Source organism: Thalassospira sp. MBR-102 (assembly GCF_040549275.1).
Classification (GTDB): domain Bacteria; phylum Pseudomonadota; class Alphaproteobacteria; order Rhodospirillales; family Thalassospiraceae; genus Thalassospira; species Thalassospira xiamenensis.
In genome coordinates this window covers 115,344-172,042 of the sequence record NZ_JBEPTC010000013.1, presented here as the reverse complement: position 1 = coordinate 172,042, position 56,699 = coordinate 115,344, and the positions used below count along the sequence as shown (strand labels likewise).

Genomic DNA, 56,699 nt, shown 5'->3' with positions numbered 1-56,699 from the left:
ATCCTGGCCGGAGCAGCTTCGCCATGAGGCCAACATTCTTGTTGCCCGGAATGATGAAGCAGCAGAATTGCTGAAATCCTTGAAATCTGTTGAAGATTTGCTGGCCGATGATCCCTTGCCGTTGGGCAAACATCGCGCGATTGACGATATTTTTGCGGTGATTGAGGCAGAAGAAAATGCGGCAGAGCCGCGACGTCATGACGCGAAAAGCGATGCCTTTTCCTTTAACGACGCGCGCCGCGGACGTGGTGCAGAGCTGCGGGCGGCCGAACATCAGGGTGATTCTGTTCCACAGCGTCAGACTTATCCGTCCGAAAGGATCGCCAATCCGGTTGGTAGCGTGACAGGACCAACTGACCCGGCTCTTGCAATATCAGGTATCCGAGTGAAGTCATCGCGGGCATTGTTGCGGTATTCAGCGACCTTTGCTTCTGCCTTCGGGATGGTGCTTTGTGTGATGTTCGGTTTTGTGGTCGGCGTTGTGTTTACGTCCGAACAGGAAATCCAAACCAACGCCCAAGCAATCGAAATGCCGATGATGCAGGCTCTGGAAAATCATGTTTTTGATGAGGCCTCGCAAGGCATGGGAATCGGTTCGAATGGTGCAAACACGCAAACAGGGCGGGAATGATGATTTTAGATGATCGTCGCAAGCCTGATGCCACCCGAAGGTTCTTGTGGGCATCGCTTGCTTTGAATCTGTTCCTGATTGGGACAATTGCGGGAAGTATTGCCGCGGGTAGTACGATCCTCCACAGCTTTCTGGGGGGCTCGCCGCCGATGATTGGTCCGGACAATGGCCCGCCGCCGCCGGTTCGCATGCTTTCAGAAGTACGCGAGAAGCTGAGCCCGGAAGGAAAGGCCATTTTTGACGCCGAGTTTGCGCCGGTGATGGAAGATTTGATGAAACGTCGTGATGACCTGAAAAAGTTCAGAGAACTGCGCGAGGTTTTGCTGCGCGACGATGCAACGGATGCCGAAATCCGTGGCGTCTTTGAAAAAATGAAGAACGGTATCGGGGATGATTTTGGTCGTATACTTACGCACATGGCCAATGTCGCGGTCCAGCTGTCACCCGAAGATCGCGCAGAACTGGCATTGCATCGTCCTGGGCCGCCACCGCCGCCGCAGTAACTTTTGCCGGAAACGAGCCTAAGACGGAAAGGAGTGCAAATGCGCTCCTTTTTTGTTTTTGGATTTATTTTCTAAAAAAGTGAATTTGTTGCGCCAGTTTTTCCGTCCGCCAGCGTGAAACGAACATAAGACCCGTTCAATGTTCGCTTCATGGAGGCGGTGATGAGTTACCTCAGCGGCCTGACATACGATAGCCTGACGGCTTCGACGACCTCGTCGTCAAGCACATCAACGTCGTCGAGTACGAGCGAGAGCTCGACCTACGAAACCTATATGACGCTGATGCTGACGACGCTTCAGAATCAGGACCCGACCGATCCCGAAGATGTGTCAGAGATGACCACGCAACTGGCGACCTTCGAGCAGCTTGAACTGGCTGAAAATAACAATGCATTGCTGTCCGATCTTTCGGAATCGCTTCTGACCCTACAGGGGGTGATCGATAACAGCGCCGCGCAGTCCTATCTTGGTACCGATGTTGTCGCAGTCGGGGATACCGCCCCGCTCGAAGATGGCGAGGCCGAATGGTATTTTGTCCTTGATGATGATGCCTCGAATGTCAGCATCGAAATCACCGATGAAGATGGAAACGTTGTCTACGAGACGACGGTGACCGGTGCCGAGGGTGCGAATAATTTCACATGGGACGGGGTGACGGACGGCGGAAGCACGCTGAGTTCGGGGACCTATACCCTTTCGGTCGAAGCGACCGATTCTGACGAAAATTCTGTTGATTCTGAAATTCTCATGACCGGTGTGGTGTCGGCAATCGACCTGACCGGCGACGAAGCCGTGCTGTATGTCAATGGGGTCGATATCGCGATCTCGGACGTTCAGGGCACGCAAACAGTTTCCTGAAGCGAAGGACCAAAGCCATGAGCTTAAGCAGTGCACTGAATTCCGCCGTTTTGGGGCTGAATGCGCAATCGACGTCGCTTGGTGTGATTTCGGGCAATATCAGTAACAGCGAGACTGTCGGTTACAAGGATAGTTCGACATCCTTCTCGTCGCTGGTGACCACGCCCGGCTCGACGACGACTGGCTATTCCAATGGTGTGACGACATCGACCCAAACCAATATCAGCTCGCAAGGCCTGATTCAGGCAGATGATACTGCGACCAGTCTGGCGATATCGGGTGATGGTTTCTTTGTCGTGACCGATGGCAATGGTGACGTTTATTACACGCGTGCCGGTGACTTTGACACTGATGCCGAAGGCAATCTGGTTAACAGTTCTGGCTATTATCTTATGGGATACGCGCTTGACGATGACGGTAACCCGGCAAGCGGCACCGTTCCGACCAGTACATCGGCCCTGACGACGATCAATCTTGAAGATCTGACCGGAACGGCAGAAGCTTCGACCGAAGTTTCGATGGTAGCAAACCTTCCGGCAGATGCGGCAGTTGGCGATACATTTTCCGTTGATGTCGAAGTGTTTGACAGTCTCGGTACCAGTCATACGGTAACCTATAACTACGAGAAAACGGCCGAGAATGAGTGGGAGCTGACTTATTCTGATCCGGTTCTGACCTCGGACGGAACGACGGTTACGGGTACGTCTTCGGGTGGTCCATTGACGATTACCTTTGACGGGGATGGCAATCTTTCGGCGATTACGGATACCAGCGGCACTGATGTGACCGACAACGCAACTCTGACCATCACCGGCTGGACCACCGGGGCTAATGATAGCTCTATCGTTTCCGATCTTGGAACGGCCGGCGATGACGACGGCTTGCAGCAATTTGCGTCCGACGAAGAAGACGGCGACATGACGCTGTATTCGGTTGACCAGAACGGTTCGAATTACAGCGAGATCGCCGAGATATCGATCTCGGACGATGGGGTTGTTTCGGTTACCTATGAGAACGGCGAGAGCGAACCGGTCTATCAGATCGTACTGGCCGATTTTGCCAACGCGGATGGCCTGACCGCCTATAGCGATACTGTCTACAAGGAAAGCAACACATCGGGCAGCTATGTGCTGAAAACCCCGGGTGATGGCGGAACCGGGACGCTGGCGGATTATTCGCTGGAAAGTTCCACCGTCGATACTACCAGCCAGTTTTCCAAAATGATCATCGCACAGCAGGCCTATTCGGCCGCTGCCCAGGTCGTTTCAACGACCAGCGATATGTATGACACGCTCATTTCGGCAGTGAACTAAGTCGTGAAGCAAGGGGATTTCGGGTTATGACAGCAATGGCTTTGGCACTTCCAAACGATAGCGACGCCGTCACGCAGATCATTGCGCGTCTCGAAGAACTTCTCGATGTCGAATGGCGGATCCTTGAACAGGGTCAGTATGACCTTTTGCCCGATATCACGGCGGAAAAGACTCTGCTGGAAGATGCGCTGAAGTCCGAACTGCGTGCCCAGAAACAGGCCGATCCGGAAAATCCGCTTGCTGGCCAGATCATCAATTTTGATTTGGTCCGCAGTCTTCGCAATAAGCTTGATCGCAATAATATCCGCCTTATGGCCAAGCGCGATGCCTGCCTGAAACGTATTCGTGCCGGTTGGGCCGCAACGGCAGGTGATCAGGCAACGTCATATGACCGCGATGGTGATTTGCATGGCAAATCAACGCGCGCCATTCTGAATTTGAAGATGTAACTGCACTTTTGACAACTGACAGGTCAGAAAAATGTCGATCCGTGCTGCCCAATCTGCTGCGTTCAGCGCATTGCAATCAAGCCAGACCGGGATTGCTGTATCTTCGAACAACATCGCGAATGCGTCGGTCGAGGGATACACAACCAAGTCGACCAGTCTGGCCAGCAATGTCAGCGGTGGTTCTGCTGTGGGCGTTTCGGTCACTTCGGTGGGATCAAGCGTTGACAGTTATCTGATCAAAGCGATCAACGAAGCCGCGTCGGAAAGTGGGTATGAATCCGTGTTTGCCGACCCGCTTGAGATTGTTTCAAGCAATTTCGGATCGGTTGGAGATGATGACGCAATTTCTACCCTGATCACCGACCTTGAAACATCAATCGCATCCCTTGCTGCCAGTGCAGACAGCCAGTCGGCCAAGTCGCTTGTTCTGACCGATGCAGAGCAGATTGCAAGCGAGCTTAACAGCCTTTCGGCAAGTGTTCAGGATCAGCGTGCGTCTGCCGATCAGTCGATCGAAGATACCGTTGATCAGATCAATTCTTTGTTGAATGAGATTCAGTCCTACAACGAGCAGCTCACCGGAACGGATGGTACAACGCTGGCTTCCAGCGAGATTGAAGATGCGCGTGCGGTCGCCATCCAGGAACTGTCTGAACTGGTTGATGTGTCCTATTACACCAATTCATCCAACCAGACGCAGATCTATATCGGCGGGACGCTTGTGGTTGGTAGTCAGGTGCAGGAACTTGAATATAACGCGGTTGGTACGGTAAATGCCGACACGGTGTTTGGCGAAATCACCGTGAATGGTAATTCGATCACGGATGATGTCAGCGGTGGCGCGCTGGGAGGACTGATTGAACTTCGTGATGAAACCCTACCTGCCATTCAGGATGAACTTGATGCCCTTGCCGTGGCTCTGATGGACAGCGTCAATGCCGTGACCAATCTTGGCACGTCCTATCCCGGCCCGAACGAGCTAACATCAAGCGAGACAACGGCGCTGACAGATTCCTTTTCCGGAACCGGCACCGTTCGGTTGGTGGCGACGGATGAGGATGGCAATGCGGTTGAAATTCTTGATATCGATCTGACTACGGTGACGACGGTTCAAGATCTGGTTGATCAGATCAATGGATCAACAAACATGAGTGCTACGGTAAATGCGGATGGCACTTTAACCATCGCCAGCACGGATGATGATTACGGTGTATCGATCATCAATATGGATGCCGAGATTGGTGCGGATGCGCAGGGATTGTCGGATTATTTCGGTCTGAACGACATGTTCACTGGAACCGGTGCCGATGATATTTCGGTTAATAGCGCGTGGCTGGCCGATTCCAGTCTGGTGCCAACCGGATCGGGATCGGACGACGCGACTCTTGCCGTTGGCGATAGCGTGATTTCGTCGGGAAGCTCGGATGTGGCCGAGGCATTGGCCAATGTTTTTGATACCAATGTCAGTTTCGATGCGGCCGGGAACCTTGGCAGTACCAAAACGACGCTTTCGGATTATGCATCAGAAATACTGTCTGATGTTGCCCAGCAGGCTTCGACCGCCGAAACCAAGGCCAGTGTTGCCAGTGCCGCGTTTAGCGATCTGGTTGAGAGTTTTTCCAATCAATACGGGGTCAATACTGACGAAGAGGCTCTGACATTGGCCAATCTTGAAAGTGCCTACGAAGCGGCCGCGGCGGTCCTGGAGATCACGCAGTCTCTGATGGACACGTTGCTTGAAGCTGTCCGGTAAAGGGTAAAGAACATGAGAGTTTCGACAGCCGCCATGCAGCAAAATCTGCTGAATCAGATGCGAAGTGTTCAATCACAACTTGCAGATGCAACCAACCAGTCAAGTTCGGGAATGAGAGCGGACTCCTATTCCGGCGTTTCGGATAATTCCTATGTCATCAGCACGCTAAGCGCGGAAATATCGGAATCGTCTGCCTATGCCGATTTAGCAGAGCAAATTCAAAGCCGGGTCGAAATGTATTATTCGACGCTGAATGATATGGTCGATCTGATGAGCGATATGCTGGCCGATATTTCGGGCGCACTTAGCACTGGAAGCACCGATGTTGCTGGGATTAATGAGTCCGCGACGGCAGCACTTTCCACCATGGCATCTTTGCTTAATACCCAATATGAAGACCGGTATCTGTTTGCCGGGTCGGCCACAAATACGGCGCCGGTTTCTGTCGATGTGGCGGATTATCCGGCCATGACAACGCCCAGTGCAGCCGATACCAGCTATTATTCCGGCAATAGTGATATTGCATCGGCCAAGGTCGCGGATGGTACCACCATCGAATATGGCATTACCGCCGATCAGGAACCGTTCGAGCAGGCATTGCGGGCGCTGAACCTGACAGCTTATGCATCATCCGATCCGATTGACGAAGCTGCCCTGACCGAGGCCATGACCCTGATCGAGGATGCAGTTGCGGGCATTGCAGATCTGCAAACGCAGATATCCCTGACGCAGGATGAACTCGAGGCCGTTGTCGACATGCATACCGACTTCCAACTGACCGCCGAGGGTATCGTGACCGACCTTTCCGAAGTCGACTTGGCCGAGGCCATGGTGAATCTTGAAACCCTGTCAGTACAGCTTGAGGCATCCTATTCGGTCGCCGGTCAAATCGTTGATATGTCGCTGTTTGAATATTTGCGCTGAATTTACCACATCGGATCTTAGTTTGGTTGCTGGTTGTGACGGTCGATAAAGGCCTCATACCTGCATGACGCTGCCAAACGCTTGCAGTTGTAGCCGAGCGCCATGAGCTGTCACTCAGCCTTGACATTTCTGATGCCGCGCACGTGGAAACGGGTGAAGCCGAGGGGGCGGATCTGATAATGTCGAATACGGGTTCGGTGGTCTATTTTCGTTTCCTGTATTCGGTTTTTGTTGGGGGCGGCTCGATCTTGCGCGTTTCAAGGAGACGATCTGATCCAGTGTCATCCTTGCAATGCTGTGCCGCCCGGCTTGCGCCAAGCAGGATCGCGGTTGCGCATAGTCCTGTACCCAAAAGGATCAGGACATGACCGATATGGTGCGAAAGGTTTTGAAAACGCATCATCATGTTTTCGTGTGTGACAGTTGCTGTCAGGCGGCTGTGGTGTCCGGTGCCGGGCTGGTTTGGGCATTGGCAGGTGTCGCATCGCCGCCCAATGCCTGATAGAGCGTGATCAGGTTGGTAATGCGATCAAGCTGATTTGAAAGAACGGCTTCCTCGGCAGTTCGTCTGGTTTCCTGCGCGTCCAGCCAATCCTGCATGGCGACCGCACCGGACCTGAACCGGGTTTCATAAATCCGTTCGGCATTGCGCGCGGCATCAAGGGCAGCTTCAAGCCTTGCTGCACGGCGATCATATTGTGTGCGGGCCGAAAGCGCGTTTTCAACGTCGCTCATGGCTTCGTAAGCTGTTTGGCGGAATTCGGCGATGGCCTGTTCATATTCGGCTTCGGATACCTTGATATTAAGCTGTCCCTCGTTCCAGTTCAGGAAAGGTAGGGCAAGGCTGGCACCCAATGTGCCAATCGGGTTTTGCAACAGATTGCGCAACTGGTCGCTGCTGGTGCCCAATTCCCCCGTCAGGGTCAGGGTCGGTAGCAAACTGGTTTTGACCGAATTCAAATCCGAAACGCTTTCCTTAAGGCGCAATTCAGCCGCCCGTACGTCCGGGCGACGCGACAGCAATTCCGATGGCAGGCCCGCCGCCACATCGGGCAGGGCACCGGACGGCAATGTCATGCGCGGAATTTCAATATCACCCGGTGCGCGGTCAAAAAGGATCGATAGCGCGTTTTTGGTTTCCGTTAGACTTTGTTCGATCTGGGTATAATCGGCCAACTGGCTTTCAAGGTTCTGGCGGGCTTCGAACAGTTCCAGCGATGATGTCGAACCGGACGCATATTGAACATCCACCAGATCAAGGGTTTGCTGCGCATAGTCGATGCTGGCCTGGGCGATATCCAGGCGTTGCTGATAATAGACAGCCTGCCAATAAAGGGTGGCGGTGGTGCCGATCAGCGATAATGCCGTGCTTTCACGATCTTCAAGGGTCGCCAGTGCTTCCCAGCGGGCGGCATCGTAATCATGGCCAAGCTTGCCCCAAAGGTCGAGCTCGTAACTGATTCCGGCATTGGTGCCAAAGCTTCGCGTACTGCCATTATCCTCGTCCAGATCGCGCGAAACCGACGCATCCGCACCACCGGAAAAATCTGGATACAGGTCATCTTCGGCAAGGCCCGCGGTCAATTGTGCCTTGCGGACTTTGATGGTGGCCGCCGCTAGGTCGTTATTGCGTTCAAGCGCACGGGCGACAAGTTCATCAAGCTGGTCATCGCCGAAATTCTGCCACCAGTTTTGCGAGGCGGTGATGGTTGCTGCGTTGCTGTTGTCCGATGCGGTGGCGGCTCCGTTCCAGCCGTTTTCCGACGTAATATCCGGACGGGAATAGCGGGTTTCGTTCAGGCTGCTGCACCCTGCAAGTGCCATCATCGAAAGGATGGTTCCGGTCTTTAAAATTCGTGTGATCATTTTTGTATTCTCCGTCAGTCGCGCGACAGGGCGTCGACCGGATCAAGCCGGGCGGCATTGCGGGCAGGCAGGAAGCCGAATGCAATCCCGATCAATGTGGCGCAGGCAAAGGCTGCGACAATCGAGGTCGTCGAATAGACCATCGAAAACGAGCTTCCCATCGCGTCAAACAGAACGCCGATGCCAAGGGCAGTCAGAACGCCAAGTGCCCCGCCAAGGATGCAGACCAGAACCGCCTCGATCAGGAATTGGCGCAGAATGTCGCTTTGACGTGCGCCGACCGCCATCCGAACCCCGATTTCACCGGTGCGTTCTGTAACCGACACCAGCATGATATTCATAACGCCAATACCGCCAACGATCAGGGAAATCACCGCAATTGATGAAATCAGAAGTGTCATGGTGCTGGTGGTTTTTTCGATGGTTTCACGGATGGTGTCGGTATTGATCGTGAAAAAGTCCTTTACCCCGTGCCGCTGGGTCAGAAGGGTTTCGATGTTCTGTTGGGCCAACGCGGTTTGGACTGCGTCATCAATACGGACGGTGATGCTGCTTAGGTAATTCTGGCCGAGAATTCGGGTCAGTGCGGTGGTGTAGGGAACCCAGATATTCAGGCTGTCATTATTGCCAAAAGTGCTGTCCTTTGGCGCGGTTACACCAATGATGCGCACCGGCACGGTGCCAAGGAAAATCACCTGCCCCAGCGGGTCTTCGCCGTTCGGGAACAGTTTTTCACGTGTATTGTCGTCAATGACCGCGTCCTGACTGCGTTTATCGACGGCTAGGCTGTTAAACCAGATGCCGTCGGCCATTTCATAGCCGCGTACCCGGTAATAATCGGTGCCGACACCGGCAACCGCGGCATCGACTTCGATATTGCCATATCGCAGGGTGACGGTGCTTGAAACCTTTGGTGTGACGCTGTCGACATAATACTGGGTCGCCAGAATATCGGCATCGGCGGCGGTTAATGTCCTGATCTGGCTGGCATCGCGATCACCGAAATCCTTGCCGCGATTGACATCAATCGTGTTGGTCGCAATCGAACTGATATCGGCAAGGATGCGATCCTGCGACCCTTGCCCAAGGGCAACGACCGAAACCACCGATGCGATCCCGATAATAATGCCGAGCATGGTTAAAAAGGTCCGCAACCGATGCGCATTCATGGCCACCAGTGCCATTTTGAATGCTTCGGTAAAGCGATCTATTTCGGCCCGGATACGCGATGCGCGGTGGGTATAGTTTTCAGCTTTTTTGCTGGCGGCGCGTTCGACAAAGGCTTGCGTCTGGCGTTCATCGCGGATGATTTCGCCGTCGCGGATTTCAATGATGCGTTGGGCATGGGCGGCAACATCATGATCATGGGTGACCAGAATGACGGTATGGCCATCGCGATGCAGGTTCCGCAACAGTTCAAGCGTTTGTGCGCCGCTTTGGCTATCAAGTGCGCCGGTCGGCTCATCGGCCAAAATGACATCGCCGCCATTCATCAACGCGCGTGCGATACTGACGCGTTGCTGCTGCCCGCCTGAAAGCTGGCTGGGGCGATGATGAATGCGATCCCCAAGTCCGACACGGGTCAGGATATCCATTGCACGGTCGCGCCGGGTTTCGGCGTCAAAACCGGCATAAATTGACGGCACTTCGACATTGCCAAGTGCGCTTAGATCCGACAGCAGATGATAGCGTTGAAAGATAAATCCGAAATATTCGCGCCGAAGGGCGGCCAGTTCATCTGGTTCCAGATCGCCGGTCAGGCGGCCATTAACCCGGTATTCCCCGCCAGTTGGTCGGTCAAGACAGCCCAGAATATTCATCAGCGTCGATTTGCCCGACCCGGACGCGCCAATGATCGCAACCATTTCGCCGCGTTCAATCGTCAGGTTGACACCCTTTAACACGGCAATGCGATCCTCGCCCGCCGGGTAGTGCCGCCACAGATCGCGGATTTCGATCAGCGGGGTGTTAACCGTGTTTCTCGCTATCTGGTTCATGATCAGAACATCCCCCCCGGGCCGCGACGTATGGACTGGCTGGTTGCGACTGCGCCACTGGTCGCGCCAATGACAATGTCGTCATTTTCGGAAATGCCACTGATGATCTGGGCGTTGATATTGGTGTTCATGCCAACTGTGACCGGCTTTTCAACCGGGTCGCCTTCGTTATCAAGAACCCGAACGGTATATTGCCCGTCCTTTTTCGGGCCACTCAGCGCGGCGGACGGTATGATCAGGGCATTTTCCACTTCGTTTAACGTGATGGTGACTTCGGCCGTCATCCAGACACGCAGGCGGTGGTCCGGATTGGCGATGTCAAACAGGCCATTATAATAAACCGCCTCGTCGTCGGTATTGTCGTCATCATCCTCGATCCCGGTCGGGGCCGGTTCGATGGCGCGAAGCGTGCTTTCATAATGCGTGGCGGGATCGCCCAGAATGGTAAAGCTGACCGGTTGGCCTTCACGAACGCGGATGACATCTGCCTCGGATATTTCGGCCTCGACCGTCATGGTATCAAGCTGTGCGAGTTTTATGATGGTCGGGGTGGATTGGGCGGCGTTGACGGTCTGGCCTTCCTTGACTGGCAGGGCAACGACCGTACCGTCCATGGGGGCCAGGATTTTGGTATATCCAAGATCGATTTCGGCGGTATCAACGGCGATTTTTGCCTGATCAATTTGCGCATTGAGCGCTGCGATTTCAGACTTGGTCACATTTAGGGTTGCCTCGGCACTTTCGAAATCTTCCTGTGGCGAGGCATCAAGGGCGCGCATCTTTTTCTGCCGTGCATAATCAAGTTCCGCTTGTTTCAGTTCGGCCTGCTTGGCGGCAAGCTGTGCCTTGATGTTGGCAAGGGCGGCTTCGGCATCGCGTAAATCGTTCTGCTGGGTCGATGGATCGATTTCTGCAATCAGATCTCCTTCCTTGATTTCATCACCGAGATCGACATGCAGTGCCTTGATCTGCCCTGATACCTGTGCGCCAACACTGACCAGTTTGGAGGCTGTGATGGTGCCACTTGCCAGTACCGTATCGGCAAGATTGCCGATACGGGGTTTGGCGGTCACATAACTGGTTTTGGCTTCGGACGGGAACAGATAGGCCTGTGCCATCCATCCTGCCGCCAATATGACGATCAGGGCGATGACAAGGTTGCGTGCGGTCCTGGATGATTTCTTCATCGTGCTTTCATGTCCTTGGATGAGACGCGCCCGACGTTGAAAGGCAATTGAGCCGTCGGGCATACCAGACATAGCAACCCCTTTGTCAGAACGGGGTGAGGGGGATGAAAATGATCTGTAAGGAATGTGTAAAGTCTGGCATCCACGCCTTTCGTTAGGCGGTTTAAGCGCTAGAATGTCATCATGAACAGGAATTAACCCGCATTTGAAAGACCCGTTGCCCGTGACCAGAATTCTGCTTGTTGATGATGATGTCGAACTCGGCGCGATGCTGGGCGAATATCTTGAAGGCGAGGGGTTCGAAATAGCCAACGCCTATAACGGCGAGGATGGCCTGCGCATGGCGCTGGCTGGCGGGTTTTCCGTTGTGTTGCTTGATATCATGATGCCGGGCATAGGCGGAATTGAAGTGCTGCGCGAATTGCGCACCAAAAGCCGGGTGCCGGTGATCATGCTGACCGCCAAGGGTGACGATGTCGACCGGGTTGTCGGGTTGGAACTTGGTGCCGATGATTACATCCCCAAGCCATACTATCCGCGCGAACTGGTGGCTCGCATTCGTGCCGTCCTGCGCCGCGTCGAACCGATTGCCGAGGTGCGCCGCGATACGAGTGACTCTAATATGGACGATGAAGTCGTTCTGGGAAAATTGCGACTGAATACTGCGCGCCGGGTGGCACAGTTTGATGGTCGCGACTTGGACCTGACGGTATCGGAATTCAATCTTCTGGAAGTTCTGATGCGTGCGCGGGAACGTGCCTTATCGAAGAACGAGCTTTCAATGAAGGTATTGGGACGCACACGCGAGGTTTATGATCGTTCGATTGATGTGCATATGAGCAACCTTCGACAGAAATTGCAATCCGTCAGCAATGATGCCGGTTTGATTGAAACCGTGCGCGGCTTCGGCTATCGCTTGAGGCAGGACATATGAGAGGCCGGTTATTCTGGAAAATCCTGATCGGTTTTGCGTTGACCTTTATGGCAATCTGGCAGGGGGTGTGGCTTTTATTCACACTGTATGGCGATCCGCCGAAGCCCTATCATGTAGGATATCTTCAGGAGACCGCGCGCGGTTATGTCGAGACCGCGGCCCGCATCGTCGAGGCCGAAGGTATTGGCGCGCTTGAAAAAGCGATTGCCCATTGGCCCGAAGATGAACGCATACGTCTTAGCATCGAGCCTGATGCAAATCGCACCGCAAGGCCGGTGCCTGATTTTATTCCCGAAGAGCGGTTCGAGGAAATCCGCGAAAACGGATTTCTGTCGCGTGATGCGGTCAGCCCGGTCGGATTGCTGGTACATCTGAAATTTGATGTGTCCGATATCGTTGCCTCTATCCCGGAACGGAGGCGGTTCAATGTTCCGACACCGTTGGTGATTGCGGGTGTTCTGGGAGGGCTGGTGTTTAGCGGTGTTTTGGCCTGGTACCTGACACGCCCGATCCGGCAGCTTCAGGAGGGGTTCGAACGACTTTCGAATGGTGATCTGACATGGCGGCTGGGCGAAAAGATTGGACGCAGGCGTGACGAGATTGCCGATCTGGCGCGTGACTTCGATGTGATGGCCGTGCGGTTGCAGCAGTTGATCGAGGCACGTGACCGCCTACTGAACGACGTATCGCACGAATTGCGATCCCCGCTGGCGCGGATGCAATTGGCCGTTGGGCTGGCGCGTCAGAAACCGGAACGGATCGAAGGATCACTTGACCGGATTGAAAAGGAAACCATTCGGCTGGATGAATTGGTAGGTGAACTTCTGACCCTGTCACGGGCCGAAAGCGGTGCCAGCCAGAACCAGACATGGCTTGATATTGATCATCTGCTGGGCCGGGTTGTTAGCGATGCCCGGTTTGAGGCCGAGGCAACCGGGATCAAGGTCCAGACCAATCTTGCCATCAAACGCAACTGGCATGGTGAAGTGCCGGTGGTGGCGGGCAATGCTGAACTTTTGCGGCGGGCCTTTGAAAATATAGTGCGCAATGCCTTGCGCCATTCACGCGAAGGCCAGCTGGTGCGGATTTCTGCCGAAGCAGACGCCGACCGCAATGTGTTCTGCATCACCATATCCGATCAGGGGCCGGGCATTCCTGCTGACCAGCTTGAAAATATGTTTGAACCATTCATTCGCGGGGAGCCGGGAATAAATGGAGCCGGTTTCGGACTGGGTTTGTCGATTGCACGGCGGGCGATCAAGGCACATGGTGGAGAAATTTCCATTCGCAACCGGGATGGCGGTGGGCTGGATGTTTTGATTACCCTGCCATTTTCAATTTTGTAGACCCTAACGTGTTTGGCTCTGCAATTTGAAGGCTGTCTTATGTTGGTTGCGCATTATCCTAAGGAGGAAAGGGCTTGGGAGTAAATAAGATAGGCTCCAATGGTGATTGGCGCAGATGAGCATACTTCGGTGCGCGCGCCCGCAACCAAACGATCAAACCCCGCCATCTGGTGGGGTTTGATCGTTTTGGCTTTGGGGATGGCGGATGTTGAACCTGTAACAGGCCAATGCCTGTTTGCAGGTTCTTTGCGGAGCCCGTCGGGCGGAGCTGAGCGAACAAAGTGAGCGCTAATCCTCTCTCCGCAACCACTCTTTCCGAACCGTCGAGTTTTGAGATATCGACTCGACGGATTTGTGAAACAAGAGAAAAAGTTCGGGGGTACCCCTCAAAAAGAGGAGACAGCACTTCCGAGTTTTATTTTTTCGGACTTTTCAAATAGATAAAAACCGTCGGCTGCAACCACGGGCTTCTGAAAAGGCTTAGACTGCGTCAGCTCCAAAAACTGTGGTCAAGTTTAAAGCATTTTGTCTTTAAGCCGTCCAGTTTTACGAAGTCAGTTCATAATGCGAGGACTTTGCCAGAAGTCTGAAAGGCTCGCCATTCTGCTGGCCGTTTGTTTGTTTTTGTCGGATTGATCAGTTGTTCCGAGGCAAGTCAGCGACGCTTTTCGGGATTTCGGTTGCCCCAAGTTCTTCGCTGGTCATATTACCAAATCCGTTTGATGCGAAGGGCACTATCATGCCATTGAGTTCATCGAGCTGGCCGGATTGTTTCAGTTCGGTCAGATTGATCGGGCGGACCTGCTGGGATTGGTAAAAACGTACCGAATATATTTCGCGTGCTGCATCGCGCACAGCAACCCACTGGGTATAATCTATGTCAGGCAGGATGGATTTGTTGGCTTGGTTGCAGGCAACAAGACCTTTGGGAATATCGACAGTGTTCACAATATGAAAGGCAAGATGCGTGCCCGCGTCGAGTGTTGTGACCGGTGCGGCGAAACTTGTCATAACCGTCGCCCGAACAAACCTGCTGGGTGGGGGCGGATCGCCCGGAAGGCCCGAAAGGCCAGAGCCATGCCCCGTTTGAGTGACGGCATATCCGTTGAAGGTTGCTTCGTTGGCTTCATAGGGCGAGAGCGATGTGTAGTTGCGCAGATTCTCGAGATGCCAGGGAAATTCGGGCTGATTGGTTAGCACACTGACCGGATTATTGTAAACCATCGCTTTGCCGTCGGTGAATTCAATAACAATACAGTTTCCGTCACTGTCATGGATGGGGAAATGAAGGGGCAGTAATCCCGCTAAAAGTGTCGATGCACCGACTTGGACCGTTTCGTCCTTCAATGCCTGTTTGACTTCATCGCAGATTGGAAAGGAACTCAGTATTCAGGCTGCAAAATTATCAATGCAAAGGCCTTTTGCGGATCGGTGATGGTTTGGTACTTGCTACCGGGTAGCCAGAGGTTGCTTGTTGAAAGGCCCGCTGTGTTCATGCCATCCGTGACGATATCCGGATCAAAGCAGTTCATGGCAACGAAGCCGTATTTTCCAGTCCAGCTATAATCGAAATTCTTGCCCCACAGGTTTTGAGTATATTTGTGTCCGACGCTGCGGAAGAAGAATTTGGAATTCAGGTTCAGGGCAAACTCCATGGAGCGACCGGAAACGTAGCCTTGCTGGTCAACGTGGATTTGAAAGTCCGTGCACATTGGGAAACCTCGGCTCAATGATGAATGATAACGTGAAGGCGACACAATCAATCTTTGCGTGAGTGGGGCCTGTGTTAATTTACCCTTAAGGGTGGTTGAGGCGAGTTCAGGACTCTATGCTGGGAATCGTCAATGGGGAGGGGCAGGAGCGCGTTATTTTATGGCGGATGCTTACGTAATCTTAACCCGCCGTAATCCACATTCAGGGTGGAACAATTTATATCCTGCGGGGGATTACGGTTTGAAAAAGATACTTGTGGTGGTGGCACCGTTGGCTTTGGCGGCGTGCGGTGGTCCGGTCGAACTGACCGTTGCCAAGCTGGCTGGTGATCTGATCAGCTATGTGACCACGGGCAAAAGCACCACCGATCATGCGGTTTCAGCGGTTGCCGAGCGCGATTGCGCCCTGCATCGCCCGTTATTCGAAGAAGACGTCTGCCGCGATAATGTCGTGCTTGATGATGCGGTTGCGCTGGCCGAACCGGGCGCACCATCGGTGAAACAGAAAATCCGCGATGCCGAACCTGCAATTTATGCCGTTAACGCACCCGGCGAAGACTGGTCGCAACCTAATGCCGGTGCCCGCACATCGGCCGTGATTGTCCAAACCGATCTGCCGCCGCGTCCGGTGTCGCATGACGAAGTGGCTGCTGTTCCTGCATCAGCCCCGGTCGAAATCGCCAGCGCACAGGCGCAGTTCACCCCCGATCATGACCGTACCCCGCTTCGCAACGAAGGCCCCCTTGATCCGCAGGGCGAAGCCGATGCCGCGGTTGCCGGATATGTCGCCCCGCCAAAGCCGGTCGCACCTGTTGCCAAAACCCAAACCGCCGCCCTGACCGATACCGGCATCATGACCGACGAGGTCAGCGTCATCGCGCCGGAAACAGGGCAGGATAACCTTGTTGCAGTGCCGCTGCCGGGAGACTATGTAATACTGGCAAGCTTTGCAGATCAGCTGCGCGCACAAAATGCCCTGTCGCTTTACCGTGAATATCAGCCGCGCCTGATCAGTGCGACGGTTGCGGGCCGCGAATATCTTCGTGTCGCTGTTGGTCCGCTTTCGCATGAGCATGCAAAAGATTTACGCCATCTTGCTGCCAAAAAGGGTGTCAAAGATCCCTGGATTGTCGGGATCGACGCTGCCGGAGAATAGAGTTGCCAGTTATTACGGTTTGTCCTGAAAATCGACAGCGTTCCGTCTTCGGGGCGCTGATCTTTTGTGTCGCCCTGGCGGGATGTTCCGCGCAGGCAGGGCAATCCTTTGCCGCCGGTCCGGGCGGTTTTGACCCGGCCCATGTGCGCAAGGCGGCTGATATACAGGCCGAACTGGTGCCGCATGTGGCGGAATACCGGTTTTCGATGGTGTCATCGGATGTCGGCAGCTCCGTTGTCGGTGTGCGCGGTGCGCTGGGTTACCGGTTTGAAAAGGTCTGTGATGGCTGGATCACCGAGATGCAGCATCTGATGGTTCTGCAAGGGGCCGAGGGCGGTTCGATCAATTCCGCCTATTCGATGACCCAGTGGGAAAACTTTGACGGATCGAAATACCGCTTCCGCATGCGTGATTATCTTGATGGTGTGCAGGTCGACGAGGTTGTTGGCGATGCGGTGCGTGACAAGGACAAGGTTCTTGTGACCTACGAAGTTCCGGTCGAAGTGACCGAGGAACTGCCGGCCGATACCATGTTCCCGACCCAGCATTCCCTAACCCTGCTGAAGCGCGCGCTTCAGGGGGATAAATTTGCCAATGATCTGGTGTTTGATGGCAGTGGCGATACACCGACCAACCGGATTGCCGCGGTGATTTCGGCAGCCAGACCATCGCAGAACACGGCCGAAGATGCCGATGGTATTGCAAATCGGCCCTATCACAGCCTTAACCTGGCCTATTACCCGCTTGGTGATGCCGAAAACGGCCCGTCGACCGAGATTGCGGTTGATTTCGGTGAAAACGGTGTCGCCCAGGAACTGCGGATGAATTACGGCAGTTTCCGCGTGCGCGGCGACCTTCAGAAAGTCACGCGGCTTGCTGCCCCCGAATGCGGTTAAACACAAACCGGATTATTGCCGTAATAACGGCCCGATAACGCAAAAAAGCCTGCCGAATGTCCGACAGGCTTTTTTGTGGGGGAAGTTCCATAAAGTCTTAGGCGGCGACGGCGCTGCTGTCGTCGCGGCAATACAGACCATAAAGTGTCTTGATGACGGTGACGGCTTCATCGCCTTGCAGCGAATAAAAGATCGTCTGTGCCTCGCGCCGGGTTTTAACCAGCTTGTCCCGCCGCAATCTTGCAAGATGCTGTGACAGGGCGGACTGGCTCAGTCCGACAATGCGTTCAAGTTCACCGACCGATTTTTCGCCATCGTTAAGCTGGCAAAGAATCATAAGTCTGCTCTGATTGCTCATGGCCTTCAGAAGCGCGCTGGCTTGCTCGGCCTTTTTTTCGAGATGGGTAAGTTCCATTTGGCTCCCTTTAGCCTGGCCATATTCGGCTTTTGTCCCAACTGGGGCATCGGGTGTATCACATTCGTGGTGATAATCTCCGATGGGATGTCCCCGATTTTTTCCAACCAACGAGGTCTTTGTGCCTCAAACCCATTAATGAAATTCAAGAATGGGAAGCTTCCTATTCTCAAGTATAACATCAAACTGTCAAGACACTCTTTGTCTTGTGGACAGAGATTATGGCGATATTTCGTTCTGAGTCACCGTGTATACAATAGACAGTTCATACAGGGTCTTAATCTGTCATTCAGTTTGAAAACTTGCAGTATTTGTCTGATTCATGATGATCTAGAACAAAGCAGCAGATAACGTCGGCTGGCACGATGAAACAATAATAATCAGGGTCGCCGCCCGTAAGGCAAGGTGACCGGCAAAAATCAAACTTGTCTGACTGGCATCTATTCAGGAAGGTATCCGCAAAACATGGCGACATTATTTGTCACGCATCAAAGCTGTATCGACCACGATACGGGGCCGGGCCACCCGGAACAGCCTGATCGTCTTCGCGTGATCCAGCGGGTGCTTGAAGCCGAAGAATTCATGTTCCTGCACCGGGAAGAAGCCCCAAAGGCCGATCTTGATCTGATCAAAAAGGTGCATGACCCTGCCTATGTCGACCGGGTCATGGCCGCGATCCCGCAAAGCGGATATGAATCCCTTGATGGCGATACCTATGTTTCACCGGCCTCGGGCGAGGCGGCATTGCGCGCGGTTGGCGGTGTCTGCGTCGCGGTCGATGCGGTCTTGGCCGGCCATGAACGCAATGCCTTTGTCGGCGTGCGCCCGCCGGGACATCATGCGGAATATGACCGGGCGATGGGGTTCTGCCTGTTTAACAATGTGGCGGTCGGTGCGCGTCATGCCCGCGATGCCCATGGCATCAAACGTGTGGCGGTGATGGATTTTGACGTTCATCACGGCAATGGCACACAGGATCTTTTCTATAACGATCCCGACCTGTTTTACTGTTCAACCCATCAATGGCCGCTTTATCCCGGCACCGGTGCCCCCGATGAACGCGGATGTGCCAACAATATCCTCAATGTCGGCCTGACCGCCGGGGCGGGAACGGCTGAAATGAAACACGCCTTCGAACAATCGGTTTTACCCGGCATTGCCGCCTTCAAACCGGAATTGCTGATCATTTCGGCGGGTTTCGATGCGCATCGCAATGACCCGCTGGCGGGACTTTCATTCATTGAAAGCGACTTTGCCTGGATGACACAACAGCTTCTCGCACTTGCGGGCGAGGTTTGCGATAACCGGGTCGTCTCGGTGCTTGAAGGCGGCTATGACCTGCCATCGCTGGCAAGTTCGGTCATGTTCCATGTGCGAACCCTGATGACGGCATAAGGCATCCTTTTCCGCAGTAATTTCCCCAGTAATTTTCAAAGTAATTTCCAAAGTAATTTCCGCTGCGATTTCCGTTCTGGCCGGTTGCCCTGCCGGGACGGTCGGCGTAAACTCCGCGCCAATCAAATCAATGGAGCAGATATGTCCACGCCAACCCCGTCCACCGCAATCCCCGATGATATCGCCCAACTCAGCTTTGAAGAGGCGCTCGGTCAGCTTGAAAGCCTCGTGCGGCAGCTCGAACAGGGGCAGGTGGGGCTTGATGATGCCATTGCATCCTATGAACGCGGTGCGGCGCTGAAACGTCATTGTGCCGATAAACTGCGCGCCGCCGAAGAACGCATCGAGAAAATTACCCTCGGTGCCGATGGCCGTCCGAACGCAACCCCGACCGAAATCGAATAATTCTCGCGGAGAATATGGTGAGTTACGACCTGCTTGCTGAGCTGAGTACTGCTTCTGCTGACCTTGGCGAAACGCTTGATGGCATTCTGCCGCGTCCCAATGGCCAGATCGAGCAACGCCTGTTTCAGGCGATGCGTTATTCAACCCTGGGCGAAGGCAAACGCCTGCGTCCGTTTCTGGTGCTAAGCTCCGCCGGATTGTTCCGGGTATCGCGCCAATGCGCCTTGCGAGTCGCCGCTGCGGTTGAAATGGTGCACAGCTATTCGCTGATCCATGATGATCTTCCGGCCATGGATGACGATGACCTTCGGCGTGGCAAGCCAAGCTGCCACAAGCAGTTTGACGAGGCGACCGCCATTCTGGCCGGTGACGCGCTGTTGACGCAGGCCTTCGAAGTGCTGGCCGATGAAAGCACCCATCCTGATCCGCGTGTCTGCACCGATCTTGTCCGCGCCCTTGCCCGTGCGGCCGGGCCGTATGGCATGGTTGGCGGCCAGATGATCGATCTGGCGGGCGAGGGGCAAAGCCTTGATCAGGCACAGGTCACCCATTTGCATCTGCTGAAAACCGGCCGGATGTTTGCCTTTGCCTGCGAAGCCGGGGCGATTTTGGGCAAGGCACCCAAAAGCATGCGCATGGCCTTGCGGTCCTACGCCCATGACATGGGTCTGGCCTTCCAGATCAAGGACGATCTTCTCGATGTGGAATCCAGCAGTGCGGAACTGGGCAAGACGGCAGGCAAGGATATCGATCAGGATAAATCGACCTATGTGAAGCTTCTGGGCCTTGAACAGGCGCGAGAGCAGGCAACCATGCTGTGCAATCAGGCGATCAATCACCTGAACTGCTTTGACGGCGAAGCTGAACCGCTGCGCGAGGTCGCCCGTTTCGTGATTGAGCGTCAGAGATAGGCTTATTTATTGGTCATCTAGGGACAGGAAAAAACTCGCAGGAAATTTGTGGGCAAATCCTTGCGCTTTGTGATGTTTATATATCTTAGAAGTGGTCACACCAATTGCAGCGGTCGCGCCAGCAATTAGTTCAGCGTGCCCAGAGGAAATGGCTGTAGCTGCCACTAATCCGCTGCTTAGCATTAAGTCGCTTAAATTGAATTTAGCAAGTGAGGCGCGAATATCCTCCCATTCTCCTCTCGCCTCATCAATTGCCGTTACTAGATTCTGTTTTAGCTTGATGGCGCCAGTGTCGTCGTAGGGATCGTTCCCAAGCTCTGCTTTCCATGATTGTCGTAGCACGCCACGCACGCCATTGAGTTTTCCTTCATCTCGCAATCGCAGAGCAATTTCTAAATCGACGTTGTTTAAAAAATTTAATTCGACTTCGCTCAGCGCTTTGGCAAATGGCGACCACTCCTTTGACGCCGGAGATAACTTTTCTCGCTCGTATTTTAATATTTCCCAGCGAGCATTTATATCCGTGAACATGTACGCTCCAGCCATTTCTGCGGCAATTTTCGCCGACGGAATACTTGCGCCAGACGTTGTAATACGGAGTTGGCTACCTGTTGAATCGATGGTTTCAAGCATCTCTGGGCTGTTTGCTCTTACTCGCTTGACGTACTCAAGCACTTGCTCCTCTGTGATTTTGGTTGGCGACTCTGCCGACATCTCCTGAAAAATCTGACGAAGATAGGTGTCAGGCATAGTGAAGAAGAGTTCTTGTTGAAGATTGTCTCGATGTCGCGCCATCAATTCAGCGACAGATTCATCGATTGCTGCGCTCAATTCAGGGACTTTTTTATATTTTTCAGCTTCTTGCATCGCGGCTAAGCGAAAAGCCGGATCTAAATCCTCCAATGTCCTTATAAACTCAACGATCCCCGCATCAATCCAAGGCAAAAATCGAGTAAAACGCATTACGTTTTTGAATGTTTGAGTTCGATATTGGTCGGGGTTTTCAACAGGGTTGTATTTTGGGGTAATCCCGTGCGGATGTATGAATGGGTCTACAAGCAATATTTTGTCGGCGTATAGGCAGCTTCTAACTACCGCTCTTTCCAAGTATCCTGTTTCGTAATCACCGACATATAGACCGGCTACAGTTCCACGGCTTTTAGCAAGAACATCAGCTAGGTTCGTTTCCGGGGGCCAGAGGGAGTAAATTGCCTCGTGAATTTTTCGCACAGCGGTTGGTGTGAAAGCCTTTTTGTATGCGGAGATGTTCGCCAACTGATCCTCGTTGTCGAGTTGCAGCGCTTCTGCTATTTCCAGAGCGAAAAGAAAATTTCGCCCTCTAGCGGACATATGCTGAACATGATCAATGTCACGACCTAGGATATCGGGCCAGTCGACTTTTCCTCGGCAGCAATGCTTGTATTTTTTAGCGGAAAAACAAGGGCATGAATCATTTGCCCCGACTTTAAGTCGTTTTGCTGTAGCCAATTCATCCTCTCTCTTGTTTTAAAAAAGAGCCCGAGAAAAAAGTGATAGAGGCACCTCTAAATGTTCACTTATGACGCCAGAACTAGCTTGATCAAATGATGCAACCAAATAGCAGTTCTAAGTTAACTTACACTGCGGGCTTTCGCGACAGATTGTTTGACAAGGACCCGTTCCCGCTGGCGATCTGGTATCCGTCGCATGCCGCCGAAGGCTCCGTGCGTCATATGGGTGTCACGTCAACCGGCGCGCGCGATGCGGATTTCGCCGATGACGGACCCTATCCGCTGGTGATGTTTTCGCACGGCTCCGAAGGGCACCGGTTCAATCAGTTCTGGCTGGCGGAATATCTTGCACGGCGCGGTTATATCGTCGCCGCCCCGCAGCATGTTGGCGACAATTACCTTGATCCGTCCGATGCGCGGCAATTGACGATCATCGAACGTCGCCCGCGCGAAATGCGCTTGGCTCTTGATCTGTTGCTGGATCATGACGGCATTGCTGCTCACATTGATACGGATCGTATTTACGCGCTCGGCCATTCGGCGGGCGGGGCGACGGTGCTGAAAATGGCGGGCTGGCAGTTTGATGCCTCTGCCTGGCAAAGCTATTGCGCGCTCAATGCCGATCAGGACCGCGTGATTTGCCAGCATGTACCGGGGGATGACATTGTCGATGAGTTGCATGATCGTTATGGCGGCCCGGTTGTTTCCGCGCGCGATGACCGGATTGCCGGCGTGATTGCCGTAACCCCGGCTTTTGGCGTTGCCGCGACCGATGCGGGCTTTGCCGATGTCACGGTGCCGATGCTGTTTATCGAGGCCGATACCGATGAAATCCTGCCCGAAACCGCCAATGCCGCGCATTTTCGCACCCTTTTGCGCGGGCGGGCGAAGTTTGTTAAGGTCAAGGGGGCCGGGCATTATTCATTTCTGCCACCCTGCACGCCCTATATCGCGGAAAATTTCGGCTATTTATGCCGGGATTTCGGGCGCGAACGTGTTGATATTCACCGCACTGTTGAACAGGTGGTGCTGAAGTTCCTAAGTGACATCAAATCAGGTGATTTTCAGGGTCGCTAATTACAGCGAAGCTGTTTATTTTACGCTGCTTGCAATAGGGCTTAGGAAACGTCACCCTGTTGGTTTGACAACTATATAAAAAACGCCACACAAAACTGAAAATCGAGATCGGTATGAGCACGACCTCCAAGACCCCGCTTCTGGACACGATTAAAATCCCGGCTGACTTGCGTAGCCTTCAGCCCGCGCAGATGAAGCAGGTCGCAGATGAATTGCGCGCAGAGGTGATTGATGCCGTGTCCGTCACCGGCGGGCATCTGGGGGCCGGGCTTGGCGTGGTCGAGTTGACCGTGGCGATCCATTACCTGTTTGATACCCCTGATGACCGGCTGATCTGGGATGTCGGGCATCAATGCTATCCGCATAAAATTCTGACCGGGCGGCGTGATCGTATCCGCACGCTTCGTCAGGGCGGCGGGCTTTCGGGCTTTACCAAACGGTCGGAGTCCGAATATGACCCGTTCGGTGCCGGGCACAGCTCGACCTCGATCTCGGCCGGGCTTGGCATGGCGGTTGCCAACCAGCTTTCCGATGATAAACGCAAAAACGTCATTGCCGTGATCGGCGATGGCTCCATGAGTGCCGGCATGGCCTACGAGGCGATGAACAATGCCGCCGCCGCCGATCAGCGCATGATCGTGATCTTGAATGATAACGACATGTCGATTGCCCCGCCGGTGGGCTCCATGTCGGGCTATCTGTCACGCCTGATTTCGGGCAAGGGCTATCAGGGCCTTCGCAATGCGGCCAAGGGCCTGACCAAACACCTGCCGCGCCAGATCGAAGAAGCCGCCCGCAAGATCGAAGAATATACCCGCGGCATGGTGACCGGCGGGACCCTGTTTGAAGAAATGGGTTTCTTTTATGTCGGGCCGATTGACGGTCATAATCTGGATCACCTTCTGCCGGTGCTTAAAAACGTCCGCGATGCGGATGTCGATGGCCCGATCCTTGTTCATGTCGTGACCCAGAAGGGCAAGGGCTATGGCCCGGCCGAAAATGCCGCCGACAAATATCATGGCGTCGCCAAATTCGATGTCGTCACCGGCAAGCAGGCCAAGGCCACACCCAATGCACCATCCTACACCAAGGTTTACGGCGAAACGCTGACCAAGCTTGCCGAAACCGATGACAAGATCACTGCGATCACGGCCGCCATGCCATCGGGCACCGGGGTTAATATCTTTGCCAAACGGTTCCCCGATCGTGCCTTTGACGTCGGCATCGCCGAACAGCATGCCGTGACCTTTGCCGCCGGGATGGCGTGCGAGGGATACAAACCTTTTTGCACGCTCTATTCGACCTTCCTGCAACGCGCCTATGATCAGGTGGTGCATGATGTCGTGATCCAGAACCTGCCGGTCCGTTTCGCGATGGACCGTGCCGGGCTTGTCGGGGCGGATGGCGCGACCCATGCCGGGGCCTATGACATTGCCTATCTTGGCTGTTTGCCCAATATCGTTCTGATGGCGGCGGCGGACGAGGCCGAACTGGTCCATATGACCACAACCGCATGGGCGATTGATGACCGGCCCAGTGCCTTCCGCTATCCGAGGGGCGAGGGTGTCGGCGTTGAAATGCCGGCCGAGGGCAAGGTTCTTGAAATCGGCAAGGGCCGCATCCTGCGCGAAGGCGGCAAGATCGCCATCCTGTCCTATGGCACCCGTCTGGCAGAGGCGATGCTGGCCGCCGAAGACCTTGCCGCACGCGGCCTTCCGGCAACGGTTGCCGATGCCCGCTTTGCCAAGCCGCTTGATCATGCCCTGATCGCCGATCTGGCCCGCAACCACGAAGTCCTGATCACGATTGAAGAAGGCTCCATCGGCGGCTTTGGCGCAATGGTGTTGCAGCATATGGCAGGGCAGGGATTGCTCGATCACGGGCTCAAAGTCCGCACCATGGCCTTGCCCGACGCCCTGATCGATCACGACAAGCCTGATATTCAATATGCCAAGGCGGGATTGGATGCGCAAAGCATCGTCAAAACCGCCCTTGGCGCGCTGGGTCTTTCCGAGGCCAAAGTGCGCGCCTGATCGGTCAGGCAAGACCGGTTAACGTAAAAACGCCGCCCTGAAAAAGGCGGCGTTTTCTTTGGTCCATCATCTGCCGGGATCAGAAATCCGCCGTCAGAGACAGCTTTGCCGTCAACGGTGCCCCCATCGTCAGGTAACCGCCATTGGCCGACGCCCAGTAATCGCTATCCGTGACGTTTTCGATATTGGCACGGATGGTGACGGGATATTCGTGTACCTCGGTCGTGTACCGCGCGCCAAGGTCAAGGCGTGTCCATGACGGGATCGAAAGGGTATTGGTCGCATTGACATATTGCGATGCCGTGTGAACCGCACGCGCATTGACCGTCGCACCTTTAAGGAACGGCAGGTCATATTCGATGCCAAGCTTGGCAACATAATCGGGAATGCCAATCGGCGTGTTGCCGTCATTGGTGCCGTTCTGGGTATCGGTTAGTTCCGCATCATAAACCGTGATACCGCCCAGAATGCGGGTGCCGGTCACAGGCTCGCCAAAGACCTGGAATTCAACGCCGCGGTTCTGCTGCTCGCCGTCTGCGGCAAAGGTGTTGCTGGCATTTTTATAAGAAAACGGCTTGGAAATCTGAAACAGGGCGACACTACCGCCAAAGCTGCCGAAATCCGCCTTTGCCCCGATTTCATATTGCTCGGACGTGTAAGGGGCCAACTGCTCGCTCGGGTTGGTAAGGGTGGCGTCACTTGCCGCACTGGCGGCTGTTTCGCCGGGCGACAGGGATTCCATATAGTTGGCATAAACCGACACCTGATCGGTCACATTGCCGACGATACCGACCATCGGCGTATATTCGTCCGCGTCATAGTTGCTTGATTGTGCACCGCTGGTCAGATCGAACTGCTTGGTATTGACCGACTGACGGCGAATGCCACCCGTGACGCTGACGCGGTCATCAAGGAAGCTGACGGTATCGGCCAGAAAATAGCTGGTCAGTTCGTTGATATTACGAAGCCCCGGATCACTCAGATTGCCTGATGGCGCTGCCAGCGCCGGATAGCCTGTGGGTGTCGGCCCGTAAATATTGCCGGTAAACGCCGACGCACCGGGCGAAAACGCCCATGCCTGATGGCTTTTGTTCTGAAGATAGGAAACCCCGGCATTCAGTTCATGCTTTACCACGCCGGTTTCAAATTTAACGCGCGCACCGGTCAGCGCACTATTGGTCGTATCTTCGCGAATGATGGTCGAACCGCCATAGGTCATGGTGCCATCGGTACCGGTAATGCGCGGGGTCGAATAAATCCCGGATTCTTCCATGTGGCGGGTGCCTGCGGCGGCATAGGCCATAAGATAGTCGTTCACATCATGCTCGATCCGTCCCTGGACAAAGCTGTCCTCAAGGTCGGCCCATGTCCCATCCGCATTATAGTTATGGCTTGCATCCGGCGCATCGGGGATGTTCGTAAGCGTGCCGAGCAGATTTACCGATGTCCGCCCATGATCAATATTCTTTTCATTATGCCCGGCATCGACCGTGATGCGGGTATCATCGCCGCGATAATCGAATGACAGGGACCCGATCTGGCTGTTGCGGTCTTCGTCATCGATGGCGGTTTCACCGTCGCCATATTTCAGATTGGCACGAATGCCGAACTGGTTATCTTTGCCAAAACGCCGTCCGAAATCGACATGACCGCCGGTCTGGCTGTTCATTTCATAGAATGTCGTGACACTGGTGATTGGATCATCTGTCGCGCGTTTGGGGATAAGGTTAATCCCGCCGCCAATGCCGCTGCCGCCCGGTGACATGCCGTTGATGAATGCCGATGCGCCTTTGACAACTTCGACCCGCTCATACATCGACATGTCGATCAACTGGCGCGGTGCCGTGCCATAAAGGCCATCCAGCATCACATCATCACCGTCAAGAACGAAGCCGCGGATCATGAAGCGGTCACCCGATCCGCCATAGCTATAGGATGTCAGAACGCCCGGATCGTTATCAACCACATCGGCAAGTGTATCGGCCTGCTGGTTTTTGATCACTTCGCTGGTATAGCTGGTGATGCTGACCGGGATATCCAGATTGTCCTTGTTGCCCAATATGCCGGCCCGGCCACCCGTCGCGACCTGACCACCGGCATAGACCGGCGGGGTGGGATCGCCTGCCGGTGATGTGGCGTTGTCCTCTACCCGGATCGGAGCCAGCTTGATGGCATCGTCGGTTTCGATCTGTGTGCTGTTTGTGCTGCTCTCCGTCGCGTCCTGCGCATGGGCGGGAAGGGCAGCAACAGCAGACATGCTGACAGACGCCAGCAATAGGGTACTGAATGTATGACGTTTGAAAATCGGTGTGATCGGCATGAAAAAACCCCAAGGTCGAATTTCCCCGCCCCCGGCGGGATCGATATGGGGTGCTGAGTATCACTATTGATAATCAATCTCAATATAAATGATTATTATTATCAATATCGATGTAATTGTTCAGTTATTCAATCGCGGGGTGGATTGGCGCTGTTTGGCAAGCCGGGCATGGCCCGCTTAATCGGCATAAATCATTTTATGCGTCATGCCGCCATCAATGCGGATGGTTTCGCCGGTCATGAAGCCTGATTGTTCATGATCAAGCAGGAAGGCGACCATTTTGGCGATATCATCCGGCGTACCGATGCGCCCCGCCGGGTGTTGCTGCCGGTCGATATCCCGATGTTGCGGTTCTTCGTGGGCGGATGATTTCTGCCAGTCGCCAACCTCGATCCAGCCCGGCGCAATGCCATTGACCCGCACCGCCCCCGAAAGGCTGACCGCCATGGCATGGGTCAAGGCAACCATGCCGCCCTTTGATGCGGCATAGGCTTCGGTATTGGCTTCGGACTGAAACGCACGGGTCGATGCGATATTGACAATCGCCCCACGGGTTTTGCGCAAATGCTGTGTCGCATGTTTAGCCGCCAGAAACGCCCCACCCAGATTGACATTGATCACCCGTTGCCAGCTTTCCCAATCCAGATGTTCGAACGATCCCGAATGCGGGTCGGCAATCCCGGCATTGTTAACCAGTCCGTCAATACGCCCGAACCGGTCGACGGTCTGCTGAACCGCAATGGCAACATCGCGTTCATCGGAAACATCGCCTTTGAAAAACAGGGCACGTTCGCGCTGTTCTTCGGAAAGGGCGGTGATGGCTTCATCCCCGGCATCCGCATCCAGATCAAACAGCATGACCTTCCATCCCGTCGACAGAAAATGCTGCGTAATCCCCAGCCCCAAACCCTGCGCAGCACCAGTGACGAAGGCGACCTTGGGATCAGGGAAGTTGTTCATGTGCTGCTTTGCCCGTATCAAGATGGAAGGAATTGGTGAATTTTATCAACGCATTGAAAATGGACCTGTTCCGGCCCGATGCAACGCATCAGCCAAAATTTAATCGTTTGCATGATCCGTTGGTGTTGAGTGTCGATCACGGAGCCTCTTCACACGACCCTTTTGCCGCGGTCAAAACCATCTGCCGGGATGCGCCGCCATCCTTCGATTTTGCTGAACACGTTTTCTGCCGTGTGGTGCCGCGCCCAAACCTCCCTAGACCTGCCCAAGCCAGTCTCGACCCGTCGTCGTCATGCCCTAGCTCACCGGGCAGGGGGAAGGGGGGCGTTTGGGCGGACATCGATCATCCCGCACTGCGATCCTGCTGTCGCTCATCCGGTCGTCGCGCATCTGGCTTTCCCTCAGCAGGATGGCAAACTGTCCGCCTTGACGATCCTCCCATGCGGTACCTGACCCGGACTTCTGCACGCCCTTGCTGCGTTCGATACATCGGGGAATATCCCTCGTTTTGTGAACACGGAAAACCAGACCGCAGAATGACCTCTGGCAGTTGTACCAACCGACCCATCACCCGCTGCCATTTGCCAGACATTCCCAAACGCTGCCAAATGCCACCAGACGCAGCCCGAACGCTGCCAGATCGCAATCTCGCCGCCGCCTTGTCAACAAGGCGCACCTCTCCCGTCATGACTCATCATCAGCCACCGCTTGCCAGATGCTACCCGGCGCAGCCCAGCCGCTGCCGATCACAATTTTACCGGTTGCCTTGCCAACAAGGCGCACTTCTCCCGTCTTGACCTTTGGGTGACCTTGGGGTGGGTTAGGACACGGGCGCAAAACCCTTTTCCACCCGCCGGTCATCATCGGGCGATGTTGCCACCGGATCGGTCTGTCTTTGTGCTGCTGCATCATCATCACTTTCATCTGGCCCCAAACGCAAAAACCCGCAAAGCGAATCACGCTTTGCGGGTTTTGGTCCGGGCGCTTTTGTCCCGTTGACTTTTCTTTTCTACCACAACAAAAAGAACAAATCAAGAACTTTATTTAGGTAGCTCAAAAAAAACACCGGCCAGAATTTCCGACCGGTGAGAGAGTTTGGCTGTCTGCAAGACAGCAGGGAGACACGGGAAAACGAAACAGAGTACGCAGTTACCCGTTGGCGGATTTGCCGGACGGGGTTGCAAAGGTATCGGCATAATCCTTGCGCAACTGGGCCTTCTGGATTTTGCCCATCGTGTTGCGCGGCAATTCGTCAAGCATCCAGATGCGTTTGGGCACCTTGAATTTTGCAAGCTTGTCCTGGGTGCGTTTGATGATCGCGTCTGCATCGGGCTTGGTGCCCCTGGCCGGGACGATCACCCCGGCAACCGCCTCGCCAAAATCGGGATGCGGCAGGCCAAAGATCGCGACTTCCTCGACCTCGTCATATTCGGCAATGATTTCCTCGACTTCCTTGGGATAGACGTTGAAGCCGCCCGAAATGATCAAATCCTTGTCGCGCCCGACAATGGTGACATAACCGTCTTCGCCGATGGTCGCCAGATCGCCGGTGATAAAGAATCCGTCCTTGCGAAACTCGGATGCGGTTTTTTCCGGCATCTGCCAGTAACCCTTGAAAACGTTGGGCCCGCGAACTTCAAGCACGCCGATTTCACCGACCGGCAAAACATTGCCATCCTTGTCACAAACCCGCGCCTCGATCCCCGGAAGGGTCGGGCCGACCGCCCCCGGACGACGTTCCCCGTCAAGCGGGTTTGACGTGTTCATGCAGGTTTCGGTCATGCCATAACGTTCAAGGATCTTGTGCCCGGTCCGTTCAAAGAACGCATCATGGGTTTCCGCCAGAAGCGGCGCGGACCCCGACACAAACAGGCGCATATTCGCGACCAGATCCTTGTCAAACTTCGGATGCGCCAGAAGCCTTGTATAGAAGGTCGGAACCCCCATCAGAACAGTGGCATTGGGCAGGCGTTCCACCACGTCATCGGCATCGAATTTCGGAAGCAGGATCACCTTGCCGCCATTGACCAGCATGATATTGATCGCAACAAACAGGCCATGCGTATGGAACAGCGGCAGGGCATGCAAAAGCGTATCACCCGGCTTGAAGCCCCATGCCTTATGTAGGGTCAGCGCGTTGGAGCCGAGGTTTCCATGCGTCAGCATCGCCCCCTTGGACCGGCCCGTTGTGCCCGACGTATACAGAATGGCGGCAATGTCATCCTTGGTCACATCGGCGACGTCGCCATGCGGTTTGGCCTTGGCGGCAAGGTCATTGAGGCTGCCATCGCCCTTGTCGCCAAGCGACAGGACCGCACCGACATTGTTCTGCGCGCCAAGGGTTTTTGCGGCATCAATATGGGCCGGGCGGCAGACAAAAACGCGCGGTGCGGCATCGCCAAGGAAATAGGCGATTTCATCACCGGTATAGGCCGTGTTCAGCGGCAGGTGAATGGCGCCAAGCTGCAGGCAGGCCAGATAAAGCGCGATCACATCGGATGATTTGTCGATCTGGGCGGCAACACGGTCACCCTTGACCACGCCATGATCGGCAAGAACCGTGGCATAACGCGCGGTGCGATCCAGCAACCAGGCAAAGCTGCGCTCGGTGCCATCACGTTCGATCAGGAAGGTACGCGCGCGATCCGCCGGGAAACGTTTGGTAAATTCGTTGAAAAGATTATCCGACATGGTTCTGTCCTAGTTTCCCGTAAGCTGCATGACCGATTTCGAAACGGCGATTTTGCCGTCATTCATCAGCGCTTCGTGGTTTCGTTCAATATCATCAAGGTGATAGGCGTAATTGACCATCATCCCGCCAGCCTGACGCAAGCCTTTGGACGACGTATCGCCCAGCCAGTTGAGGCGTTCAAGCTGTGCCCCATTGCCAAGATGGAAGCGCGCGGTGGGATCAAGCGGCGATTTGCCGCGCTTGCAGGTCGCAAGATAGCGCGCACACAGCATCATCGCCGGTTTTTTCAGTTCGGCGGTTTTTTCCGCATCCTCGATCCAGCTGTCGTCTTCCATCGCCGCAAGGACGGTGGCGGCGATATCGGCGTCGTCAGACTTGCTTTTCTGGCGGGTGCGCAGCCATCCCATGAAGCCCGGAATAGGCGACAGGGTGGCGAATTGTCTGAGTTTCGGGAACTCGCGTTTAAGCTCCTCGACCACCTGTTTGATCAGGAAATTGCCAAACGAAATGCCCTTAAGGCCCGATTGGCAGTTGCTGATTGAATAGAAAATCGCGGTATTGGCCTTTTGCGGGGCCGTTTCATCGATTTCCGGTGCCAGAAGCGCCTGAACACTGTCAGCAAGGCCATGCACAAGGGCAACTTCGACGAAAATCAGCGGATCATCGGGGATCGCTGGATGGAAAAAGGCAAAGCACTTGCGATCCGTTGCCAGACGACGGCGCAGATCATCCCAGCCCTGGATTTCATGAACCGCTTCGTAGCGGATCAGTTTTTCAAGGATGGAGGCCGACGTATCCCAATCGATATGACGCAGTTCAAGGAAGCCCCGGTTAAACCAGCTTGTCAGCAGATGCCCCATATCGGCATCAAGCGGTTCAAGATGGCGGTTTTCCTTGATCAGGCCCAGAAGCGTTTCACGCATGTCGACAATCGCACGCGTACCGCCCGGTGCCATGTTGATCCGGCGCAGAAGCTCCTGCCGGGCGGGTTCCGACGCATGGGTCAGAACCGCCAGATTGGCTTCGGACGGATCCTTGGCAAAGGCTTCGGCGGCCTTTCTGACTTCGGTGCGGTTGGCGCTGAAATCGTTCTGCATCATTTCAAAAAAGCGCAGATGATCTTCTTCGGGCAGGGTTTCCCAAAGGCGCACCACTTCGCGCGCAACGGCGGTGCCGCGGGCTTCGCCCTTTTGCGACACAAGGTCCTTGCACATTGCCTTTAGCTGGGCGAACGGATCCTGCGGTGTCGAAAGCGGCAGGTCGAGAAGCTCCCGGCCGCGATCGGCAATACTGGAAATCCAGCTTCTGACGGAAATTCCGGACATTTTAACTTCCTCCTATGACCGTTTCGGGAAGCCATGTGGCAATTTGCGGGAAGAAGCACAGGATCACGATGGCAACCACCATGCACAGGACATAGGGCATCGCACCTTTCAGGATGGTTTGCAGGCGGATGTCAGGTGCAATCCCGTTGATGACATAAAGGTTCAGGCCAACCGGTGGCGTGATCAGGCCGATTTCCATGTTGATCGTCAGGATTACCGCAAACCAGTAGGGATCAAAACCGGCATTGACGATCACCGGCAAAATGATCGGGGCCGACATCAGGATCACGGCAACCGGCGGCAGGAAGAAACCGCTGATCAACAGGAACACGTTGATGAATCCCATCAGAACCCAGCGGTTGACGTCAAGGGCGGAAATCCACTGTGCGATGGATTGGGTGATGAACAGCGACGACAGCATGTAACTGAACAGACCGGCAGCCCCGATGATCAGAAGGATCATCACCGATTCACGGGTCGTGTCGCGCATGATGTTCCAAAGCTTGCCCGGCTGCCACATGCGATAGATGATCATCGCGACAATCAGGCAGAACAGCGCGCCAACACCCGCCGTTTCGGATGGCGTTGCCACCCCGCCATACAGCGCGAACAGAACCGCACAGATAATGACGATGAACGGCAGAACACGTGGAAGGATTTCAAACTTTTCCTTCCAGCTATAGGTCACCGATGCCAGTGCAACCGATGCATTGCCCTGACGCCAGGTCGAATAAAGCGACCAGGCCATGAATAGCGCGGTCAGCATCAGACCCGGCAGAAGACCGGCAAGGAACAGACGCCCGATCGATGTGTCGGTCGAAATGCCGTAAACAATCATGGTGACGCTGGGCGGGATCAGAATGCCAAGTGTACCACCGGCCGCGATTGACCCGGCGGCAACCGAACTCGGGAAACCGCGTTCACGCATGGCGGGAATGCCCATCTTGCCAATCGCGGCACAGGTCGCCGGTGACGATCCCGACAGGGCGGAAAAGATCGCGCATGCCCCTAGGTTGGAAATGACCAATCCCCCCGGCACACGCGTTAACCAGCGATCCAGCACGGAATACAGATCACCACCCGCACGGGATGATGCGACAACCGCCCCCATCAGGATGAACATCGGGATGGCGAGAACTTCGAAACTTTCGAGTTTGGAAAACAGGATTTCAGGCAGCAGCGGCAGCGCGCTTGCGCCATCGAAAATCCAGATAAACCCGACACCGACCATCAAAAGACCGATACCGACTGGAATACCGGAAAACAGGATCAGGGTGGTGACAATGCCAACGAGCGCGGCAAGAGAAAGCGGATCCATTGCACCGGCTCCTTAAAACGGGTTGTCTTCGATATGGAAGGCTTTCGACCGGTTGGTCAGAAGGCACATCAGATCGGCGAGGAATTGCAGGAACAGCAGGCCAAAACCGACCGGCAGCATCAGATAGGGCTTCCACAATGCAGGGGCCCAGATCGACGGTGATTTCCACCCACCCTGATAGGCTTCGATCACCAGTTCGATGCCGTAAAAGGCAAACATCGCACTGATGGCAAGGCCGCACAGCAGGGTCGCAACCGCAAGCAGTTTGCGCGCCCCGCGTTTCAGATACATCGGCAGAAGATCGACATTCACATGCCCGCGCAGCAGCTGCACATAAGGCAGACCGATCAGGGTGCCGCCGATCATCAGGTAAATCACGGCTTCTGTCTGCCAGACGGTCGAGGAATTCAGGATATAGCGGATGAAGACCAACTGGCAGATCAGCAGCATGGCAATGAAGAACATCGATGCCGCGACAACACCACAGGTCTTTGACAGGAAGTGAACGACATTGACTGCGTGATCAAGCGGGCCACGCGGTTTCATCGGATCAGGGCGCGTCCCTGTGCCGGTGCTGCCGGTTTTTTCAGGCAGCGGTTCGACATCGGGTGGCGGCGGGAAACTGTTATGGTTCGACCGCGCGCGCGGTGCGCCATCGCCTTCGTCAGGCAGGTCGACCGGAAGGGAATTGGGAAAAACTGCGTTCGCCACGCTGGGACTCCTGAAGATCAAGCTCGTCGCAAAAAAGCGGAAAAGAAGTGGCGCCGGCATGCATCCGGCGCCACGAGACCATTATTCTACGGCAAGAGCCATATCGAGCAGTTCCTGACCGCCCGGGGTTTCTTCAACAAACTTCGCATAGGACGTCTGTTTGGCAAGTTCCTGCCATGCCTTGAAGTCGGCGTCGGTCAGATCGGCGATTTCAACACCGGCATCCTTGAAAACCTTGACGCTGTTGGCATCTTCGTTACGGGCTTCTTCGGAATAGAACGCCTCGGCCTTTTTGGCCGCTGCGGCAAGGGCATCTTTCTGGGCGTCGTTCAGACCGTCATAGGTTTTCTTCGACATCAGAACCGGCTGATACATGAACCACAGCGCGTTGGCACCCGCCGGGGTGTAGCATTTGACCTGTTCATAAATGCGGTATGAAACGAAGCTGGCGGAACTGGTGTTGGTGGCATCCAGAACGCCGGTCTGCATGGCCGGATAGATTTCCGAGCTCGGCATTGCGGCGATGGATGCACCGGCACCCTGAAGCATCTGTTCGAACGATTTGCCAGCGGCACGGATCTGCAGGCCTTTGACGTCATCCGGAACCCGGATGCAGCCCTTGGTCGAGGCAAAGCCACCGGCCAGCCAGCCCTTGGCAATGGTAACAACCCCGTTTTCATTCAGGAGTTCTTCCATTTTTGCCATGAAAGGCGAGTTGTTCAGGCGTTCGGCGTGGTCATGGTTTTTAACCAGTGCCGGCATCAGCGTCAGGTTGGTTGCCGGAATACGGCCACCGGCATAGGCCAGCGGATAGACGATCATGTCAAGCTGACCGCGTTCCATCGGCGTCCACTGTTCGTTCGCCTTGAACAGCGAGCCGGACGGGAAAATCTGGATTTCGAGATCGACATTGGCCGCTTTGACTTCGTCGGCAATGATCTGGGCGACCTTGTGGCGGACATCGCCGGTCGACCACTGGTGCGACAGCTTGAGCGTTTCCGCATCAGCGTTCGAGGACATGCCAAAAGCAGCGATGGACAGGGTAATAGCGGCGACGGACGCCGTAAGAGTACGTTTGAAAATCTTCATCTTTTCCTCCCGGATGAAGCATGCGTTTCTGGATGCATTTGTGACGTGTTGACACGTCTTTTTATTGGTGCGGATTTCGCAATATCAAAAAGCGTTACAGATTTCTGGCATCCTGTCTATGGATTTTTGTATACCAGAAATGTGTATTGCAGTGCCACAGATGTGCGTTCAAGGATTGCGGCCATTTTAGCCGTTTTTTGCCAGATAACTTTTGCGATGCAGCAGAGTTTCGATGCAAAGCAGCACGTAAAAGGCTTTGCGCGGTACCATTTTCTATGTTCTGGTATACCACGATTGCAGCGCAAGGATGAGGCTTCTCATGTCACGGAACGGCAAGCTCGCCACCGATCTGGTTCAGAAACTTGAACGCGATATTGTCACCGGTGTTCTTAAACCCGGCGACAAGCTGGACGAGCGCAGCCTGTCGGAACGGTTTGGTGTTTCACGCACCCCGGTCCGCGAAGCGTTACAAACGCTGGCGGGATCGGGGCTGGTGGCGACCATGCCTCGGCGCGGCACCATCGTTGCCTCGATCACCGTGGCCGATCTGATTGAAATGTTCGAAGTCATGGCGGAGCTTGAGGCAATGTGTGCCCGGCTTGCCGCGCGCCGGATGGCGCGCACCGACATTGAAAAGCTGATCGCACTTGGCAATGAATGCGGCACGCTTCAGGAACATGCAGACGCCGATGCCTATTACGAGGCCAACGTCAATTTCCACGAAGTGATTTACGCCGGATGCCGCAACAGTTTCCTTGAACGTCAGACCAAGAATGTGCGCAACCGCCTCGCACCCTATCGCCGTTTGCAGTTGCACCGGCCGGGGCGGGTGAAAAAATCCAATGCCGAACATTCCGAAATCCTTGATGCGATTTCGAACGGCGATGCCGAACGGGCGGGCCGACTGATGCATCAGCATGTCGCGGTTCAGGGCGAGGCGTTAAACGATCTTCTGGCCATTGTGCCGCGTGGTTACCTTGAGCCGCTGGCAAGCTAGATTTCTTCGGAACTTTGCGCTAAAACCCGCGCATGGCAAAGAAACGTTTGGATCAGTTGCTTGTTGAACGCGGATTGGTGGAAACCCGGTCCAAGGCACAGGCTTTCATCATGGCAGGCAATGTCTTTAGCGGCGAGCAACGGCTCGATAAGCCGGGGCTGCAATGCAAGGAAGACATTTCGCTGACCCTGCGCGGGCAACCCCATCCGTGGGTATCGCGCGGCGGGCTCAAGCTTGAAAAGGGTCTGGCCGAGTTTGGCGTCGATGTCACCGGTTTTACCGGCATTGATGTCGGATCCTCGACCGGCGGTTTTACCGATGTGCTTTTGCAAAACGGTGCGGCCAAGGTCTTTGCGGTTGATGTCGGGCAGGGGCAGCTTGACTGGAAACTGCGCAATGACGACCGGGTTGTCGTGATGGAAAAGACCAATGCGCGTCACATCACGTCCGAACAAATTCCCGACCCCATTGATATCGTCGTCTGCGATGCCAGCTTTATCGGCCTTCGTACCGTGCTTCCGGCAAGCCTTGATCTGGTCAAACCGGGCGGTTGGCTGATTGCATTGATCAAGCCGCAATTTGAAGTCGGCAAGGAACGCGTCGGGAAAAAAGGTGTGGTCCGTGAACCGGAACTGCATCAGGAAGTCTGCGACACCATTTCCGACTGGCTGGCAAATCTGCCGGGCTGGCAGGTGCTTGGCATCGCGACAAGCCCGATCACCGGGCCCGAAGGCAATGTCGAATTTCTGATCGGCGGGCGGAAATCGGCGTAATCATTACCGATTCCCGCCAATAGTGATGGGCTTATTTACCGATCACTTTCATGAAATGATCAATCCCGGCCTGGGCGCAGTCCTGATCCTGCGGCGGAGTGCCTGAACTGACGCCGATTCCGCCGACAACATCGCCATCAACCGATACCGGCAATCCACCGGCGACAATCGAAAGACGACCGCCGACTTCGGAATCGATACCGAATGCTGGCATGCCCGGCTGGGCTGCAGCGGCATATTCATGGGTCGCCTTGCGCGCACCCGCGGCGGTGAATGCCTTATCCTGGGCAATCGTGGTGCTGGTGACCTTGCCGCCATCCATGCGTTCAAAGGCAATCAAAACACCGGATTCATCGGTGATGGCAATGCACATCGGAACGCCGATTTCAGTTGCACGGTTGCGTGCACCTTCGATCAGGATTTTGGCATCATCGATCGACAGGCGTTTGATGGTCAGCATCGGGCTTCTCCGGCAGGTTTATCGTTAAAATCACGCATTATGCCGGGGCATCTTATTGTTTGCCGTCTTCTTCGATCAACCCGATAAAACGTCTTTTCACATGGTGGAAGCATGCGCAATCACGGGGTCGGTTTAGACCCGCTCGCTGGTGGTGCTTCGGGCTGGCGCAAGGGCGGCAATTGCGCCAAGTGCCAGTTCCCGAACCGCCGGATTGGCCTGTTCGCGGACCAGAAGGGCGATATCGACCCTGGGCAAGTCGGGCAATGATGGATCATCGATAATCTGCATTCCGGCATATTCCGCGGTGCATCTGGGCATTGCGCCGATGGCGTGGCCGCCGTCAACTGCGGTGATGATCATTGAATTGGAGTCGCTGCTGTGGCTGATCCGAAACGCGATATCCTGGCGCGACAGGGCATCGGTCACGTAATGGCGAATGACGCAGCCATCGTGGAACAGCGACAGCCGTAACGGCCGTGCCTGATGATCAAAACCGGCATCGGCCACCCAGACCAAGGGTTCGGATGTGACATGCAGGCTGGGCGTGTCGGGATCGGCGGTCAGGATGGCCAGATCCAGATCGCCATTGGCAACCCGTTTACCAAGATTTCGGCTGATATCGGCGTGGCAGCTGATTTCCGTGTCCGGCAGGCGGATCGCCGCAATCCGCAAGATTTCCGGCAGGTAAATCGCGGCATAATCATCCGGAAGGCCGATGCGCAAAATCGAGGGGGCAGCATCCAGAAGATCGGCCAGCATCTTGTCATTCAGGCCGATGATCCCTTCGGCATAGGATTTGACGACAAGGCCGGTCGTGGTCGGGGTAATGGCATTGCGATCACGCGTGATCAGCGGCGCACCAACGGTATCTTCAAGCTTTTTGATCTGCTGGCTGATGGCAGGTTGCGTGCGCAAAAGGCGCTCAGCCGTGCGTGTGAAACTTTGGGTATCCAGCACGGTCAGAAACGTTCTGAGCAGATCAATATCGACATTGAGAAGAGCCATAAGCGCAATTTATCCCGACGATAAGGCGAAGCAATTTCACATCGATATAGCACCGCTGCAAGATAAGCGCTATCAGCCAAGGCGCATTTTGCACAACCTGCACATCGCCCCCGTTCCGAAAGACCAGACCATGCCCCATGTCTTGCCCGACATCCTGCGCAATACCGGAAACGCATCTGCTATTCCCTCCGCCACCACGGAAATTGCACCGGGAACCGAGAGGGTCACGCCGATGGTCCAGTCATCACTCTGGGCCATTTTAACCCTCGTAGTTGCGGCAATCCTTATGGGGCTGGGGCCGATTTTTGTGCGGTTCAGCGGTGTGTCACCCGATGCCTCGGCTTTCTGGCGTGTTGCGCTTGCTGCTCCTTTGCTGGGCGCGACCGTCTTCTTTATGCCGGCAGGATCATCAAAACCAGCGGTCGGAAATGGTGTTTCCGTGCGCAAGCGTGATACGGGTTTGATGATCCTTGCCGGTCTTTTATTTGCCGCCGATCTGGTCGCCTGTCATATGGCGATCGAAATGACGACGGTCGGTAATGCGATTTTGCTTAACAACCTTGCACCGGTGATTATCGGGTTTCTTGGTCTGTTTGGCATCGCGCGCAAACCCGGCGTGATGTTCTGGTGCGGGGTGCCGTTTGCGATTATCGGCGGTTATTTCCTGTTTCGGGCCAGTGAAACCGGCGCAGGATCGATGCAGGGTGATGCCTTTGCCGTTCTGGCGGCCTTTTTCTATGCCGGATATCTGATTGTCATCAGCCGGTTGCGCCGCAATCACAGTGCTGCATCAATCATGTTTTGGAGCACCCTGACCACCATGATTGCCTTGGGCGTGATGATGGTGATCAAAGGCAATTTCGTCCTGCCGCCGCATATGACAGGCTGGCTGGCGCTGATCGGTCTTGCGATGCTGGTGCATGTTTTGGGGCAGGGGATGGTGTCGGTCGGGCTGAAGCGCGTGGATGAGGCGACCGGATCAATGATCCTGCTGTTGCAGCCCTTTGTCGCCTCGATCCTTGGGGCTGTCATCCTGGGCGAGCTGCTCAATCAGTGGCACATCATGGGCAGTGCGGCGGTGGTTGTGGCCCTTCTGATCGCGACGCGTCGCCGCCGTACGCTCTGAGGACTATCTGGCAATCATGAACCAAAGGGTGCCAACCGGCATCAGGGTTGCTGCAATGCCGAGCATCGTCCAAAGCCTTACACATTTATCATAGGCATCTGGCATGATGGTTTCACCCGCCGCCACCGTCTTGGCGGCAATCCGCGACATATATAGTTGCAAGGGCAAAAGCCCGACCAGCCAAAGGGTTGCCGCCATGGCAAACAGACTGATGCCAATCGTCAGATGCGGGCTATCGGAAAGCGAAATGCCCCCGGCATGAAAAAGACCAACCCCACCAATCACGACCAGAGCCGCGCCAAAGGCGGTAAAGGCCAGATCGGTGACATTCACCAACCGGCAGGCAAAGGCGATGATCACCGGGTTTCTGGTGCGGTCGGCCAGGCTTTTCCATACCGCCGTAACGATGATATTGCCCAGAAACAGTACGGCACCCAGAAGGTGAATGAATTTAACGGTGGTATATTCCATCGCGGACAGCCTTCGAATTTTGGGATATCGGAATCGGGAATTTCAGATCAGGTATTGTCCTGTGCGGTCAGGTCCTCGGCAAGCAGGCCCAGAACAAAATCGTCCAGTTCCTGATCGGCAGGCGGGACAATCATGCCGTCAATCACCAGCATGGCGATACCGTGTGCGCGGCTCCATGCGGCCAGCGCGCGGTTATAGGCGGTGGCCGCCTCGTTCAGGGTCATGTCGGCACGGCGATCAACCGATGTAACGGCGCGCTGCAACACATCAAACGCATTATCGGCTGCTTCGCGAAGTTCGGGATATTGATCCAATGGCGGGCGTTCCCGGCCAAAAATCAGGCGAAAATGTTGCGGGAAATCGACCGCGAAATGCACATAGGCCGCACCAAGCGCCATGATGCGCTCTTCGTGTTTTTTGATATTTGCAGCGACATTTTCAAGCCGTTCGGCAAAGCGCTCAAACGCATCAATCGCTACTGCCGCCAAAATGCCATCCTTACCGTCAAAATGGCGATAGGGCGCTGCTTCCGAAACACCAGTAAGCCGCGCCAGACGTCGCAACGACAGGCCACTTGGGCCTTCTTCGGTCAGGATGTTTTCAGCTTGCTGTAGAAGGACATTACGGACGTCGCCGTGGTGGTATTTCCCCATAAACTCGTATCTCGATTTTCTTATGTTAACTTTGTTAACTTTAACAATCGATAGGCCATGACACAAGCAAAAAAGGACCGTCAATGTGACGGTCCAGTTTGGCGCTGTCGGGGATTGTGGAATCGTCGAGCCGGGCTTAAAGCACCGGTAAAATCCTGAACGCTAGGTTGCCGGAGGCGGCGATGATGTGGATTCATCATCTTCATTCTGGGCCCCAGATATTGAGGATGCGTCATCGTTAACGGTTGCCGTTGAAGTTGTGGCAGGGTCCTGGCTGTTATCGTCGGCTTTGCTGTCATCGGTTGCAGCGTCATTTTTGGGCGCAGTTATCGCTGTGGCTGCGGCTTCTGTTCCGTTTTCGGTTGGCGCTGGCGCATTACTGCCCGTTGGAGACTCTGCCGCCGTGGTATCGGCAAGTGTGCCAGTGGTGGCGTCGGGCTTAGAAGATGCCGTTGTGTCATCTGTTGGTATCGAACCTGCTGCAGATGAGACGGACGTGCTTCCTGCGTCCGCACCGGTTTGACCGGCAGGCTGTGTGGCCGAACTGTTGGTGCCGCTATCCGTTACCGTATTGGTGCTGTCGCCTGTTGCAGAAGGTGCAGGGGCTTTTGGGCGGGCATCGGCTGCGGTTGGTGTCGCATTGCCAGTATCGGTCGTGCTCGACGGCATGTCTGGCGTGGTTGCAGCGGATTGTTGGTTGCTGGTGCCTGTATCTGATGCCAATGGCGCAGAAGACGCCGTTTCGGCAGGTTTGTCCTCGGGCGTCGGGGCAAGCGTTGCCGAGGGTGAGGGTGGGTTTGATGATGTCTTATCGTGATCCGGGCGGATCAGGAAGCGATTGGACAGAATATCGCGTCCGACCAGAAGCGGCTGGGTGATGCCCGCCATTTCAAGCAGGCCAAGCTCGACATCACAGACGACGTCGCGCAGGACCAGTTTCGTTCTGATTACAGGCGCACGCACCGGTGTGCTGTTGGCGTTGGTGGTAACCTGTCGGAAGGCGGTCACCGGCATCGCCAATCGCCAGGTGATCTGGCGTTGAGTGATTTTGGCGGTTGGATCAGGGGCACTGTCGACCGTGAGCGAGAAGGAAACGCTGCCCACGCTTTCGTCTTTTTCGTCATCAGAGGAACCGGCGTTGCTATCGCCGTCGCCTTCGGGTTGCTCGATGGTCAGATCGCTGACGAAAAGGCAGCTTTGCGGCGCCGCGCCAAGGATCATGGCGGGCAGGGCCGCAATGCCCCAATCGGGCAGATCGACCGGCTCATCAGGATAAAGAACTGTTCTATTGCCCAAGCCAGCATCCCGACCGGCTGCCTTGGAGGCCGGGGCCGGTTTGTTCGCGGATGCAAGCAGAATCAGGGCTTTGTACAATGTCGGGTTCATACACCGATGACGGTGCAACAGGCTGCTTGTGACAGACTATTTGTGCGATTTCACGCAGGAATTAGTTGTTGATTACTTGTTGCTGTTCCAGCCATCACACTGGCCGCGATGGCGCAACAGATGATCAGCCAGAACGATGGCTGCCATGGCCTCGCCAACCGGAACGGCACGAATGCCAACACACGGATCATGGCGGCCCTTGGTGACGACATCGACATCCTTGCCGTAAATATCAACACTTTTGCGCGGTGTCAGGATCGAGCTGGTCGGTTTGACGGCAAAGCGCAAAACAACATCCTGCCCGGATGAAATCCCGCCCAGAATGCCGCCTGCATGGTTGGAGCCAAAGACCGGCTTGCCATCTTCGCCCATGCGCATTTCATCGGCATTTTCGATGCCGGTCAGTTCGGCGGCCTCAAACCCGTTGCCAATTTCAACACCCTTGACTGCGTTGATTGTCATCATCGCTTTGGCCAGATCAGCATCAAGTTTGTCATAGACCGGGTCACCCAGCCCGACCGGAACGCCCGAACAGACAACTTCTATTACTGCACCGACCGATGATCCGTCCTTGCGCAGACCATCAAGATATTCCTCGAACACCGGAACAGCGGCTGCATCGGGGCAGAAGAACGGATTGTTATCAACCTCGTCCCAGTTCCAGTTGTCGCGATTGATTTCCTTGGTGCCCATCTTGATCAGGGCCCCACGGATTTTGATATCATCGCCAAGGACTTTGCGCGCAATCGCCCCGGCGGCAACCCGCATCGCGGTTTCGCGCGCCGATGATCGTCCGCCACCGCGGTAATCACGGATACCGTATTTTTCCCAATAGGTGTAATCGGCATGGCCCGGGCGGAACTGGTTTTTAATCTCGCCGTAATCCTTGGAGCGCTGATCAACGTTTTTGATCAGAAGGCCAATCGGGGTGCCGGTGGTTTTGCCGTCGAAAACGCCGGACAGGATTTTGACCTGATCGGGTTCGCGGCGCTGGGTGGTAAAGCGTGACTGGCCCGGTTTGCGTTTTTCAAGAAACTGCTGGATGTCTTCTTCGGTCAGGTCAAGAAGCGGCGGCACACCGTCAACGACGCAGCCAATCGCCGGGCCGTGGCTTTCGCCAAAGGTGGTGAAGCGAAACAGGGAGCCAAAACTGTTGCCAGCCATTTCCGATATCCAGAATTCAGGTGTTTGAAGACAATACGGGCTGCCAGTAAGGCAGCCCGCAAGATCATATCATGTTCGGATCAGGATTTCTGAACATTGATATCCGGTGCGTCTGCCTGCTTCATGCCGACGGTATGATATCCGCAATCGACATGATGGGTTTCGCCGGTAACACCGGTCGAAAGGTCCGACAGGAAGTAAAGGCCCGATCCGCCAACATCATCAAGGGTGACGTTGCGGCGCATCGGCGAATTATATTCATTCCATTTCAGGATATAGCGGAAATCGCCAATCCCTGACGCGGCAAGGGTCTTCATCGGACCGGCCGATATGGCGTTGACACGAATACGATCTGGGCCAAGGTCATTGGCAAGGTATTTCACGCTGGCCTCCAGTGCTGCCTTGGCAACGCCCATGACGTTGTAATGCGGCATCACCTTTTCCGCCCCGTAATAGGACAGGGTCAGAAGCGAACCACCATCGGTCATCAGCTTTTCCGCGCGCTGTGCAATCGCGGTAAAGGAGTAGACCGAAATGTTCATCGACATCGCAAAGTTTTCCGGCGAGGTATCGACATAGCGCCCGCGCAGTTCGTTTTTGTCAGAAAAACCGATGGCATGCACGACGAAGTCCAGCTTGCCCCATTTTTCTTTCAATGTTTCAAAGACGGCGTCCATACTGGCCGCGTCGGTCACGTCGCAGGGCAGAACGGTGTCGCTGCCAACAGACTCCGCCAATGGGCGGACGCGCTTTTCAAGGGCTTCACCCTGATAGGTAAAAGCAACCTCGGCGCCAGCGGCGGCCACGGTACGCGCAATCCCCCAGGCAATCGATTTATCGTTCGCGACGCCCATGATCAGGCCACGCTTGCCAGCCATCAGGCCAGAAATGTTTTCGGCGGAAAAGCTCATTTTCCCTCTCGTTCCCACGATCTCTCTCTGGTGCGGGGCAGCGCGGAACAAAGCTGTGGCCCACACAGGAGGCATTTGACATTGGGCGCATCCTACACAAAGCGAAGCCAAGGTCAATCTGGCCTGTTTTATCTTGTGCGGTCACGTTATCCTGTTGATCAGTTACACTATAACCAGAAATCGTGCAGGGATAAGTGTTTAATGGTTCCAATCGGCCAATTACTTAAGGACCGCACTGGATTTTGGCGCTACGCCATTATGCGATTTGTGCATGACAAATCCGTCGAACGCGCAGCGGGGCTTTCTTATACAACCCTTCTTGCCATGGTTCCGTTCCTTGCTGTTGCGCTTACGGTATTGTCGGCCTTCCCGGTTTTTGAACAGTGGAAGGACCAGATCATGGGTGTGGTCCTGAACAATTTTCTGCCCGAAACTGGCGAACAGGTGACAGGTTACCTCAGCAATTTCCTTCAGAATACCGGCCAGATGACAGCGGTGGGCACGATTGTGCTGGCCTTGACCGCGGTCATGCTGCTTGCTGCGATCGAAGGTGCGATGAACGATGTGTTTCGCGTTACCACTCCGCGCAAACTTTTGGCGAAACTCGTCGTTTTCTGGACCTTGCTGACGGTCGGGCCGATGTTGCTGGGGCTGAGCCTTTCGGTGGCATCCTATATTTTTGCCATGCGCTATATGGTCGGGGCCGACGGGCTGGGTCAACATATCGGGCAATTGACGTTTTTGGCCCCTTTCCTGCTATCCTCGATTGCCTTCTCGCTTTTGTTTATTGGCATGCCGAACCGTTCTGTCGTGATCATTGACGGTATTTTGGGCGGCTTGGTGGCGGCTGGATTGTTCGAGGCGCTTAAAAAAGGGTTCGGGTATTACGTTATTAATTTCCCGACTTACCAGACGATCTATGGCGCCGTGGCGATTGTACCGATCTTCCTGTTATGGATGTATCTGACCTGGATTGTTGTGCTGCTGGGCGCACAGGTTGCTGCCGCCCGATCCGAATGGCGTGCGGCACGTGCCGCTGGGCTGATCCCCGATCCGCGGGGTGCCGTGCCCGGCCATATGGAACGCATTATCGCGGTGTTACGCGTTCTGGAATATTTGCAACATGGTTTCCGCGAAGCAACCAAACCGCCGACCTATCGCCGCATGTTGCGCGAAACCAAGCTGGGCGGGCGGGATCTTAACTGGGCCTTGGCGGCCCTTCGGCGTGAAAAGCTGATTGAACGGTCCGAAAGCCACCGCTGGCTTTTATCAGGCGATCTGTCGCGGATCACGCTGGTGGATCTGATGTCCAGGCTGGGGCTGTTTCTGGATTATGACCGGTTGCTTCTGGTTAATGCCGATGGCGGTTGGCCAGGAGCCATGCGCGAACGTCTGGTGGAACTGGAAAAAACGCGAAAATCCGTTCTGGATGTTGAAATTGCTGCCCTGCTTGATTTGCCAAAACCCGATGATACAGCCCCCAAGCAGGTTGAAACCAAGCCCGAAGACGAAAAGAAAGACGAAATCGGCCCAAAAGACATGACCGAAATCGTCGATTGAAACTTTCCGAAGGCATCAAAATACAAGGCCGGGTTTGTGTTCCCCGGCCTTGTTTCGTTTGGGAAATTGTGCTGTTCGTCAAGGTTAGTTTTTGGAAACTTCCTGCGCGATTTCATTTAGTGCCTTGGCTATTTCCGCCCGACGTCCGGCATCCGCCGATGCGCGGCTGGGGCGCTCGGGTGCGTTCAATGCTTTTTCCAGATAAACCTTGGCTTCGGCGTAATGATCATTCTGAAGCAGGAAATCGCCATAGAAATAGTTGGGGTCAATCCCGTCAGGATTAAGTTCCAATGCCTTTTTCAGGAATTCTTCGGCCTTGCTGTCACTGCCAAAGGCAAGCGGCCATGGAGGCACCTGATAATAAAGCGATCCCAGTGACGTATAGGCCGATCCATCAAGTGCCGTTGGATTGAGGGTAATCGACTTTTCAAACAAATCGCGCGCGTCGTTTACTTTGCCAAGGGCGGAAATGCCGCGCACGATCCCGGCATCGGTCGATAGGACAATACCCTGCCAGATCATGACTTCGGGACTATCCGGATAGAGGTTCAGCAGACTTTCGCCCTCGGTTTCAAGTTGGTGAATGGCATCAAGCTGCTGTTTTTCATCCGTCATCTGGTACTTGATGCGGGCCCATTCTTCCTGCAGATGGGCAACGCCATTCATGGCCTCGTTATTGGCCGTGTCGGCATTGGCAGACAAAGGCAGGCCAAGCGCAAAGGCGCATATCATGGCAAAACGGGTGATTTTCATGCCGGGTGGCTCCTTGGGTTGGCGTCCTGTTTGTTGGCGATCAGGGGGATTGGTGCAACTACCTGCTCGGCCTTGAGGATTTCTTCGCCGATGGTGGTGTTTTTACGAAGTCCCCTGTCGACGATGCTCGGTATGACGGCATTGATCAGGGCAAAAAGCCGTTCCGGCCAGCCGATCCGAACATCGGTTTTGTCTTGTTCAATCGCATTGACGATCTGACGGGCAACGTCACGTGGATCGTCTTCGGTGACATTTGTGCGACGGTTAAGCAGCCCTGCCTTGCCGCTGTTCATGGTGGTACGAACCGCACGCGGGGCGATGTGACTTATGGTGATGCCCGTGCCGGACAGTTCACGACGCAGCGCATCGCTATATCCCTTAAGCCCGGATTTGGCTGCGACATAGCCGGTCATATGGGGCAACGGGATCAATCCGGTCATTGATCCGATATTGACGATCTGACCGCTACCGCGTTTGCGCATGGCCGGAAGAACGGCCTGGCACAGGCGCATTGGCACCAAAAGGTTCAGCGTCACAAGCGCGTCGTAATCCTGATCTTCGGCATGATTGAAATCATTGATCCCAGCCAGATTGATCAGGATGTCGGGTGTGTGTTCACCCAATGCCTTGCAGGTCGTATCGATGCTTTCCATCAGGTTGCCCTGCGTCGTGCGGTCATAGGCAACGACATTTGACCCGCGTTCGATCAGCAGGTTGACCAGTGGCATGCCAATGCCGCCAGTCGCGCCCGTCAGGAAAACGGATTTTCCATCAAGCAACATTTTTACGTTGTCCTTCATGCGGGATCGCCGCAAACAGATTGGCAAACAGCCGGAAGGTGTTTTGCGCGACTTCGATGATGGCGGCCTGATCAGCCGGATCGGTGACCTGATTGACGGTCTTTTCGAAGAATTTCATGTGTTCAAGATCAAGGGTGCCGTGCGAAAACAGATAGCTGAATGCTGATTTCGGCAAATCAAGGCCGGTCATGACGGCATCCGCACCCTGACTGGCGATTTGGGTTGATGTGCTTTCAAGCATGAAGACCATACCAAGGAAACCGACCGGGTTCTTACGGCTGATATAGTCGTAGTTATAGGCAACCATCACCTGGGTTTCGAGGTTCGGTAACGTGTTGCGGGCGGCTTCGCGGTTGCCACCGGCGGCTTCGATATCATTGAGAATCCATTCTTCGTGGCCTTCTTCTTCTTCCAGATATTCAATGATCGCCTTATGCAGCCAGCGTTTTTCATCTGGCAGACGCGATCCCATTGCCATCAGGAAGGGAACGGTGTGTTTGACATGGTGATATGCCTCCGTCAGGTAGGCGACATAGGTTGACCGTGAAATGCGACCTTGCAGGCCATCAACAAGCTGGGGAACGTGATAAAGGGACGCGCGGGCTTCGGCGGTTTCGGCAACAAGGCGATCATAAAAATTCATGGTTTTCTCCGGGACGGACAAGGGGGATGTGTAAAGTTTGGCAATCGCCTCGCGGCGCGGGCGTCCGGTGCCTGTCAGGCAGCCGTTTTCGACCGTAAAGGGGGCAACGATGCGGGTATGTTTGATGTGTGCGTAATCGGGCAGGCCAGCATTGGCCGCGGCAACCGCGGCACTTACATCGGCGGTCGGACCGGTCGGAACGATCAGAGCGCTTAGTTCCGGTTCCCCATCGCCAAAGACCATGGCCTGATAGATGCCTGGCTGGGCCAAAATGGCGGCTTCGGGCCATTCGGGGGAAATATTGCGCCCAAACGATGTGATCAGGACGTTTTTGCGTCGCCCTGTCACACAGACGAAACCATCGTCATCAATCTGCCCCAGATCGCCGGTTGCAAGAAAGGCCGGTGCTGCTTCGCCGACATAGCCAAGGAAACCGGGATTTTCGATGATGATTTCATCGTTGGAAATCTCGGCCTTTACATGGGCCAAAAGCGTTCCGGTGGTGCCGGGCTGATCTTTGCCCGGTACATTCATTGAAACGACCGATGCGCATTCCGAAAGACCATATCCTTCGTAAACCGGAAGCCCGATATGGCGGGCCTTGGCAATCAGGGCCGGATCAACACGCGATCCACCAACCGCAATGAATTTAAGGTCAGGAAGGGGCCCCTTGCGGATGACCAGCATCATCAGCGCACGCAGGATTTCAGGCACCAGAATGACCGATGTCGCGCGGGTATCCTTAAGGATTTCGTGCAGGCCCTGATATTGCGGCCCGAACTGGCCAAGCGGTGTCAGGGTAATGGTACACCCGGCCAGAAGACCGGTATAAACTCCCGCGACATTTTCCAGAAGTACTGCAAGTGGCAGCACACAGGCATGGGTGCCAGCAAAATCATCGCCCAGCATCGCGTGGATCGAAGATGCAACAGTGATCATCGCCGATGCGAGCAGGCAAACGCCCTTTGGCGTGCCGGTGGTGCCGGATGTGAAGGTGATTTTTGCCGTGCCATCGGGGATGTCGGGCGAACGCGACTGCCCTGTTTCCGTCATCCCATTAGCCGTCAGCATGTGGGTGATGCCTGCGGTCATAATGGTGTGATTGATCTGATCGCGGGTGAAAAATGGCGGGATCGGAACGCATACAATGCCGGCCGATAGGGCGGCAAGGTCCCAGACCAGCCAGTCGATCCCGTTATCAAGTGCTATACCCAGTACATCGACATCTGCAAGTTCAAGACAACGTGCGTCGATCAGGTCGGAGAGGTCGCCATAGGTTAGGCTATCATCGCCTTCGCGGAGCGCGACTTGATCGGCGTTATGGGTGCGGATGCATTCGAACAGCATGATTATTTCTCGCCGTTATGTTGCAGATGGGGATAAAGGCGCGGGCGAATGTGGGTGTATTCTGCACCCAGCAATGTCTGAAGGCGGCGATAACCATGTTCGACCGAACCAGACAGAACATGCGGGCACGTGTCGTAATACCGGCCCCAGTCGATTTCGTTTTCCGTCAGGCATGATGGATCGGCATGGGCGTGGCGAACGGGCTTGAGGCCCATTTTACGCAGGCGTTTTTCGATACCGTCGGTGCCGGTCGCAACCGCCTGTTTAAAGCCGTTATGGTGCAGATAGGCCGACAGTGCCGCAAACAGGAAGGACGACGCCCCACCGCCCGAGGACGCCAGATTGCCGATCTCGACAATCTGATGGCGCGGTACACCAAGGATCACTTCGATTGGCGCGGGCAGATATTGTTCAAGAAACAGTGGCCCATGCCCGGCTGACCGGAAACCAAGGGCGGCGACGATCCGTCCGGCATCGTCGCGGACACTCATCAGGCTGCCATATTGCACGCGGATCGCGGCGTCATAGGCATCGGCATAGATATTGGCGATGAATGTTTCGACTTCTGGTCGTTCTGTCGCCAGAAGTGTCAGCACCGAAATGGCACAGGCACGCATCTGCAGATGATCCAGAAAACCGCGTTTCTGGAAGCTGAGCTTGGCGGCGGGGAAACCGTTTTCATTATAATTCAGGTGAAGCATGCCATTGGGCCTTCGACTGCGTTGATAGCGCATTCTTGGCCCGGAACCTGACAGCAACCTGAATGAGGGGTTGTTAAAGCAAAAACCTTGGAAATGTTGTTTTAGCGGGCAGTGTTTTCTGAGGCATTGCCGGGGATTTCGATCTTTACCGTACCATCGGAACTGCGCAGATGAAGATCGCGCTGCGGGAACGGAATTTCGATCTCGTTTTCCTTGAAGCTATCCCAGACATTGAGCAATACCTCGCTGATGATATTGCCTCGTCCGTTTTGTGGATCCGTGATCCAGAAGCGGATTTCAAGATCGACCGAATTATCGCCAAAGCCGCGTAGCAGTGTGTTCGGGCCGGGATTATCCAGAACGCGCGCGCATTTTGCTGCGGCTTCATTACACAATTTGATCGCGAAATGCGGATCGCAACGATAGGCAATGCCGACCGGAACCTTCAGGCGCAATTTGACGTCCGAGTGGCTCCAGTTTTCCACCTGATTGGTGATAAGGTCTTCGTTGGGGATCAGGAATTCGGTACCGTCGCGGGTGCGAACGGCGGTGTAACGCGCGCCAAGCGACTGAATCCAGCCAAATGTATCGCCAATCGCAATCACGTCGCCCGGCTTGATCGACCGGTCCAGCAACAGGATCACGCCGCTGATCAGGTTGGCGACAATCCGTTGCAGACCAAACCCGATGCCGACACCGATGGCACCACCAAAGACAGCAAGCGCGGTCAGATCGACACCGATGGTCGAAAGCGCAAACAAAACTGCAATCGACAGCAGCACAAGTTTCAGAAGCTTGGACATAAGCACCTGAACCGATGGCGTCAGGCGGTGAACCTTCTGGATACGTTGTTCGAAAATGCGCGAGGCAAATGACGCGACCCAAAGCAGGATCGCCAAAGACAGCATTGCCTTGAGGATGCCAAACACCGATATCCGAAACTGCCCGATATGAAGGGCAAGGCTGTCCAGCAGATCAATTGCCGGATCAAGCCAGCCGACAATGTTAAGGGCGGCCAGCCCCCATGCAATGATAGCGATACTGCGGGCCCAGACGGGATCATTCACCACCGCCGTGCCCAGACGGATGAAAATCCACGCATTCAGAAGGCTTGCGACAAGGCGCAGGATATTGTGCCGCAGCCCCGCCTGTATCGCGACCGCATCAATAAACCAGATCAGCAGAACCAGAATGATCGGAAACGCCAGATCGGGTAAAACCGCCAGCAACCGACGGAACCCGGCATAGTGCAAAAGCGCCCGCCAGTTTTGCAAGCGCGCCAGTTGGCGCGAAAGCGGCCTGCGCAGCAACAGGGCAGGGATCACCGACAGCAAACATGCCCCGATCTGTAACAGGATTGGAACCAGCAAGATATTGTTGTCCACCCATGCAGCGGCCTGTTCAAGCCAGATCACGAGCTGGTCGGGATTCCAGAATTGCTCCATACGTCCCCTGATTTTGCCCTGTATTATGATTGGCGAATGGAAAGCATTATATTTCATATGGTAACGCGAAACCGCCTGCGGGAGATAGGGTGCTAATTCTTCGTGTTCTGGTTGGTTCTGCGAAAGATGCGTCTTTTGGCTTTGGTTTCCTTGACGTTAGATAGCTATCTATCTAAATCTTTAGGATCAAAAACCTCCCGCAGGTATCTCCCCCCATGACAATTTCCAAAGATAGCAATGCATCGCGTGAACAGTTCGGTTTCTGGCTGGGCATGCTTGCCCGGCAATGGCGTGCGGAAGTCGACCGGCGTTTATCGCCCTTTATCCTGACCGAGGCGCGCTGGATCATCCTGTTTCGGCTCAGCACGACCGATCATGACCTGACGCAAAAGGAGCTGGCGCGTATTGCCGGGGTGCAGGGACCGACATTGGTGCGGACATTGGACTGGCTGGAGGAAAAGGGATTGATCGAAAGGCGCGAAGTCCTCGATGACCGGCGGGCAAAAACGGTTCACCTGACCGAAAAGGCCGAACCGGCGCTTCGACAGATTCAGGCGGTCATACAAGGGGTCCGCGCCCAGATTTTTGCCGATGTTACCGATGAAGAACTTGAACATTGTCTGACCGTGTTCAAAAAAATCGGCAGACAGTTCGATGCCTTTGCCGGAAGTGAACAGGACAAGGACATCATCATGGTTGGACGGGGGAAAACCTAAAACCGTTTCCACCGTTTTATATCTACCTGTGAGGCAGTGCTTGGTCGGGTGATCGGTTCCGCAGGGTTTCGCGTTCCCATCGTTCGGTCAGAACTGCGGCCCCAAAGCCGAGCCCGCCAAAGATCGCAAGGCTGATCGCAAGTGCGGGCAGTAAACTGTTTGCGGGCATGAATGTCGGCGAGCCGCCGGGCAATGACAACCAGACCATTGCAGCACTGCCCCATAAAATGCCAACCGCAACCATGCCGATCCCGGTAAAGGCAAGCCGCAAGCGCGAAAGATATTTCATTATTCTGACCTGCGCCGCTCGACTGATCCATCATAATGGATCGCTACGGTTTCCTGTGTCGGGCCATCAAGGGCAAGCGCGATAACATCCGCCGGTTTGCGCCGCAAAAGTGTAACGATATCGCCAGACGGGACCTCGCCGATCACGCTATAACCCGCAACCCGACCGATCTTGCAATCGCGCATCGGGGCAGGGGTGATCATCATTGCCTGTTGTTCTGAAAGGGACAGGTTGCTGACCTGTGCGGCGCGAACGTCAAAACCTTCGGCCTCAAGGCGGTTTTGCCAATCGATGCTGTCTTGGCAATCATTCGTGTATGAAAGTTCAAGCGTCGGGCGCGATGTGCCGACAAATGCGGTCAACCCGATCAGGGCGATACCGGCCAGAATCGTAGAAAGAGCAATGGGTTTCATGACTTCTACCTTTGTCAGATAAAACTGCAAAGGCAGAATGCCTGTTCGAGCAGGTGCGAGTCTTGAGCCCGGTCAAGCCGCAATCGGGCGTGGCCGGGCTACCCGTGTTAACGTGCCTTGTAAGGATGTTTTTCCGACCATTCTCGTACGAAATCGATCAGTTCATCGTCGCGATCTTCGGGCAGCTTGACGGTCAGATGTACATATTGATCGCCGCGTTTGTCACCCCGGTCATATGCCGCACCCTTGCCACGTAGCCGCAATTTCGTGCCGCTATTGGCGTTGGCGGGCAGTTTCATGCTGACCTTGCCATTGATCGTCGGGACTTCGATAGACCCGCCAAGGATTGCTTCGGCCAGGCTGATCGCAAGATCGCAATGCAGGTCATTGCCTTCGCGACGGAAAACCTTGTCCGGGTGGACATGCAGCTTGATCAGCGCGTCACCCGCTTCCCCGCCATTCATGCCGGTCATTCCCTGGCCTTTCAGGCGAAGGGTCTGGCCATCTTCGCTTCCGGCAGGGATGCGGACTTCAAGGCTTTTGCCGCTGGCAAGATTGATGCGCTTGGTCGTGCCGATAATGGCTTCGGCCAGATCAAGGCTAAGCTCATAGGAAATATTGGGTCCTTTGACCTTTTCGGCCTGTCTGCGCCCACCAAAACCACCGAAGCCGCCCCCGCCGCCGCGGCCAGCCTTGCCGAAAATCTCGTCAAAGATATCCTCGGCATTGGCACCGGAAAAACCAAACGGATCACCGCCAGCCTGGCCGCTATAACGCGCACCGCCGCCACGGCCAAACGGCCCGGTTTCACGGCCATCGGCATCAATTTCGCCCGCGTCATATTTTTTGCGACGTTCGGCATCCCCCAAAAGATGATAGGCGGCCGAAACTTTCTTAAACCGCTCTTCGATCTTGGTGTCACCGGGATTGACGTCCGGGTGCAATTCGCGCGCAAGTTTGCGATAGGCTTTTTTGATTTCGTCCTGGGTGGCGTTTTTGGCAACGCCCAAAGTCTTGTAGGGATCCTGCATCGCCTGACCGGTTGGAAAATGGGAAACGCTATAAATGTATTATAGGCCTGTATTGGCTGTTGCAAGGAAGGCATTTGTTTTTATTGCTGTCCTTGACATGGCTCAGATATGAAAAAGCGGCGCTGTTCGCAAGGAACGCGCCGCTTTTTTTATGTCGTTTCGCGCAGGTCAGTTTACAACTTCCCAGCTTCCATCCGGCTTGCGGCATGCGGTGCCGTACGCTTCTTCCTGCTTGCCGCCGATGGTGACGGTCTGCTGGTATTCACGGCAATATTCCTGGGTTTTCGGTTCCTGATAGGTCCGGGTCGGGGTTACCGTGCCACGAACCCCGGTATCGGGGTTATTCCAGGTCGATGTCTGGCCCGTCGGCGCACTTTCAAGGGTGCGCTGCGTGCTTTGTGCCATGATCGCGCGGTCGGCATTGTCCAGTGACTTGCCGACTTCACTGCCGATAAAGGCGCCAGCCAGTGTACCAAGTGCCACACCGACAAGCTGTCCCGATCCTTTGCCGAACTGCGCACCGGCAACAGCACCACCAACCGCGCCCAAAAGGGTGCCTGCGGTTTGTTTCTGGCCTTGATCCTGTGCGCAACCGGCAATGAATGCGGTCATCATGACGGGGATTACGATATGACGAAATTTCATATTTTTTTGCCTACCTTGTCTTTCCTGTCCCAACCGATATGTTCTGTATCTACGGAACGATCTTGATTGCGTCGTTTCACGTATATCCAAAACCCGTATCTTTCGAATTTGGTGCGGATTTTGAACTATCAAAGGAATCCTGACCCCAATGGACGAAAAAAATACGCCAAAAATGGGGCATGAAGATCATGCCGTACCTTTCGATCTTTTTGACGTGTGGTTTAAAGAGGCGAAAAACAAGGAGAAACCGTATCCGGATGCGATGACGCTGGCGACAGCAGATGCGCGCGGGCGGCCTTCTGCGCGTATTGTACTGCTTAAGGACTTTGATCAGCGCGGTTTTGTTCTTTACACCAACTATGAAAGCCGCAAGGGCGATCAACTTGCCGAAAACAGCTTTGCCGCATTGTGCTTTCACTGGAAGTCGCTTGAAAAATGCGTTCGCATCGAGGGGGCGGTGACCAAGGTCGATAGTGTGGAGTCCGACGAGTATTTCGCATCCCGACCGCGCGGCAGCCAGCTTGGCGCGTGGGCTTCAACCCAGTCCCGTCCGATGAGTGGCCGGTTCGATCTGGAAAAACGGGTTGCCGAATTCACCGCCAAATTTGGGCTGGGCAAAGTACCTCGCCCGGAGCATTGGGGCGGCTTCCGCCTGATACCTGATCGCATCGAATTCTGGTCCGAAGGCAAGTTCCGCCTGCATGATCGCCAGCTTTACACCCGCGATGCCGAGGATAAGGGCTGGAACCTGCAAAAGCTTTTCCCATGATGTGGAAGGCTGTTCTGAAAATGCAAAACGCGCGAATGTTGGTTCGCGCGTTTTTGTTTGGCTGGTTTGATCAGTATTCTTCTGACGGGCAGAAGACTTCCTGTAACACGACGATGATTTTCATGATCTCGGGATTGGCCAGTGAATAATAGATGGTTTGCGATTCCCGGCGTGTCTTGACCAGTCCCTCGCGGCGCAAACGGGCAAGATGTTGCGACAGTGCAGATTGTTTAATACCCAGTTCACCTTCAAGCGTGCTGACTGATTTTTCTGTTGTTCCAAGCGAACATAAAACCATCAGACGCCACTCGTTTCCCAATGTTTTCAGGAACTCGGCAGCCTCGCGAGCGTTTTCATGCAAGTTTTTATAGGGCATCGCAGGCAGTATCCATTCTCGAAGTCAGTCCGGCTATTTTCTGGCACGTTAAGACCGATAAACCGTATAGGATGATTAATCTTCGGCATTCGGCAATGCATTGGTTTGATGTTACACTGGTTTCTTTCTCCGCCTAAGCATTTCGTAGGGGAAAGCCCCTTTTCAATGCATGGACGGGATCTTTTATAAAAGTTTTGATCTTGAACAAGGAAAGATGCGTTTTCTGGTTGCAGACTGTCCCTTTCTGACGTCTTGACGCATTGTAGTGATCGCAACAAGGCACACGTGTCGGAAGACACAACAATTCTCGGGAGTGAGTGCGATGGCAGTAAGAACAATTCTGGCCCCGGTGGCAGGTTCGAACATTGATCAGCGTGTACTGGATCTGGCGTTCCGGACGGCCAAAAGATTTGATGCACATCTTGAGGCATTGTTTGTTGCCGCCGAACCACAAGATGCGATCCCGATTGTCGGGGAAGGCATGTCGGGCCTGATCATCGAAGAAATGATGCGGGCAGCTGAAAACGAAACCCAGCGCCGTGAAACCCGCGGGCGTGCTGCCTATGATGCGGCGCGTGATGCCGCCGCCGTTGCCGAGG

At 54.8% G+C, this 56,699-nt stretch carries 55 protein-coding genes (2 of these 55 cut by a window edge); 23 read left to right on the top strand and 32 right to left on the bottom strand.

Annotated elements, in window-relative coordinates:
- From ABIE64_RS19380 to ABIE64_RS19350, 7 genes are all read left to right on the top strand, one after another.
- Positions 1-631 carry the 3' portion of a hypothetical protein gene (locus ABIE64_RS19380; RefSeq protein ID WP_354378297.1) on the top strand. It extends 53 nt beyond the left edge of the window, so the window shows 631 of its 684 coding nt (coding positions 54-684); the start codon falls outside the window, past its left edge; it ends in the stop codon at positions 629-631.
- Entirely contained in the window at positions 628-1,134 is a 507-nt protein-coding gene (locus tag ABIE64_RS19375) for a periplasmic heavy metal sensor (RefSeq protein ID WP_065702077.1), read from the top strand. Before ABIE64_RS19380 ends, ABIE64_RS19375 begins: the two co-directional genes overlap by 4 nt.
- Positions 1,135-1,296: 162 nt before the next feature.
- Positions 1,297-1,992 carry a flagellar hook assembly protein FlgD gene (locus tag ABIE64_RS19370; protein ID WP_354378296.1) on the top strand — a complete coding sequence of 232 codons (696 nt, stop codon included), beginning with the start codon at positions 1,297-1,299 and terminating at the stop codon, positions 1,990-1,992.
- A 17-nt stretch (positions 1,993-2,009) separates the two neighbouring features.
- The gene (gene flgE / locus ABIE64_RS19365) at positions 2,010-3,305 is read left to right on the top strand and encodes a flagellar hook protein FlgE (RefSeq protein WP_063096050.1); all 1,296 of its coding nucleotides are present in this window, start codon (positions 2,010-2,012) and stop codon (positions 3,303-3,305) included.
- A gap of 26 nt (positions 3,306-3,331) precedes the next feature.
- Positions 3,332-3,754, top strand: coding sequence for a hypothetical protein (locus ABIE64_RS19360; protein WP_063096052.1), 423 nt, complete (start codon positions 3,332-3,334; stop codon positions 3,752-3,754).
- Positions 3,755-3,785: 31 nt separating this feature from the next.
- Positions 3,786-5,507, top strand: a complete 1,722-nt coding sequence (gene flgK, locus ABIE64_RS19355; RefSeq protein ID WP_354378295.1) for a flagellar hook-associated protein FlgK — start codon at positions 3,786-3,788, stop codon at positions 5,505-5,507.
- A gap of 12 nt (positions 5,508-5,519) precedes the next feature.
- Positions 5,520-6,431, top strand: a complete 912-nt coding sequence (locus tag ABIE64_RS19350) for a flagellin (protein WP_354378294.1) — start codon at positions 5,520-5,522, stop codon at positions 6,429-6,431.
- A 202-nt stretch (positions 6,432-6,633) separates the two neighbouring features.
- Here ABIE64_RS19350 and ABIE64_RS19345 read toward each other — a convergent pair whose 3' ends face one another.
- The 4 genes from ABIE64_RS19345 to ABIE64_RS19330 are packed head-to-tail and all read right to left on the bottom strand — an operon-like array spanning position 6,634 to position 11,481.
- Positions 6,634-6,834: a hypothetical protein gene (locus ABIE64_RS19345; RefSeq protein ID WP_354378293.1), complete on the bottom strand. Its 201-nt coding sequence runs from the start codon at positions 6,832-6,834 to the stop codon at positions 6,634-6,636.
- Between the two features lie 26 nt (positions 6,835-6,860).
- Positions 6,861-8,297, bottom strand: coding sequence for an efflux transporter outer membrane subunit (locus ABIE64_RS19340; RefSeq protein ID WP_354378292.1), 1,437 nt, complete (start codon positions 8,295-8,297; stop codon positions 6,861-6,863).
- Between the two features lie 14 nt (positions 8,298-8,311).
- Positions 8,312-10,294: a MacB family efflux pump subunit gene (locus ABIE64_RS19335; RefSeq protein ID WP_071239638.1), complete on the bottom strand. Its 1,983-nt coding sequence runs from the start codon at positions 10,292-10,294 to the stop codon at positions 8,312-8,314.
- A 2-nt stretch (positions 10,295-10,296) separates the two neighbouring features.
- Positions 10,297-11,481: an efflux RND transporter periplasmic adaptor subunit gene (locus tag ABIE64_RS19330; protein ID WP_071239661.1), complete on the bottom strand. Its 1,185-nt coding sequence runs from the start codon at positions 11,479-11,481 to the stop codon at positions 10,297-10,299.
- Between the two features lie 223 nt (positions 11,482-11,704).
- On the opposite strand from ABIE64_RS19330, the gene ABIE64_RS19325 reads away from it, so the two are divergent.
- Both ABIE64_RS19325 and ABIE64_RS19320 read left to right on the top strand, forming a co-directional pair.
- A complete protein-coding gene (locus ABIE64_RS19325) occupies positions 11,705-12,415 on the top strand; it encodes a response regulator transcription factor (RefSeq protein ID WP_247643528.1) in 711 nt (236 codons plus the stop codon).
- Positions 12,412-13,761, top strand: a complete 1,350-nt coding sequence (locus ABIE64_RS19320; protein ID WP_071239639.1) for a HAMP domain-containing sensor histidine kinase — start codon at positions 12,412-12,414, stop codon at positions 13,759-13,761. Before ABIE64_RS19325 ends, ABIE64_RS19320 begins: the two co-directional genes overlap by 4 nt.
- Before the next feature lie 636 nt (positions 13,762-14,397).
- Here ABIE64_RS19320 and ABIE64_RS19315 read toward each other — a convergent pair.
- Together ABIE64_RS19315 and ABIE64_RS19310 are read right to left on the bottom strand one after the other, a co-directional pair.
- A complete protein-coding gene (locus ABIE64_RS19315) occupies positions 14,398-15,108 on the bottom strand; it encodes a linear amide C-N hydrolase (RefSeq protein WP_354378291.1) in 711 nt (236 codons plus the stop codon).
- 35 nt (positions 15,109-15,143) lie between these two features.
- Positions 15,144-15,473, bottom strand: coding sequence for a linear amide C-N hydrolase (locus tag ABIE64_RS19310; protein ID WP_354378290.1), 330 nt, complete (start codon positions 15,471-15,473; stop codon positions 15,144-15,146).
- Between the two features lie 241 nt (positions 15,474-15,714).
- On the opposite strand from ABIE64_RS19310, the gene ABIE64_RS19305 reads away from it, so the two are divergent.
- A complete protein-coding gene (locus tag ABIE64_RS19305; RefSeq protein ID WP_354378289.1) occupies positions 15,715-16,629 on the top strand; it encodes an SPOR domain-containing protein in 915 nt (304 codons plus the stop codon).
- A 2-nt stretch (positions 16,630-16,631) separates the two neighbouring features.
- Positions 16,632-17,525, top strand: a complete 894-nt coding sequence (locus ABIE64_RS19300) for an EipB family protein (protein ID WP_037988750.1) — start codon at positions 16,632-16,634, stop codon at positions 17,523-17,525.
- Between the two features lie 97 nt (positions 17,526-17,622).
- On the opposite strand, the gene ABIE64_RS19295 is transcribed toward ABIE64_RS19300, so the two are convergent.
- Positions 17,623-17,940 (bottom strand): ArsR/SmtB family transcription factor, encoded by a 318-nt coding sequence (locus tag ABIE64_RS19295; protein ID WP_007090865.1) that lies wholly within the window; start codon positions 17,938-17,940, stop codon positions 17,623-17,625.
- Between the two features lie 465 nt (positions 17,941-18,405).
- On the opposite strand from ABIE64_RS19295, the gene ABIE64_RS19290 reads away from it, so the two are divergent.
- The 3 genes from ABIE64_RS19290 (at position 18,406) to ABIE64_RS19280 (ending at position 20,651) form a co-directional block, all read left to right on the top strand.
- Positions 18,406-19,335 (top strand): histone deacetylase family protein, encoded by a 930-nt coding sequence (locus ABIE64_RS19290; RefSeq protein WP_354378288.1) that lies wholly within the window; start codon positions 18,406-18,408, stop codon positions 19,333-19,335.
- 141 nt (positions 19,336-19,476) lie between these two features.
- Positions 19,477-19,740 carry an exodeoxyribonuclease VII small subunit gene (locus ABIE64_RS19285; protein WP_354378287.1) on the top strand — a complete coding sequence of 88 codons (264 nt, stop codon included), beginning with the start codon at positions 19,477-19,479 and terminating at the stop codon, positions 19,738-19,740.
- 14 nt (positions 19,741-19,754) lie between these two features.
- On the top strand, positions 19,755-20,651 hold the full coding sequence (locus ABIE64_RS19280) for a polyprenyl synthetase family protein (RefSeq protein WP_354378286.1): 897 nt from the start codon (positions 19,755-19,757) through the stop codon (positions 20,649-20,651).
- Positions 20,652-20,657: 6 nt separating this feature from the next.
- On the opposite strand, the gene ABIE64_RS19275 is transcribed toward ABIE64_RS19280, so the two are convergent.
- Positions 20,658-22,139 (bottom strand): YecA family protein, encoded by a 1,482-nt coding sequence (locus tag ABIE64_RS19275; protein ID WP_354378285.1) that lies wholly within the window; start codon positions 22,137-22,139, stop codon positions 20,658-20,660.
- Between the two features lie 152 nt (positions 22,140-22,291).
- Between ABIE64_RS19275 and ABIE64_RS19270 the strand changes: the two genes are divergently transcribed.
- Both ABIE64_RS19270 and dxs read left to right on the top strand, forming a co-directional pair.
- On the top strand, positions 22,292-23,218 hold the full coding sequence (locus ABIE64_RS19270; RefSeq protein WP_354378284.1) for an alpha/beta hydrolase family protein: 927 nt from the start codon (positions 22,292-22,294) through the stop codon (positions 23,216-23,218).
- 113 nt (positions 23,219-23,331) lie between these two features.
- A complete protein-coding gene (dxs, locus tag ABIE64_RS19265) occupies positions 23,332-25,251 on the top strand; it encodes a 1-deoxy-D-xylulose-5-phosphate synthase (protein ID WP_354378283.1) in 1,920 nt (639 codons plus the stop codon).
- Positions 25,252-25,330: 79 nt separating this feature from the next.
- Here the strand turns inward: dxs and ABIE64_RS19260 are convergent, their stop codons facing one another.
- The 7 genes from ABIE64_RS19260 to dctP all read right to left on the bottom strand — a co-directional run bounded on the left by ABIE64_RS19260 (position 25,331) and on the right by dctP (position 35,666).
- Positions 25,331-27,571, bottom strand: coding sequence for a TonB-dependent receptor (locus tag ABIE64_RS19260; RefSeq protein WP_354378282.1), 2,241 nt, complete (start codon positions 27,569-27,571; stop codon positions 25,331-25,333).
- Positions 27,572-27,748: 177 nt separating this feature from the next.
- A complete protein-coding gene (locus ABIE64_RS19255; RefSeq protein WP_354378281.1) occupies positions 27,749-28,531 on the bottom strand; it encodes a glucose 1-dehydrogenase in 783 nt (260 codons plus the stop codon).
- A gap of 1,149 nt (positions 28,532-29,680) precedes the next feature.
- Positions 29,681-31,222 (bottom strand): malonate--CoA ligase, encoded by a 1,542-nt coding sequence (locus ABIE64_RS19250; RefSeq protein WP_354378280.1) that lies wholly within the window; start codon positions 31,220-31,222, stop codon positions 29,681-29,683.
- A 9-nt stretch (positions 31,223-31,231) separates the two neighbouring features.
- Positions 31,232-32,548 (bottom strand): malonyl-CoA decarboxylase, encoded by a 1,317-nt coding sequence (locus ABIE64_RS19245; protein WP_354378279.1) that lies wholly within the window; start codon positions 32,546-32,548, stop codon positions 31,232-31,234.
- A gap of 1 nt (position 32,549) precedes the next feature.
- Positions 32,550-33,866, bottom strand: a complete 1,317-nt coding sequence (locus ABIE64_RS19240) for a TRAP transporter large permease (RefSeq protein WP_354378278.1) — start codon at positions 33,864-33,866, stop codon at positions 32,550-32,552.
- Positions 33,867-33,878: 12 nt separating this feature from the next.
- Complete coding sequence (locus ABIE64_RS19235; RefSeq protein WP_037990007.1) at positions 33,879-34,577, bottom strand: TRAP transporter small permease; 699 nt, start codon at positions 34,575-34,577, stop codon at positions 33,879-33,881.
- Between the two features lie 81 nt (positions 34,578-34,658).
- The gene (dctP, locus tag ABIE64_RS19230; RefSeq protein WP_037990004.1) at positions 34,659-35,666 is read right to left on the bottom strand and encodes a TRAP transporter substrate-binding protein DctP; all 1,008 of its coding nucleotides are present in this window, start codon (positions 35,664-35,666) and stop codon (positions 34,659-34,661) included.
- 319 nt (positions 35,667-35,985) lie between these two features.
- Here dctP and ABIE64_RS19225 point away from each other — a divergent pair, with 319 nt between their 5' ends.
- Both ABIE64_RS19225 and ABIE64_RS19220 read left to right on the top strand, forming a co-directional pair.
- Positions 35,986-36,663 (top strand): GntR family transcriptional regulator, encoded by a 678-nt coding sequence (locus tag ABIE64_RS19225; protein ID WP_007090882.1) that lies wholly within the window; start codon positions 35,986-35,988, stop codon positions 36,661-36,663.
- Positions 36,664-36,695: 32 nt separating this feature from the next.
- Positions 36,696-37,436 (top strand): TlyA family RNA methyltransferase, encoded by a 741-nt coding sequence (locus ABIE64_RS19220; RefSeq protein ID WP_007090883.1) that lies wholly within the window; start codon positions 36,696-36,698, stop codon positions 37,434-37,436.
- 31 nt (positions 37,437-37,467) lie between these two features.
- Here the strand turns inward: ABIE64_RS19220 and ABIE64_RS19215 are convergent, their stop codons facing one another.
- Together ABIE64_RS19215 and ABIE64_RS19210 are read right to left on the bottom strand one after the other, a co-directional pair.
- Entirely contained in the window at positions 37,468-37,896 is a 429-nt protein-coding gene (locus tag ABIE64_RS19215; protein ID WP_354378277.1) for a GlcG/HbpS family heme-binding protein, read from the bottom strand.
- Between the two features lie 132 nt (positions 37,897-38,028).
- Positions 38,029-38,901, bottom strand: coding sequence for a LysR family transcriptional regulator (locus ABIE64_RS19210; RefSeq protein ID WP_354378276.1), 873 nt, complete (start codon positions 38,899-38,901; stop codon positions 38,029-38,031).
- A 130-nt stretch (positions 38,902-39,031) separates the two neighbouring features.
- On the opposite strand from ABIE64_RS19210, the gene ABIE64_RS19205 reads away from it, so the two are divergent.
- Positions 39,032-40,027 carry a DMT family transporter gene (locus tag ABIE64_RS19205; RefSeq protein ID WP_065701933.1) on the top strand — a complete coding sequence of 332 codons (996 nt, stop codon included), beginning with the start codon at positions 39,032-39,034 and terminating at the stop codon, positions 40,025-40,027.
- A 3-nt stretch (positions 40,028-40,030) separates the two neighbouring features.
- Here the strand turns inward: ABIE64_RS19205 and ABIE64_RS19200 are convergent, their stop codons facing one another.
- The 5 genes from ABIE64_RS19200 to fabI all read right to left on the bottom strand — a co-directional run bounded on the left by ABIE64_RS19200 (position 40,031) and on the right by fabI (position 44,612).
- Positions 40,031-40,498: a DUF2269 family protein gene (locus tag ABIE64_RS19200; RefSeq protein WP_063095447.1), complete on the bottom strand. Its 468-nt coding sequence runs from the start codon at positions 40,496-40,498 to the stop codon at positions 40,031-40,033.
- Between the two features lie 47 nt (positions 40,499-40,545).
- Positions 40,546-41,151 carry a TetR/AcrR family transcriptional regulator gene (locus tag ABIE64_RS19195; protein WP_354378275.1) on the bottom strand — a complete coding sequence of 202 codons (606 nt, stop codon included), beginning with the start codon at positions 41,149-41,151 and terminating at the stop codon, positions 40,546-40,548.
- Between the two features lie 162 nt (positions 41,152-41,313).
- Positions 41,314-42,447 carry a hypothetical protein gene (locus tag ABIE64_RS19190; RefSeq protein ID WP_139190009.1) on the bottom strand — a complete coding sequence of 378 codons (1,134 nt, stop codon included), beginning with the start codon at positions 42,445-42,447 and terminating at the stop codon, positions 41,314-41,316.
- A 162-nt stretch (positions 42,448-42,609) separates the two neighbouring features.
- The gene (aroC, locus tag ABIE64_RS19185) at positions 42,610-43,701 is read right to left on the bottom strand and encodes a chorismate synthase (RefSeq protein WP_354378274.1); all 1,092 of its coding nucleotides are present in this window, start codon (positions 43,699-43,701) and stop codon (positions 42,610-42,612) included.
- 80 nt (positions 43,702-43,781) lie between these two features.
- The gene (gene fabI / locus ABIE64_RS19180) at positions 43,782-44,612 is read right to left on the bottom strand and encodes an enoyl-ACP reductase FabI (RefSeq protein WP_007090890.1); all 831 of its coding nucleotides are present in this window, start codon (positions 44,610-44,612) and stop codon (positions 43,782-43,784) included.
- Positions 44,613-44,813: 201 nt separating this feature from the next.
- Here fabI and ABIE64_RS19175 point away from each other — a divergent pair, with 201 nt between their 5' ends.
- The gene (locus tag ABIE64_RS19175) at positions 44,814-46,172 is read left to right on the top strand and encodes a YihY family inner membrane protein (protein WP_354378273.1); all 1,359 of its coding nucleotides are present in this window, start codon (positions 44,814-44,816) and stop codon (positions 46,170-46,172) included.
- A gap of 84 nt (positions 46,173-46,256) precedes the next feature.
- On the opposite strand, the gene ABIE64_RS19170 is transcribed toward ABIE64_RS19175, so the two are convergent.
- The 5 genes from ABIE64_RS19170 to ABIE64_RS19150 all read right to left on the bottom strand — a co-directional run bounded on the left by ABIE64_RS19170 (position 46,257) and on the right by ABIE64_RS19150 (position 51,861).
- On the bottom strand, positions 46,257-46,925 hold the full coding sequence (locus ABIE64_RS19170; protein ID WP_354378272.1) for a tetratricopeptide repeat protein: 669 nt from the start codon (positions 46,923-46,925) through the stop codon (positions 46,257-46,259).
- Positions 46,922-47,725, bottom strand: a complete 804-nt coding sequence (locus ABIE64_RS19165) for an SDR family NAD(P)-dependent oxidoreductase (RefSeq protein ID WP_354378271.1) — start codon at positions 47,723-47,725, stop codon at positions 46,922-46,924. The genes ABIE64_RS19170 and ABIE64_RS19165 overlap by 4 nt, the downstream gene beginning before the upstream one ends.
- Entirely contained in the window at positions 47,697-49,715 is a 2,019-nt protein-coding gene (locus ABIE64_RS19160; protein ID WP_354378270.1) for an AMP-binding protein, read from the bottom strand. Before ABIE64_RS19160 ends, ABIE64_RS19165 begins: the two co-directional genes overlap by 29 nt.
- A 2-nt stretch (positions 49,716-49,717) precedes the next feature.
- A complete protein-coding gene (locus ABIE64_RS19155; protein WP_354378269.1) occupies positions 49,718-50,416 on the bottom strand; it encodes a thermostable hemolysin in 699 nt (232 codons plus the stop codon).
- Between the two features lie 101 nt (positions 50,417-50,517).
- The gene (locus tag ABIE64_RS19150; protein ID WP_354378268.1) at positions 50,518-51,861 is read right to left on the bottom strand and encodes a mechanosensitive ion channel family protein; all 1,344 of its coding nucleotides are present in this window, start codon (positions 51,859-51,861) and stop codon (positions 50,518-50,520) included.
- Between the two features lie 215 nt (positions 51,862-52,076).
- Here ABIE64_RS19150 and slyA point away from each other — a divergent pair, with 215 nt between their 5' ends.
- The gene (slyA, locus tag ABIE64_RS19145) at positions 52,077-52,577 is read left to right on the top strand and encodes a transcriptional regulator SlyA (protein WP_354378267.1); all 501 of its coding nucleotides are present in this window, start codon (positions 52,077-52,079) and stop codon (positions 52,575-52,577) included.
- 22 nt (positions 52,578-52,599) lie between these two features.
- On the opposite strand, the gene ABIE64_RS19140 is transcribed toward slyA, so the two are convergent.
- From ABIE64_RS19140 to ABIE64_RS19125, 4 genes are all read right to left on the bottom strand, one after another.
- Entirely contained in the window at positions 52,600-52,866 is a 267-nt protein-coding gene (locus tag ABIE64_RS19140) for a hypothetical protein (RefSeq protein ID WP_040059693.1), read from the bottom strand.
- A complete protein-coding gene (locus ABIE64_RS19135) occupies positions 52,866-53,279 on the bottom strand; it encodes a DUF411 domain-containing protein (protein ID WP_139328280.1) in 414 nt (137 codons plus the stop codon). Before ABIE64_RS19135 ends, ABIE64_RS19140 begins: the two co-directional genes overlap by 1 nt.
- A gap of 107 nt (positions 53,280-53,386) precedes the next feature.
- Positions 53,387-54,310, bottom strand: coding sequence for a DnaJ C-terminal domain-containing protein (locus ABIE64_RS19130; RefSeq protein ID WP_037989973.1), 924 nt, complete (start codon positions 54,308-54,310; stop codon positions 53,387-53,389).
- 168 nt (positions 54,311-54,478) lie between these two features.
- Positions 54,479-54,955 (bottom strand): RT0821/Lpp0805 family surface protein, encoded by a 477-nt coding sequence (locus tag ABIE64_RS19125; RefSeq protein WP_007090901.1) that lies wholly within the window; start codon positions 54,953-54,955, stop codon positions 54,479-54,481.
- A 148-nt stretch (positions 54,956-55,103) separates the two neighbouring features.
- Between ABIE64_RS19125 and pdxH the strand changes: the two genes are divergently transcribed.
- Positions 55,104-55,724 carry a pyridoxamine 5'-phosphate oxidase gene (gene pdxH / locus ABIE64_RS19120; protein WP_354378266.1) on the top strand — a complete coding sequence of 207 codons (621 nt, stop codon included), beginning with the start codon at positions 55,104-55,106 and terminating at the stop codon, positions 55,722-55,724.
- A gap of 70 nt (positions 55,725-55,794) precedes the next feature.
- Here pdxH and ABIE64_RS19115 read toward each other — a convergent pair whose 3' ends face one another.
- On the bottom strand, positions 55,795-56,100 hold the full coding sequence (locus ABIE64_RS19115; protein WP_007090903.1) for an ArsR/SmtB family transcription factor: 306 nt from the start codon (positions 56,098-56,100) through the stop codon (positions 55,795-55,797).
- A 322-nt stretch (positions 56,101-56,422) separates the two neighbouring features.
- On the opposite strand from ABIE64_RS19115, the gene ABIE64_RS19110 reads away from it, so the two are divergent.
- Positions 56,423-56,699, top strand: the start of a protein-coding gene (locus ABIE64_RS19110) for a universal stress protein (RefSeq protein WP_051682248.1). The gene runs 581 nt beyond the window's last position; the window shows 277 of its 858 coding nt (coding positions 1-277); it begins with the start codon at positions 56,423-56,425; its stop codon lies beyond the right edge, outside the window.

What these genes read in the sequence shown, in the direction of transcription:
- ABIE64_RS19375 (WP_065702077.1), top strand. Translation starts at nt 628, where the DNA reads ATGATGATTTTAGATGATCGTCGCAAGCCTGATGCCACCCGAAGGTTC.
- ABIE64_RS19370 (WP_354378296.1), top strand. Translation starts at nt 1,297, where the DNA reads ATGAGTTACCTCAGCGGCCTGACATACGATAGCCTGACGGCTTCGACG.
- flgE (WP_063096050.1), top strand. Translation starts at nt 2,010, where the DNA reads ATGAGCTTAAGCAGTGCACTGAATTCCGCCGTTTTGGGGCTGAATGCG.
- ABIE64_RS19360 (WP_063096052.1), top strand. Translation starts at nt 3,332, where the DNA reads ATGACAGCAATGGCTTTGGCACTTCCAAACGATAGCGACGCCGTCACG.
- flgK (WP_354378295.1), top strand. Translation starts at nt 3,786, where the DNA reads ATGTCGATCCGTGCTGCCCAATCTGCTGCGTTCAGCGCATTGCAATCA.
- ABIE64_RS19350 (WP_354378294.1), top strand. Translation starts at nt 5,520, where the DNA reads ATGAGAGTTTCGACAGCCGCCATGCAGCAAAATCTGCTGAATCAGATG.
- ABIE64_RS19345 (WP_354378293.1), bottom strand. Translation starts at nt 6,834, where the DNA reads ATGATGCGTTTTCAAAACCTTTCGCACCATATCGGTCATGTCCTGATC.
- ABIE64_RS19340 (WP_354378292.1), bottom strand. Translation starts at nt 8,297, where the DNA reads ATGATCACACGAATTTTAAAGACCGGAACCATCCTTTCGATGATGGCA.
- ABIE64_RS19335 (WP_071239638.1), bottom strand. Translation starts at nt 10,294, where the DNA reads ATGAACCAGATAGCGAGAAACACGGTTAACACCCCGCTGATCGAAATC.
- ABIE64_RS19330 (WP_071239661.1), bottom strand. Translation starts at nt 11,481, where the DNA reads ATGAAGAAATCATCCAGGACCGCACGCAACCTTGTCATCGCCCTGATC.
- ABIE64_RS19320 (WP_071239639.1), top strand. Translation starts at nt 12,412, where the DNA reads ATGAGAGGCCGGTTATTCTGGAAAATCCTGATCGGTTTTGCGTTGACC.
- ABIE64_RS19310 (WP_354378290.1), bottom strand. Translation starts at nt 15,473, where the DNA reads ATGTGCACGGACTTTCAAATCCACGTTGACCAGCAAGGCTACGTTTCC.
- ABIE64_RS19295 (WP_007090865.1), bottom strand. Translation starts at nt 17,940, where the DNA reads ATGGAACTTACCCATCTCGAAAAAAAGGCCGAGCAAGCCAGCGCGCTT.
- ABIE64_RS19290 (WP_354378288.1), top strand. Translation starts at nt 18,406, where the DNA reads ATGGCGACATTATTTGTCACGCATCAAAGCTGTATCGACCACGATACG.
- ABIE64_RS19285 (WP_354378287.1), top strand. Translation starts at nt 19,477, where the DNA reads ATGTCCACGCCAACCCCGTCCACCGCAATCCCCGATGATATCGCCCAA.
- ABIE64_RS19280 (WP_354378286.1), top strand. Translation starts at nt 19,755, where the DNA reads ATGGTGAGTTACGACCTGCTTGCTGAGCTGAGTACTGCTTCTGCTGAC.
- dxs (WP_354378283.1), top strand. Translation starts at nt 23,332, where the DNA reads ATGAGCACGACCTCCAAGACCCCGCTTCTGGACACGATTAAAATCCCG.
- ABIE64_RS19260 (WP_354378282.1), bottom strand. Translation starts at nt 27,571, where the DNA reads ATGCCGATCACACCGATTTTCAAACGTCATACATTCAGTACCCTATTG.
- ABIE64_RS19255 (WP_354378281.1), bottom strand. Translation starts at nt 28,531, where the DNA reads ATGAACAACTTCCCTGATCCCAAGGTCGCCTTCGTCACTGGTGCTGCG.
- ABIE64_RS19250 (WP_354378280.1), bottom strand. Translation starts at nt 31,222, where the DNA reads ATGTCGGATAATCTTTTCAACGAATTTACCAAACGTTTCCCGGCGGAT.
- ABIE64_RS19245 (WP_354378279.1), bottom strand. Translation starts at nt 32,548, where the DNA reads ATGTCCGGAATTTCCGTCAGAAGCTGGATTTCCAGTATTGCCGATCGC.
- ABIE64_RS19240 (WP_354378278.1), bottom strand. Translation starts at nt 33,866, where the DNA reads ATGGATCCGCTTTCTCTTGCCGCGCTCGTTGGCATTGTCACCACCCTG.
- dctP (WP_037990004.1), bottom strand. Translation starts at nt 35,666, where the DNA reads ATGAAGATTTTCAAACGTACTCTTACGGCGTCCGTCGCCGCTATTACC.
- ABIE64_RS19225 (WP_007090882.1), top strand. Translation starts at nt 35,986, where the DNA reads ATGTCACGGAACGGCAAGCTCGCCACCGATCTGGTTCAGAAACTTGAA.
- ABIE64_RS19220 (WP_007090883.1), top strand. Translation starts at nt 36,696, where the DNA reads ATGGCAAAGAAACGTTTGGATCAGTTGCTTGTTGAACGCGGATTGGTG.
- ABIE64_RS19215 (WP_354378277.1), bottom strand. Translation starts at nt 37,896, where the DNA reads ATGCTGACCATCAAACGCCTGTCGATCGATGATGCCAAAATCCTGATC.
- ABIE64_RS19210 (WP_354378276.1), bottom strand. Translation starts at nt 38,901, where the DNA reads ATGGCTCTTCTCAATGTCGATATTGATCTGCTCAGAACGTTTCTGACC.
- ABIE64_RS19205 (WP_065701933.1), top strand. Translation starts at nt 39,032, where the DNA reads ATGCCCCATGTCTTGCCCGACATCCTGCGCAATACCGGAAACGCATCT.
- ABIE64_RS19200 (WP_063095447.1), bottom strand. Translation starts at nt 40,498, where the DNA reads ATGGAATATACCACCGTTAAATTCATTCACCTTCTGGGTGCCGTACTG.
- ABIE64_RS19195 (WP_354378275.1), bottom strand. Translation starts at nt 41,151, where the DNA reads ATGGGGAAATACCACCACGGCGACGTCCGTAATGTCCTTCTACAGCAA.
- aroC (WP_354378274.1), bottom strand. Translation starts at nt 43,701, where the DNA reads ATGGCTGGCAACAGTTTTGGCTCCCTGTTTCGCTTCACCACCTTTGGC.
- fabI (WP_007090890.1), bottom strand. Translation starts at nt 44,612, where the DNA reads ATGAGCTTTTCCGCCGAAAACATTTCTGGCCTGATGGCTGGCAAGCGT.
- ABIE64_RS19175 (WP_354378273.1), top strand. Translation starts at nt 44,814, where the DNA reads ATGGTTCCAATCGGCCAATTACTTAAGGACCGCACTGGATTTTGGCGC.
- ABIE64_RS19170 (WP_354378272.1), bottom strand. Translation starts at nt 46,925, where the DNA reads ATGAAAATCACCCGTTTTGCCATGATATGCGCCTTTGCGCTTGGCCTG.
- ABIE64_RS19165 (WP_354378271.1), bottom strand. Translation starts at nt 47,725, where the DNA reads ATGAAGGACAACGTAAAAATGTTGCTTGATGGAAAATCCGTTTTCCTG.
- ABIE64_RS19160 (WP_354378270.1), bottom strand. Translation starts at nt 49,715, where the DNA reads ATGCTGTTCGAATGCATCCGCACCCATAACGCCGATCAAGTCGCGCTC.
- ABIE64_RS19155 (WP_354378269.1), bottom strand. Translation starts at nt 50,416, where the DNA reads ATGCTTCACCTGAATTATAATGAAAACGGTTTCCCCGCCGCCAAGCTC.
- ABIE64_RS19150 (WP_354378268.1), bottom strand. Translation starts at nt 51,861, where the DNA reads ATGGAGCAATTCTGGAATCCCGACCAGCTCGTGATCTGGCTTGAACAG.
- slyA (WP_354378267.1), top strand. Translation starts at nt 52,077, where the DNA reads ATGACAATTTCCAAAGATAGCAATGCATCGCGTGAACAGTTCGGTTTC.
- ABIE64_RS19140 (WP_040059693.1), bottom strand. Translation starts at nt 52,866, where the DNA reads ATGAAATATCTTTCGCGCTTGCGGCTTGCCTTTACCGGGATCGGCATG.
- ABIE64_RS19135 (WP_139328280.1), bottom strand. Translation starts at nt 53,279, where the DNA reads ATGAAACCCATTGCTCTTTCTACGATTCTGGCCGGTATCGCCCTGATC.
- ABIE64_RS19130 (WP_037989973.1), bottom strand. Translation starts at nt 54,310, where the DNA reads ATGCAGGATCCCTACAAGACTTTGGGCGTTGCCAAAAACGCCACCCAG.
- ABIE64_RS19125 (WP_007090901.1), bottom strand. Translation starts at nt 54,955, where the DNA reads ATGAAATTTCGTCATATCGTAATCCCCGTCATGATGACCGCATTCATT.
- pdxH (WP_354378266.1), top strand. Translation starts at nt 55,104, where the DNA reads ATGGACGAAAAAAATACGCCAAAAATGGGGCATGAAGATCATGCCGTA.
- ABIE64_RS19115 (WP_007090903.1), bottom strand. Translation starts at nt 56,100, where the DNA reads ATGCCCTATAAAAACTTGCATGAAAACGCTCGCGAGGCTGCCGAGTTC.